57 protein-coding genes and 1 tRNA gene (1 of these 58 running past the window's edge) are annotated in these 55565 nt (G+C 64.2%); 34 read left to right on the forward strand and 24 right to left on the reverse strand.

Annotated features, from left to right (window positions below; translation table 11 throughout):
- Nucleotides 1-339 precede the first annotated feature (339 nt).
- The gene (locus tag ALTAJ2_RS19300) at nt 340-873 is read left to right on the forward strand and encodes a hypothetical protein (RefSeq protein WP_144240269.1); all 534 of its coding nucleotides are present in this window, start codon (nt 340-342) and stop codon (nt 871-873) included.
- Nucleotides 874-1256: 383 nt separating this feature from the next.
- Nucleotides 1257-2066 (forward strand): hypothetical protein, encoded by an 810-nt coding sequence (locus ALTAJ2_RS17190; RefSeq protein ID WP_144240270.1) that lies wholly within the window; start codon nt 1257-1259, stop codon nt 2064-2066.
- A 113-nt stretch (nt 2067-2179) separates the two neighbouring features.
- On the opposite strand, the gene ALTAJ2_RS17195 is transcribed toward ALTAJ2_RS17190, so the two are convergent.
- Nucleotides 2180-2512, reverse strand: coding sequence for a MarR family transcriptional regulator (locus tag ALTAJ2_RS17195; protein ID WP_338041748.1), 333 nt, complete (start codon nt 2510-2512; stop codon nt 2180-2182).
- 151 nt (nt 2513-2663) lie between these two features.
- On the opposite strand from ALTAJ2_RS17195, the gene ALTAJ2_RS17200 reads away from it, so the two are divergent.
- From ALTAJ2_RS17200 to ALTAJ2_RS17215, 5 genes are all read left to right on the forward strand, one after another.
- Nucleotides 2664-3089, forward strand: coding sequence for a helix-turn-helix domain-containing protein (locus ALTAJ2_RS17200; protein ID WP_007109717.1), 426 nt, complete (start codon nt 2664-2666; stop codon nt 3087-3089).
- Nucleotides 3086-3226 (forward strand): hypothetical protein, encoded by a 141-nt coding sequence (locus ALTAJ2_RS19860; RefSeq protein WP_007109716.1) that lies wholly within the window; start codon nt 3086-3088, stop codon nt 3224-3226. Before ALTAJ2_RS17200 ends, ALTAJ2_RS19860 begins: the two co-directional genes overlap by 4 nt.
- Nucleotides 3227-3498: 272 nt before the next feature.
- Complete coding sequence (locus tag ALTAJ2_RS17205; RefSeq protein WP_007109715.1) at nt 3499-4197, forward strand: hypothetical protein; 699 nt, start codon at nt 3499-3501, stop codon at nt 4195-4197.
- A 263-nt stretch (nt 4198-4460) separates the two neighbouring features.
- The gene (locus ALTAJ2_RS17210) at nt 4461-5456 is read left to right on the forward strand and encodes a linear amide C-N hydrolase (protein ID WP_007109714.1); all 996 of its coding nucleotides are present in this window, start codon (nt 4461-4463) and stop codon (nt 5454-5456) included.
- A gap of 263 nt (nt 5457-5719) precedes the next feature.
- The gene (locus ALTAJ2_RS17215; protein WP_049900484.1) at nt 5720-6118 is read left to right on the forward strand and encodes a hypothetical protein; all 399 of its coding nucleotides are present in this window, start codon (nt 5720-5722) and stop codon (nt 6116-6118) included.
- 91 nt (nt 6119-6209) lie between these two features.
- On the opposite strand, the gene ALTAJ2_RS17220 is transcribed toward ALTAJ2_RS17215, so the two are convergent.
- Nucleotides 6210-7199, reverse strand: coding sequence for a hypothetical protein (locus ALTAJ2_RS17220; RefSeq protein ID WP_007109712.1), 990 nt, complete (start codon nt 7197-7199; stop codon nt 6210-6212).
- A gap of 135 nt (nt 7200-7334) precedes the next feature.
- Between ALTAJ2_RS17220 and ALTAJ2_RS17225 the strand changes: the two genes are divergently transcribed.
- Nucleotides 7335-7928 carry an NADPH-dependent FMN reductase gene (locus ALTAJ2_RS17225; protein ID WP_049900546.1) on the forward strand — a complete coding sequence of 198 codons (594 nt, stop codon included), beginning with the start codon at nt 7335-7337 and terminating at the stop codon, nt 7926-7928.
- A gap of 8 nt (nt 7929-7936) precedes the next feature.
- Here the strand turns inward: ALTAJ2_RS17225 and ALTAJ2_RS17230 are convergent, their stop codons facing one another.
- Complete coding sequence (locus tag ALTAJ2_RS17230; RefSeq protein WP_007109710.1) at nt 7937-8572, reverse strand: hypothetical protein; 636 nt, start codon at nt 8570-8572, stop codon at nt 7937-7939.
- A gap of 314 nt (nt 8573-8886) precedes the next feature.
- On the opposite strand from ALTAJ2_RS17230, the gene ALTAJ2_RS17235 reads away from it, so the two are divergent.
- The 8 genes from ALTAJ2_RS17235 (at nt 8887) to ALTAJ2_RS17270 (ending at nt 19235) form a co-directional block, all read left to right on the forward strand.
- Entirely contained in the window at nt 8887-9441 is a 555-nt protein-coding gene (locus ALTAJ2_RS17235; protein ID WP_007109709.1) for a hypothetical protein, read from the forward strand.
- Nucleotides 9442-9627: 186 nt separating this feature from the next.
- Entirely contained in the window at nt 9628-10683 is a 1056-nt protein-coding gene (locus ALTAJ2_RS17240) for a DNA-methyltransferase (RefSeq protein WP_007109708.1), read from the forward strand.
- 52 nt (nt 10684-10735) lie between these two features.
- Nucleotides 10736-13891: a PAS domain S-box protein gene (locus ALTAJ2_RS17245; protein WP_007109707.1), complete on the forward strand. Its 3156-nt coding sequence runs from the start codon at nt 10736-10738 to the stop codon at nt 13889-13891.
- Between the two features lie 109 nt (nt 13892-14000).
- Nucleotides 14001-14300, forward strand: a complete 300-nt coding sequence (locus ALTAJ2_RS17250) for a HalOD1 output domain-containing protein (RefSeq protein ID WP_049900479.1) — start codon at nt 14001-14003, stop codon at nt 14298-14300.
- 318 nt (nt 14301-14618) lie between these two features.
- Complete coding sequence (locus ALTAJ2_RS17255) at nt 14619-15776, forward strand: DUF4367 domain-containing protein (protein ID WP_007109705.1); 1158 nt, start codon at nt 14619-14621, stop codon at nt 15774-15776.
- A 118-nt stretch (nt 15777-15894) separates the two neighbouring features.
- Nucleotides 15895-16773 (forward strand): universal stress protein, encoded by an 879-nt coding sequence (locus ALTAJ2_RS17260; RefSeq protein WP_007109704.1) that lies wholly within the window; start codon nt 15895-15897, stop codon nt 16771-16773.
- Nucleotides 16774-16879: 106 nt separating this feature from the next.
- A complete protein-coding gene (locus ALTAJ2_RS17265) occupies nt 16880-18280 on the forward strand; it encodes an aryl-sulfate sulfotransferase (RefSeq protein WP_007109703.1) in 1401 nt (466 codons plus the stop codon).
- Nucleotides 18281-18377: 97 nt separating this feature from the next.
- A complete protein-coding gene (locus ALTAJ2_RS17270) occupies nt 18378-19235 on the forward strand; it encodes a hypothetical protein (RefSeq protein WP_007109702.1) in 858 nt (285 codons plus the stop codon).
- Between the two features lie 130 nt (nt 19236-19365).
- On the opposite strand, the gene ALTAJ2_RS17275 is transcribed toward ALTAJ2_RS17270, so the two are convergent.
- Entirely contained in the window at nt 19366-19887 is a 522-nt protein-coding gene (locus ALTAJ2_RS17275) for a DedA family protein (protein WP_007109701.1), read from the reverse strand.
- Between the two features lie 158 nt (nt 19888-20045).
- Between ALTAJ2_RS17275 and ALTAJ2_RS17280 the strand changes: the two genes are divergently transcribed.
- The gene (locus tag ALTAJ2_RS17280) at nt 20046-20510 is read left to right on the forward strand and encodes a metal-dependent hydrolase (RefSeq protein ID WP_007109700.1); all 465 of its coding nucleotides are present in this window, start codon (nt 20046-20048) and stop codon (nt 20508-20510) included.
- A gap of 36 nt (nt 20511-20546) precedes the next feature.
- Here ALTAJ2_RS17280 and ALTAJ2_RS17285 read toward each other — a convergent pair whose 3' ends face one another.
- Nucleotides 20547-21059: a metal-dependent hydrolase gene (locus ALTAJ2_RS17285; RefSeq protein ID WP_007109699.1), complete on the reverse strand. Its 513-nt coding sequence runs from the start codon at nt 21057-21059 to the stop codon at nt 20547-20549.
- A 58-nt stretch (nt 21060-21117) separates the two neighbouring features.
- On the reverse strand, nt 21118-22137 hold the full coding sequence (locus ALTAJ2_RS17290; RefSeq protein ID WP_007109698.1) for a lysylphosphatidylglycerol synthase transmembrane domain-containing protein: 1020 nt from the start codon (nt 22135-22137) through the stop codon (nt 21118-21120).
- Between the two features lie 262 nt (nt 22138-22399).
- Here ALTAJ2_RS17290 and ALTAJ2_RS17295 point away from each other — a divergent pair, with 262 nt between their 5' ends.
- The 9 genes from ALTAJ2_RS17295 to ALTAJ2_RS17340 all read left to right on the forward strand — a co-directional run bounded on the left by ALTAJ2_RS17295 (nt 22400) and on the right by ALTAJ2_RS17340 (nt 33392).
- The gene (locus ALTAJ2_RS17295) at nt 22400-24076 is read left to right on the forward strand and encodes a sulfatase (RefSeq protein ID WP_275039510.1); all 1677 of its coding nucleotides are present in this window, start codon (nt 22400-22402) and stop codon (nt 24074-24076) included.
- A gap of 122 nt (nt 24077-24198) precedes the next feature.
- Nucleotides 24199-25065, forward strand: coding sequence for a hypothetical protein (locus ALTAJ2_RS17300; protein ID WP_007109696.1), 867 nt, complete (start codon nt 24199-24201; stop codon nt 25063-25065).
- Nucleotides 25066-25157: 92 nt separating this feature from the next.
- Complete coding sequence (locus ALTAJ2_RS17305) at nt 25158-26141, forward strand: glycosyltransferase family 4 protein (protein WP_007109695.1); 984 nt, start codon at nt 25158-25160, stop codon at nt 26139-26141.
- Nucleotides 26142-27239 carry a glycosyltransferase gene (locus ALTAJ2_RS17310; RefSeq protein ID WP_007109694.1) on the forward strand — a complete coding sequence of 366 codons (1098 nt, stop codon included), beginning with the start codon at nt 26142-26144 and terminating at the stop codon, nt 27237-27239.
- A 324-nt stretch (nt 27240-27563) separates the two neighbouring features.
- A complete protein-coding gene (locus tag ALTAJ2_RS17315; protein ID WP_007109693.1) occupies nt 27564-28103 on the forward strand; it encodes a FixH family protein in 540 nt (179 codons plus the stop codon).
- 129 nt (nt 28104-28232) lie between these two features.
- A complete protein-coding gene (locus ALTAJ2_RS17320) occupies nt 28233-29666 on the forward strand; it encodes an FAD-dependent oxidoreductase (protein ID WP_007109692.1) in 1434 nt (477 codons plus the stop codon).
- A 118-nt stretch (nt 29667-29784) separates the two neighbouring features.
- A complete protein-coding gene (locus ALTAJ2_RS17325; RefSeq protein WP_007109691.1) occupies nt 29785-30039 on the forward strand; it encodes a hypothetical protein in 255 nt (84 codons plus the stop codon).
- Between the two features lie 196 nt (nt 30040-30235).
- Nucleotides 30236-30979, forward strand: coding sequence for a hypothetical protein (locus ALTAJ2_RS17330; RefSeq protein ID WP_007109690.1), 744 nt, complete (start codon nt 30236-30238; stop codon nt 30977-30979).
- 1357 nt (nt 30980-32336) lie between these two features.
- Nucleotides 32337-33392, forward strand: coding sequence for a hypothetical protein (locus ALTAJ2_RS17340; RefSeq protein WP_239647755.1), 1056 nt, complete (start codon nt 32337-32339; stop codon nt 33390-33392).
- On the opposite strand, the gene ALTAJ2_RS17345 is transcribed toward ALTAJ2_RS17340, so the two are convergent.
- Both ALTAJ2_RS17345 and ALTAJ2_RS17350 read right to left on the reverse strand, forming a co-directional pair.
- Nucleotides 33393-34154, reverse strand: a complete 762-nt coding sequence (locus tag ALTAJ2_RS17345) for a ParB N-terminal domain-containing protein (protein WP_007109687.1) — start codon at nt 34152-34154, stop codon at nt 33393-33395.
- A 393-nt stretch (nt 34155-34547) separates the two neighbouring features.
- Entirely contained in the window at nt 34548-34874 is a 327-nt protein-coding gene (locus tag ALTAJ2_RS17350; RefSeq protein WP_007109686.1) for a hypothetical protein, read from the reverse strand.
- Between the two features lie 616 nt (nt 34875-35490).
- On the opposite strand from ALTAJ2_RS17350, the gene ALTAJ2_RS20345 reads away from it, so the two are divergent.
- Nucleotides 35491-35622, forward strand: a complete 132-nt coding sequence (locus ALTAJ2_RS20345; protein ID WP_275574380.1) for a hypothetical protein — start codon at nt 35491-35493, stop codon at nt 35620-35622.
- A gap of 139 nt (nt 35623-35761) precedes the next feature.
- Here the strand turns inward: ALTAJ2_RS20345 and ALTAJ2_RS19305 are convergent, their stop codons facing one another.
- The 3 genes from ALTAJ2_RS19305 to ALTAJ2_RS17355 form a co-directional block, all read right to left on the reverse strand.
- A complete protein-coding gene (locus ALTAJ2_RS19305) occupies nt 35762-36103 on the reverse strand; it encodes an SH3 domain-containing protein (protein WP_144240271.1) in 342 nt (113 codons plus the stop codon).
- A 459-nt stretch (nt 36104-36562) separates the two neighbouring features.
- Nucleotides 36563-36718, reverse strand: a complete 156-nt coding sequence (locus ALTAJ2_RS19865; protein WP_007109685.1) for a hypothetical protein — start codon at nt 36716-36718, stop codon at nt 36563-36565.
- A 132-nt stretch (nt 36719-36850) separates the two neighbouring features.
- A tRNA-Met gene (locus tag ALTAJ2_RS17355) sits at nt 36851-37001 on the reverse strand.
- Between the two features lie 102 nt (nt 37002-37103).
- Between ALTAJ2_RS17355 and ALTAJ2_RS17360 the strand changes: the two genes are divergently transcribed.
- Nucleotides 37104-38282 carry a DUF7115 domain-containing protein gene (locus tag ALTAJ2_RS17360; RefSeq protein WP_007109684.1) on the forward strand — a complete coding sequence of 393 codons (1179 nt, stop codon included), beginning with the start codon at nt 37104-37106 and terminating at the stop codon, nt 38280-38282.
- Here ALTAJ2_RS17360 and ALTAJ2_RS17365 read toward each other — a convergent pair.
- Nucleotides 38279-38695 carry a DUF5830 family protein gene (locus ALTAJ2_RS17365; RefSeq protein WP_007109683.1) on the reverse strand — a complete coding sequence of 139 codons (417 nt, stop codon included), beginning with the start codon at nt 38693-38695 and terminating at the stop codon, nt 38279-38281. The genes ALTAJ2_RS17360 and ALTAJ2_RS17365 overlap by 4 nt on opposite strands.
- A 193-nt stretch (nt 38696-38888) precedes the next feature.
- Here ALTAJ2_RS17365 and ALTAJ2_RS17370 point away from each other — a divergent pair, with 193 nt between their 5' ends.
- Nucleotides 38889-39863: a transcription initiation factor IIB gene (locus tag ALTAJ2_RS17370; protein WP_007109682.1), complete on the forward strand. Its 975-nt coding sequence runs from the start codon at nt 38889-38891 to the stop codon at nt 39861-39863.
- Entirely contained in the window at nt 39860-40090 is a 231-nt protein-coding gene (locus tag ALTAJ2_RS17375; RefSeq protein WP_007109681.1) for a hypothetical protein, read from the forward strand. The genes ALTAJ2_RS17370 and ALTAJ2_RS17375 overlap by 4 nt, the downstream gene beginning before the upstream one ends.
- A 23-nt stretch (nt 40091-40113) precedes the next feature.
- On the opposite strand, the gene ALTAJ2_RS17380 is transcribed toward ALTAJ2_RS17375, so the two are convergent.
- From ALTAJ2_RS17380 to ALTAJ2_RS17395, 4 genes are all read right to left on the reverse strand, one after another.
- The gene (locus tag ALTAJ2_RS17380) at nt 40114-41292 is read right to left on the reverse strand and encodes a tubulin/FtsZ family protein (RefSeq protein ID WP_007109680.1); all 1179 of its coding nucleotides are present in this window, start codon (nt 41290-41292) and stop codon (nt 40114-40116) included.
- 35 nt (nt 41293-41327) lie between these two features.
- A complete protein-coding gene (locus ALTAJ2_RS17385; RefSeq protein WP_007109679.1) occupies nt 41328-42503 on the reverse strand; it encodes a tubulin/FtsZ family protein in 1176 nt (391 codons plus the stop codon).
- Nucleotides 42504-42627: 124 nt separating this feature from the next.
- Nucleotides 42628-43785 carry a multicopper oxidase domain-containing protein gene (locus ALTAJ2_RS17390; protein ID WP_007109678.1) on the reverse strand — a complete coding sequence of 386 codons (1158 nt, stop codon included), beginning with the start codon at nt 43783-43785 and terminating at the stop codon, nt 42628-42630.
- Nucleotides 43786-43949: 164 nt separating this feature from the next.
- On the reverse strand, nt 43950-45023 hold the full coding sequence (locus tag ALTAJ2_RS17395) for a S1C family serine protease (protein WP_007109677.1): 1074 nt from the start codon (nt 45021-45023) through the stop codon (nt 43950-43952).
- A gap of 150 nt (nt 45024-45173) precedes the next feature.
- On the opposite strand from ALTAJ2_RS17395, the gene ALTAJ2_RS17400 reads away from it, so the two are divergent.
- On the forward strand, nt 45174-45476 hold the full coding sequence (locus tag ALTAJ2_RS17400) for a cupin domain-containing protein (protein WP_049900469.1): 303 nt from the start codon (nt 45174-45176) through the stop codon (nt 45474-45476).
- 11 nt (nt 45477-45487) lie between these two features.
- Here ALTAJ2_RS17400 and ALTAJ2_RS17405 read toward each other — a convergent pair whose 3' ends face one another.
- Nucleotides 45488-46120: a uracil-DNA glycosylase family protein gene (locus ALTAJ2_RS17405; RefSeq protein WP_007109675.1), complete on the reverse strand. Its 633-nt coding sequence runs from the start codon at nt 46118-46120 to the stop codon at nt 45488-45490.
- 146 nt (nt 46121-46266) lie between these two features.
- On the opposite strand from ALTAJ2_RS17405, the gene ALTAJ2_RS17410 reads away from it, so the two are divergent.
- Nucleotides 46267-46758 carry a metal-dependent hydrolase gene (locus ALTAJ2_RS17410; RefSeq protein WP_007109674.1) on the forward strand — a complete coding sequence of 164 codons (492 nt, stop codon included), beginning with the start codon at nt 46267-46269 and terminating at the stop codon, nt 46756-46758.
- A gap of 36 nt (nt 46759-46794) precedes the next feature.
- On the opposite strand, the gene ALTAJ2_RS17415 is transcribed toward ALTAJ2_RS17410, so the two are convergent.
- Together ALTAJ2_RS17415 and ALTAJ2_RS17420 are read right to left on the reverse strand one after the other, a co-directional pair.
- Complete coding sequence (locus ALTAJ2_RS17415) at nt 46795-47673, reverse strand: COX15/CtaA family protein (protein ID WP_007109673.1); 879 nt, start codon at nt 47671-47673, stop codon at nt 46795-46797.
- Between the two features lie 145 nt (nt 47674-47818).
- On the reverse strand, nt 47819-48523 hold the full coding sequence (locus ALTAJ2_RS17420; protein WP_049900466.1) for a ferritin-like domain-containing protein: 705 nt from the start codon (nt 48521-48523) through the stop codon (nt 47819-47821).
- 495 nt (nt 48524-49018) lie between these two features.
- Here ALTAJ2_RS17420 and ALTAJ2_RS17425 point away from each other — a divergent pair, with 495 nt between their 5' ends.
- Complete coding sequence (locus tag ALTAJ2_RS17425) at nt 49019-50143, forward strand: M24 family metallopeptidase (RefSeq protein WP_007109671.1); 1125 nt, start codon at nt 49019-49021, stop codon at nt 50141-50143.
- 28 nt (nt 50144-50171) lie between these two features.
- On the opposite strand, the gene ALTAJ2_RS17430 is transcribed toward ALTAJ2_RS17425, so the two are convergent.
- From ALTAJ2_RS17430 to ALTAJ2_RS17440, 3 genes are all read right to left on the reverse strand, one after another.
- On the reverse strand, nt 50172-50855 hold the full coding sequence (locus ALTAJ2_RS17430) for a helix-turn-helix domain-containing protein (RefSeq protein WP_007109670.1): 684 nt from the start codon (nt 50853-50855) through the stop codon (nt 50172-50174).
- A 248-nt stretch (nt 50856-51103) separates the two neighbouring features.
- Nucleotides 51104-52177 carry a glutamate--cysteine ligase gene (locus ALTAJ2_RS17435; RefSeq protein ID WP_007109669.1) on the reverse strand — a complete coding sequence of 358 codons (1074 nt, stop codon included), beginning with the start codon at nt 52175-52177 and terminating at the stop codon, nt 51104-51106.
- A 163-nt stretch (nt 52178-52340) separates the two neighbouring features.
- Nucleotides 52341-53063, reverse strand: a complete 723-nt coding sequence (locus tag ALTAJ2_RS17440; RefSeq protein ID WP_007109668.1) for a hypothetical protein — start codon at nt 53061-53063, stop codon at nt 52341-52343.
- Between the two features lie 454 nt (nt 53064-53517).
- Here ALTAJ2_RS17440 and ALTAJ2_RS17445 point away from each other — a divergent pair, with 454 nt between their 5' ends.
- On the forward strand, nt 53518-54120 hold the full coding sequence (locus ALTAJ2_RS17445) for a DUF7282 domain-containing protein (protein WP_007109667.1): 603 nt from the start codon (nt 53518-53520) through the stop codon (nt 54118-54120).
- Nucleotides 54121-54169: 49 nt separating this feature from the next.
- On the opposite strand, the gene ALTAJ2_RS17450 is transcribed toward ALTAJ2_RS17445, so the two are convergent.
- Together ALTAJ2_RS17450 and ALTAJ2_RS17455 are read right to left on the reverse strand one after the other, a co-directional pair.
- Nucleotides 54170-54424 (reverse strand): hypothetical protein, encoded by a 255-nt coding sequence (locus ALTAJ2_RS17450; protein ID WP_007109666.1) that lies wholly within the window; start codon nt 54422-54424, stop codon nt 54170-54172.
- An 886-nt stretch (nt 54425-55310) separates the two neighbouring features.
- On the reverse strand, nt 55311-55565 hold the final stretch of the coding sequence (locus ALTAJ2_RS17455; RefSeq protein WP_275039509.1) for a G8 domain-containing protein. It continues 1773 nt past the right edge of the window; only the last 255 of its 2028 coding nucleotides appear in the window; its start codon lies off the right edge, out of view; the stop codon is at nt 55311-55313.

A 55565-nucleotide genomic window follows, 5' to 3' on the forward strand; every position in this document is an offset into this window, starting at 1 on the left:
CTACTTCCTCAACTCACCCATAACCCACGGACAGAGGTGGGTCGCTTGTAACTGAACCACTCCGCCGGGTAGAATATTTCAGTCGTGCAGGTTCCGGTGTTTATCTCTGTCTGGCAGTTCTCTTGAATGGTGGCTGGTATAATTTTGTATCTTAACTCCCAGATTCTATGGGAAAACTTCACTCCAGTAGGACTAAGTCAAGAGTATGTTCGATTATATCACTCAGCCACTCGGACCTGACTTCGAAGAAGATAGGGAAACATCGCCAACTGGCCCCACAAGACATTTCTCCAACAAGAATGGACGAACGAATATGAATCGCTATTGGGGGCCTCAAAAATGACGTGGGACTGTCGAGTGTGCGGTGCGACTGTCGATAGCGGACACAGTTGCCCCGAATGCAGCAGCGATCAGTTTGAGGGAACTGCCGCTAAGGAAGTGGTGACAGACGGCTCAGGTGTGGAGGCGGGGGCAGGAGCATCTTCCTCTGATGACGGGTATCTTCCAACACATGTGTGGGTGACGATCGCAGCGGTCGGGATTGCTCTAGTCGCAGGATACGTGGGCTACGAAATTATAAACTTACAGTGGGAGTCGCTACTTCCATTCCCAGTTATCGCCGTTCTCACGTTCGCGCTCCTCGTCCGAAAGGAGTCTCCGAGAAGGACAGTCGGAACAGGACTCTACATCATCGCGGGGCTCCTCCTTCTCTGGGTAGCCCATTACGTGGTCCGTTACTTAGATGTCTTCGTGGCCCTCGCTGGACCCAATCTCCTATTCGCCGTCGGTGCGGCAATAGTCGTCTGGATGGTTTTGTTAGCCGTCGCTATCGCTGTGTTGGGTGTGCATTTGAACCGAACTGAAGAGAAATAGATGACGACTGTTGGGAAGAGTTAGTGTTACCACTCGGATGTGTAGAGTACGTATCGACGCCAGACCTCCATCGCACCTGCAACTCGCATAACAGCGTTCCCCTGACATGATAATCATCTAGCAGCCAATTATAAAACATATTATATACTATTTTGTCGGCGTTTTCAGTTTTCGATACAGTAAGTTCTTACTGGGTGTCAATTGGGCCGATAGGTGTTTCCGTCTAACCATCCAATGTCGGTCAAGAACCGATGCGTAGTCGCGATCGTCGCTCAGCAGGCCTTGTTTCGCGGCGTCGATCCCTTTTCGGACTCGGAGCAGCGCTTATCGGTTGCGGGATTGTATCAACTAGCGCATATGAATATATTACTGTCGGCAGAAGTATGGGTGCCGAGGTTGCAAGTGATTCCAACGCACTACTCGGGATGGAGGGACTGAGCGATTCGACGGTGGACAACGTCTTTACCAACAATTCCCCATACGCGATGGATATTACACTGGACGCCGCCCCGTATGAGGACGAAAGCAAAATCAGATGGGACATCAACGACCCGGTGACCGACAGTGACAATGACAATAACCCCGTGACGTTCTCGCTGAGTGCGGGAGCCAACGCGGACGTGGCGGTCAAAGGTGACGACAAGGTGACCTTCGACGGGACTGCACTTCTCAAAGACGGCGAGGCAACCGTTGGTCGCATCGAAGTCACACGCACCATCAACGTGCCGGTCATCAACAACCTCGAACTGAGCGGGAGCGTCAGCTCCGCCGGCAACAGCGGCAAATTAACTTTCACTCTCGAAAACACCGGCGATGTCGACGTGGAATTGCGTAAAATCGGTATTATCGAGACGACGACGACCGCCGAGTACGTCAGCGGCGGCGGCAGTCTGTTCAACGCAAACGACGGGACCGAGTACGTCACCGACTGGATTCCCATCGACAACAACACGTCAGACTCAACCCAACGAGAGATGACACCGAAGCCGGTGCTGGACCACCAAAGCGACGGGGATACTGACTCGATGTCGATTACGTTCGAGTTCAATAAGTTCCGCGATCCCGATTCACGCCCGGCCAACGTGGATATGCGCGGCGAAGACGTCAAAATCGAGTTAACAGTGAAGAATTTAGAGAACGGAAGCATCGTTGGGGCGCCGGTCGATCTCTGCAACGGACGTTGTAACTTCTAAACCGAATGTCCCATGCAAGTACTCTCACACCGAACGCACGGTACTCTCCGGATTACCGCCACGTTCGTGGTCGGTGATGGCGATGACGGGGCGCAGACACAGTCGATCCGTACTCAATCTCGAGGCTCGATTTGACTCACATCTAATTCCCCATTCAAGTACGAATCACCGTCTTCGGTGATCGCATAGACGCCGTTTCCGAGATTCTTCACGAGTCCATGCGGACAGAGGTAGTCCCTGCACCGCCGGCCGAGATATTCCGCCCCGAACTTGATTCGTTCGTCGGTTTCCATTTTCGAGGGTGGGTGCGGTCCCTCTTCCCTGAGAAATTCCAAGATCCGATCATCTGCTCTGACCATCCAGTCTGCATCCAACCTCATTACCCTGCATACAGTTCTGACCGTCCTATACTCCTCGAACACACATCTCTTGTTTGTTGAAGACATACCAGATAGGTGTTTGAACAAACTATTAGTGGCTACAACTAAATGAATGTTAGATAGAGACTGTGTAAATTCGCATCTCACAGGTCAAAATCGATGGCCCGGTGTTCTAGCACCAGGCCGCAATCAGTTCCCAAACCCACTACCGGAAGCCATGCACGACGACGACCCGCGGGGCTTTGAACCCCCCGCTCGAGCAGACGAACCGGGATCAAAGCGACTCGTGGCCGATGGCGGGCGGCGGTGGCCGTCGCTTACGGCCCTCCAGCGGGACTGTCTCGAGGGGATCGCGTGCCTCGAGCGCGAGGGGGAGCCGACTCACGAAGCCGCGCTCGCCCGCGAACTCGAGCACACGTATCCGAACCTCGACGACACCCGGTTGTACCCCACGATTACGGTCCTCGTCGGTCACGCCCTCCTCGAGCGCGGGGAGCGGCGGGGCGACGGCCGGGTCGAGTATACACCAACCGACGCCGGCCGAGCCCTCTTGCGGGCGCGCATCGAACGCCTCGCCGACGCCTGCGGGCTGATTCTCGTCGATCGTGCTGACGGCACTCCCACGCGAGAAACCGACGGATGACGACCGACTCACGCGACGAGCCTCCGCGGTGTCCCGACTGCGGGGCACCGATCCCCGAACGCGATCCGCTCGTGGGCTGGTGGCTCTGTGACGATTGTTTGCTCGCCCTCGACGACGACGGGACCCAGATCGCGTGATCGAGTCCCGCCGTCACGGGTCCCCGGTCCGCGTGGGACCGTCGTCCTCGAGTCCGGCAATCCGGCGTTGTGCGTCTTCGTCGCCGTCGCCTGTCTCCCTAACGGTAACAGTGAGTGGTAATCCATCGAACAGTTAGAGCCCCGAAGCAAATCAGCTGTCACAGCCGATATCGGGTCGGTGACCTCCGAGAGATCGATTTCGTGCCGCTCGTTTTGCTACGTATCTGATACAGTAATAGTTATCAGTGTATTCTAGAGTTGTGTGGACGAATATGTCATCGGTTCATAGCAGTAAGCAGGCCGAACAGTACGCGTCCACGGTCGACATCTCGAAGGTCGCGGGGATCGCGACCGCACTCGTCGCGGTGAACATCCTGTTGATGCTCGTCGGGAGTTACACCCCGCTCGCGGACCTCGGACTCGTCCTCTTCTCGAACTACTTCGTCGGAATCGGTACCTTCGCCGTCACGATCGGCGGCGGCTTCTGGGTTTCGAATACGGGGATTGCGAAAGGGAACATGCCGATCGCAGGCGCGGGCGTAACGCTGATCCAGGTCGGCTATACGCTTCTCGGCTCGGCGATTCTCGTGATGGCACCGTCCGCGCTTCGCGTTCCGGCCCTCGCCGTTACGACGGTCATTACGGGGCTTCTCACGGCCGGCATCGTGGTAGTCGTCTTCCGTACTGATCGGTCGTTCGCGCGCTGGCAGACCTACTCCAAGGGGCTGTTCATCGCCGGGTTCGCCGCTGGCGCCGTCGGGTTTTTCATCAATCCCATGCTCATGATTTTCGCCTCCGTCCTGTTCTTCCTCGGGTTCGTTACGGACCTCACGTACGAGATCTGGGCCGTCAAGGAGAGCAGGTACGCGAGTCCGATCCGGAACGCCATCGGCATCTACGTCGCCGTGATGGGCGTCTTCATCCATATCCTGCGGCTGGTGCTGTACGTCCTCTCGATGCTCGATAACTGACTCGCCGATCCACCACCCTCCGTCCGTGAGCCGACGGTTCGGTGGTGTGCGTTCCATCGCGGTCGACTTCTCATCCAACGGTCCCCTCGATCGGGCTGGCACCCCGGTCGTCACGCTCTCTTCCAAACTCGAGGGAGAGACCACTACCCAGCCGTGACGTATCAGTTCGGACCGGCCGCAACTTATGGTCCTGCTCGAGGTACGGCAGGATCATGTTCGGACGGCGAACGCACAGTGGTCGAGAGATCGGAGGGAGGCCGTAGATGTGTACGCGATTGGTGTATCTCGGACCCGAAAACATCGTCCTCACCGGCCGGTCGATGGACTGGCACAGCGAGATCGGAACCAACGTCTGGGTCTTCCCACGCGGAATGGAGCGAACTGGCAACGTCGGCCCGGCCTCGATGGAGTGGACCGCAGCGTACGGCAGTGTCATCGCCTCCGCGTACGATCTCGCGACGACCGACGGGATGAACGAGGCAGGGCTGGTCGCGAACGTCCTGTGGCTCACCGAATCCGAGTATCCGGAGTGGAACGGCGATACGCCCGGACTCTCGATCTCGCTGTGGGCGCAGTACGTCCTCGACAACTTCGCGACGGTCGCGGAGGCGGTCGAAAAGCACCGGGACGAGGACTTCGTCGTCGTTTCCGACGAGATCCCGGACGAAGGACGGCTCGCGACCCTGCATCTATCCATATCGGACGCGACGGGTGACAGCGCCGTCCTCGAGTACGTCGACGGCGAGTTAACGATCCATCACGACCGGGAGTATCAGGTGATGACGAACTCCCCGCCGTTCGACCGGCAACTCGCACTCGACGAGTACTGGTCGGAAATCGGTGGTACAGTCCTGTTACCGGGAACGAACCGACCGGCCGACCGATTCGCCCGCGCGAGTTTCTATGTGGACGCGATCCCGCAGACACGAAACCGTCGGACCGTAACGGCGAGCGTCTTCGGTGCGATCCGCAACGTCTCCGTGCCGTACGGGATCAGCACGCCGGACGACCCACATATTTCCTCGACGCGCTGGCGGACGGTCGCCGATCACCGAGACCGACGCTACTACTTCGAGTCGGCGCTCTCGCCGAACGTCTTCTGGCTGGACCTCGACGGGATCGATTTCGACGCCGCTGCCGGGAGTCGATCGCTATCGCTCGGTGAGAATCAGACGAACGTCTTCGCTGGCGATGTCGCCAGCGAACTCGTCGAGACCGAACCGTTCGAGTTTCTCGGCGTCCCCGCTCCATCGAGTTGAGCCGAACTGCTTTCGGCGGGCACCGATACGGCCACGGCGGCGGTCACGAATGGCCGACCCGCGATGATCTCCCGTTCGGGACGGTATCGACGTCTTCTCGGAACGACAGTCGCTCGAAAAGTGCACGTGGCGAGCGAACAACAGCGAGCAGCCGGCGCGATGCCGGCTCCGGACCGATCCCGTATCTCTCGCGGCCAGTGAAGGTGCCAGCTGGCGGATACGATCGACGCTCTCAAATAGGTGGCGCTTACTACATCCGACGTATGAGTCGGACACGACCAGCGGACAGTTCGTCGGTGTTAGTCGAACGAACGGCCGGGCTGTCGGCGGCCCTCGGCGCGTTCGTCATGGTGTCGACGGCCGTCTTCACGATTACGGGAACGATGGGAATTCACAACGTCCTCGTCGGTGGGTTGACCGCGTTCCTCGCGTCGGTACACGCGTATCGAACCGGTGAACAGCGATCGCCGAGTATCGTGCTCGCGGGGATCCTCGCGGTGCTCGGCATCTGGATCGCGGTCGCGCCGACGGTCGCGTTCGGCGTCGAACGGGAACTGGTGCTCGGCATCAACGGCGTCGCGGGGGCGCTCATCGCGGTCCTCTCGCTCGCCGGCGTCTACGGCAGTATCAAGACCTCGAGCGCGAACACGACTGCCGCGTAAGGTCGCCCGCTTTTTCGTTTCGCCGCCCGATCGCCGCGTAGCGCTCGCGTCGGTTCCCGATGCGATCGTGCGGTTCGGTCGCCGAACACACCTACGCGAGGAAGAAAACGCCGATCGCGACGAGAATGAAGGCGGCTTTCAGACAGACGTTGACGACGATCACTTTCGTCCCGAACTCCGCCCCCCAGATACCGAACTGGAACGGGATCGAGCGCTTGACGGTCCCGATTGTCAGCGAGACGAGGCCGCCGACCAGCAGCGTGATCACCGCCTCGTCCGGCGTCAGCACGTCGCCGATCAGGGGCGCGACGGTGATCGCACCGGTCGTCGGGTCCACCAGCGAGACGAGGATCACCGGTACCGCCGCACTCGGCAGCCCCAGCAGGCCGGCGACCGGCTCGAGGAGCACCCCCGGATCGTCGATCCCGACCGCCGCGACCCCGTCGAGAATCCGCTCCGAGCGCGCGAGCGCGACGAAGACAAGCGAGTAGACGATCGTCAGTCGCGGGACAATCGAACGCAGCCGCTCGAGCGTACTCTCCCCGGCGGTTCGGACTTTCTCCCGGTGCGTTCGTACGTCCGCGTCGGGCGTCTCGGGTTCGACGACGCTGCGGTCGTACTCGGAGCCACGCAGGAGGACGGAGCCGGCGAGCAGGCCGACGAGCGAGATCGCAAGCGAGATGCCGGCGCGAGCGCCGACGTACATAAGTCCGACCTGGAGCCCTAGGATCGGCACGAGGACTGGACCGTAGTAGGTGAAGATGTGCTGGAGGAAGCCGAAGAACGTGTTGATGACCACGGCGATTAGCGTGGCACGATCGTCGAGGAAGCCGTCCTCACGGAACTCCGCGAGCATGCCGTACCCCGCCGTCACCGAGACGGTATTCGTCAAGATGGCGGTCCCGACCTCCGGTGGCAGGTTCGCAGGCTCCGTGAGATAGCGACCTACCCGGGCGATGACCGTGACGAGTCCGTACTCGACCGCGAGGTTGGCCAGTCCCACGCCCGCACCGATCAGAAGGGTGATGGTCAGCACGCGCGGGAGCGCTTCCTCGAGCAGCACGGAGAGGAGCGACTGCACGGGGACCCGTTCGAATTCCCGAGAGAAATGGGCGTCGGATCGGGCGATCGAGACAACCCACCGCGTCGGATCACGCTCGTCACAGCGACCGGTTTTTTCGGGCGTCTTTTCCCGCTGCCGGTCGTCGGAACGGGCATGAGCGACAGCGATGTCCACGTGGCTGCACTCTGTGGCAGTCTCCGCGCGGAGAGCCACACGCGGACCGCGCTCGAGGCCGTCCTCGACGCCGCCGCAGGGGCGGGTGCGACCACCGAACTGCTCGATCTCCGGGAGTACGAGTTACCGATCTTCGACGCGGACCGCGACCGCGAAGACGCGGGGGATGCCGAACGCCTGGCCGAGCGCGTTCGTGCGGCGGATACCATTATCCTCGGTTCGCCGATGTACCACGGCTCCTACGCCTCGCCGCTCAAGACGGCGCTCGACTACTGTGGCTTCGACGAGTTCGCGGACACGACCGTCGGGCTGCTCGCGGTCTCGGGCGGGGCCTTCCCCGTCACGGCCGTAGAGCACATGCGCTCGGTCTGTCGAGCGCTGAACGCGTGGGTGATTCCCCACGAGGCGGCGGTGCCGAACGCGAGCGCGGCGCTCGAGGACGGCGAGTTCATCGATCCGGCCCTCGAGAAACGGGTCCGAACGCTGGGTCGGCGCGCGGTCCAGTACGCGAGGATCGAACCGGACCCGGACTCCTTCGAGAGCGATCAGAACGTGGGCGCACAGGGGAAGTGAGCGCGTCGTCAGGGATCGAGCGCGCGCTGCAATCGGCGCTGGTGGGCGAAAGCGCTCGAGAGAGCAAAGACGAGGATTCCGACGTGCAGGGCGGTGATTTCGACGACGACCGTCGTGAGCCCCAGCGAGAGCGGCGGTGAGGAGAGTCCCCCGTCGAAAAACCAGGCCGTCGTGAGCAGGACCGATGCGCCGGCGGCCAGCACCAGTCCCGGGACGACCGTCGCCCCGTCGCCCGGCCGCGGTCGAAACGCGCGGCGCTCGAGGGCGAACTGTCCGGTGAGGATGCCCGCGAGAACGGCCGTTCCGACGGCGATACCGACGCCCCCTCCGATCAGTTCGGCGACGAACAGCCAGCCGATCCAGCCGGCCGTCAGCACGAGCGCCGCACCGAGCCGGATTGGTTCCACGAGGGTCTCGAGGTCGGTAACCGTCGCACCGAAGACGCCCGTTCTGAGCAGCGCCCCGCAGAAGAGAACGCCCAGCCCCGCCAGCGCGGTCGCCGTCGTCCGCGAGCCGACCACGAGACCGAACCAGAGCCCGACGCCGACGGTCTCGAGGGCCGCAGCCGAGAGCGCTGCGGTGACGCCGACGACGCGCCGTCGCGTCGTTCGGCCGAGCACCTCCGGCTGGCGGATGACGCTCATATCACGATCGGTTTCCGCCCGATCCCTTTCGTTATGGAAGGCGTTCTCCCGATCGAGCGGCGACGCGCCGCGTCGAGACGATCTTATACCGCGGGAAGCCCCCGGTTTATCGATCGCGACGGGTGCTCGATCGGGACGAACGGCCGCCGAAAACCGCGGCTCGCGATGGTCGTCGGAGCCGCGGCGGCGCGGCGGTAGAGTGGTGTTGGCCGCCCCGCCGCAGTGAGTAACGGCTGAATACGCCGCGCCGGAGCCGGGCGGCTCACGGAAACGGGGAATAGAACTATGTACGGCGGTGTGGTCGTGGCGGATTAATGCCCGAGATGGAACAACAAGACGACACGTTGTCGGAACTCCTCGTCAAGGAAGCGGTCACTAAGGGGATGGAATCGCCGATGCGCGAGTCGATTCTCGAGGCCGTCGAGGAAGCGGACGGCTCCAGTTCCGGCGGCCGCCTGCCGCTTGCGGGGGCGCTGTTCGGCCTCGGTGCGGCCGTCGGTTTTCTGGTTGGGCGGCAGTCGCCCGAACTCGAGGAGTCGCCGATCGAGGAGCTAGCGGAACCGAAACTCATCGAAGACGTAATGGAAACGCCCGACGAATCGACCGAGACGACATCCAAAATGCCCAGTGAATCCGAGGAGACCGAAGACGGATCTCGTTCGCGACTCCCGAAACTCCTCCTGGCGGTCGGTGCCGTCGTAGGGGCCGTGGTGCTCCGGCGTCGCCTCTCGTCCAGCGAGGAAGAGGAGTGGGAGCCGATCGAGGAGTTCGAACCGGCGACGAGCGGGGAGATCGACGACGAGGACGAAGCCGAATCGGAGATCGAAACGGCCGAGAGCGAGGAGACCGACGAGGAAACGGAGGAGTAGCGATCACCGCCGGTGGGCGTACCGTAGCAGACCTGTTTTGGCGCGGGCTCGTCGCGTTTCCGGACCGGTGTCCCGTTGTCGCGTCGCGTCCGTGCCGTCGTCTCGGGACCGCCGTGTCTCCCGCCTGCGGCTCGAGCCGTCGCCTTGACGAAGGAGATAAGGGAGCCACGCCGACAGTGTGAGCCAATGGAGACGACCCATCGCGTGTTCGTCGGCGACTCCCGGGATCTCTCGGCAGTCGACGACGAGTCCGTCGAACTCGTCGTGACCTCCCCGCCGTATCCGATGATCGAAATGTGGGACGACCTGTTTACCGAACTCGATCCCGCGATCGGCGACGCGCTGGCAGCCGGGGACGGCTACGACGCCTTCGAGGCGATGCACGCCCAACTCGAGTGCGTCTGGGACGAACTCGAGCGCGTCCTGGTCGACGGCGGGATCGCCTGCATCAACGTCGGCGACGCGACCCGGTCGGTCGACGGCAGCTTCCGCGTTTATCCGAATCACGCGCGCGTGCTCGAGGCCTTCGAGGAGCGAGGGTTCGAACCGCTTCCGGACGTGCTCTGGCGAAAGCCGGCAAACAGCGCGGCCAAGTTCATGGGCAGCGGGATGATCCCGCCGAACGCCTACGTCACGCTGGAACACGAGTACATTCTGGTCTTCAGGAAGGGAGCTCGGAGCCGCGAGTTCGAACCGCGGGCCGACCGGCGCTACGAGGCCGCCTATTTCTGGGAGGAACGCAACCGCTGGTTTACCGACGTCTGGACCGACGTAACCGGCGAGCTACAGTCGATCGACGGGTCGGCCGACGACGACCTCCGCGAGCGGTCCGCGGCCTACCCGCTCGAGATCCCCTATCGGCTGATCTGTATGTACTCGGCCTACGGCGACACCGTCCTCGACCCGTTCTGGGGCACGGGAACGACCACGCTGGCGGCGATGTGTGCCGGTCGGCACTCCGTCGGCTCCGAACTCGAGGGCGCCTTCCTCGCGGTGTTCGACGACGGCGTCGACGAGGTGCCGGCGCTGTCGCGGTCGGTCGGTCGTGCGCGCCTCGAGCGCCACCGGTCGTTCGTCGACCGCCGACGAGACGAGGGGACGGGATTCGAGTACGAGGCCGACTACTACGACACCCCGGTCGTCACCAAGATGGAACGCGGGATTCGTCTGCGCGAGGTGCGCGCCGTCGACGGGATCGAGGACGGCTACCGAGTCGAGCACGCGCCGCTTTCCCTCGAGTGAGCCGCACCTGAGCCGACGCGGGCTTTTTATTCGTTCCCGTTTACGCAACACTATGACCTGCGGTCTCGAGGACGGTGAGACGACCCCGGTCCGAGTCCTCCCGGTCGGCTCCTCCGAGTGGATGCAGGGGGCGACGGCGGGGCTCGCCGACGAATCGGTAGCCGTGATGGACGCGGTCCCGACCCTAGCCGACCTCGCCGACGATCGGCTCGACGAGGTCGATTGCGTCCTGACCGACGACCAGGACGTTCTCGGTATCGTCGGCGAGGCCGCTCCCGTCGTCTATGCCGCCGATCCGACCCGCATCGAGTCGCTCGACGACCTCCGTGGCGATCCCGACGTGATCGCCAAGACGACGATTCAGGAGCCGGCGATCCTGGTTCGGCGGCTCCGGCGGGCGGTCGAGTTCGCCGCGATACGGCGATCGAAGACGCGGCAGGCGGAGTGGTACCAGACGCTGATCGAACAGTCGTCCGATCTCCTGCTCGTCGTCGACACCGACGGCGAGATTACGTACATCAGTCCGTCGGTCGAGCGCGTCGGCGGGTTCGAGACGGACGAACTCTGCGGCAACGACATCCTCGAGCACGTCCACCCCGACGACAGCCAGTCGGTGGCCGACGAGTTCGACGCCATCCGCGCGGCCGACTGCGGAACGACGCGGACCATCGAATACACGTGCCAACATTCCGATGGGTACTGGTACGTCCACGAAGCCGTTCTGACGAATCGACTCGATGACGGTATCGTCGATGGCATCGTCGCCTCGATTCGGGATATCACCGAGCACCACCGCATCGAACAGGAGCTAGACGAGTCGTTCAAACGGGTTACCGACGCGTTCTACGCCCTCGACGGGGACTGGCGGTTCACGTACGTCAACGACCGCGCCCTCGAGCACCTCGATTTCACCAGGTCCGATCTGCTCGGTCGGCGGATACTCGACGTGTTCCCGGAGTTGGAAGGAACGATATTCCAGCGCGAAGCGCTCGAAGCGATGGAGCACCAGGAACGCCGCACGTTCGAGGGGTATCTGGAGCGCTGTGACAGCTGGATCGAGGCCCGTCTCTATCCGTCGCCGGCGGGGCTCTCCGTCTACTGGCAGGACGTGACCGAGCGCGTCGAACGGGAACGGGACTTGACCGAACGGACGGAACGCCTGCAGACCCTCGTCGAGAACGTCCCGGTCGTGTTGTTCGTCCTCGACGACGAGGGAACGTTCACGCTCTCGGAGGGACGCGGGCTCACGAACCTCGGGTTCGACTCGACCGACATCGTTGGGCAGTCCTTTACCGACCTGCTTGCGGAGTATCCGGACGCCCGTGCCGACATCCGGGCGGCGCTCGAGGGGGAGGCGGTCCACTCGCAGCGACCGCTCGGGGACCGGGTCTTCGAGGCGTGGTATCGGCCGATCACGGACGACGGCGGGGCCGTCGATCGGGTTCTCGGCGTCGCGAACGACGTCACCGAACGGGTGCAGTACCAGGAGACGCTCAACGCGTTACACGAGGCGACCAGCCATCTGCTGAGCGTCGATTCGAAGGAGGCAGCCTCCGAGTACATCATCGACGTCGCGACCGACGTACTGGGCCTCGACAGCGTCGTCTACCGGTACGACGACCAGCACAACGAACTCGTCGCCGAGGCGCGTTCGCCGACCCTCGAGCCCGCGCTCGATCCGCCATCGCGGCTCCGGCCCGACGAAAGCATCGCCTGGGAGGCGTTCGTTACCGGCGAATCGGCCGTCTACGACGATATCAGCGGCAAACACAACGTCTACGACGAGGCGACGGCCGCACGGAGCGGGCTCTACGTTCCGCTTGGCGAACACGGGGTACTGGTCGCCCTGTCGACTGCCGCCGGCGAGTACGACGAGGACACCGTCGAACTCGTTCAGTTGTTCGCGGCGACGGCGGAAGCCGCGCTCGATCGAATCGGTCGGACGCGCCGACTCCACGACCGTGAGCACGAACTCAAGCGGCAAAACAGACACCTCGAGCGACTCAACGCCGCCAACGAGGTGCGCCAGGAGATCGAACAGCACCTCCTGCTGGCCGACTCCCGAGCCGAGATCGAACGCGGCGTTCCCGAGCGTCTCGCGGACCTCGAGTCGTGCTCGCTGGCCTGGATCGGCGAGCCGGACCCGAGCGGGAACGAACTCCGGTCGCGATCCCGCGCCGGGTCAGATCGGGGATATCTCGATGCCGTTGCGGTGACGACGGTCGCCGAGTCGGCCGCCGAACCGACGGGACGGGCGGCTCGCACGCGGGATCCGGTCTACGTCGACAACGTCGCCGAGTCGATCCACGACGGCGAGTGGCGGGGCGAGGCACTGTCGCGAAACTTCCAGTCCGCGTACGCAGTGCCGCTCGTCTACGACGGCTTCCTCTACGGCGTCCTGTCGATCTACGGCGAGGAACGGAACGCGTTCGACGAGACGCTGCGGTCGATGCTGGCCGAACTCGGCGAAACCATCGCCTACGCGATCGACGCCGTCAAACGAAAGAACGCGCTCGTCGGCGACGACCACACCGAAGTCGAACTCGAGATCGCCGCCGACGCGACCCTGTGTCGGCTCGCGGACGTGCTCGACGATGCACTCACGTACGAGGGTGCAACGAGACGGGCCGACGGGTCGCAGATCGTTTTCGTCGCCGTCGAGGACCCGGCGGACGATCCCGCGGTGACCGTCGATCGGTCCGCGATCGACGGGGTCGCCGCGGTGTCGACGATCGCCGAGCACGAGGACGAGATGCTCCTCCAGGTACGACTGACTGAGCCCTTCCTCGGCTCGATCGTCGATGCCCACGGAGCCCGGTTGCGGGAACTCGGTGCGGACCCCTCCGGCGGGCGTGCGATCATCGACGTTCCGGAGACGGCCGAGGTCCGCGATGTCCTCTCGGGTATCTCTCGAAGCGGTCCGGCGGTGTCGCTGGTCGCTCGACGCGAAGAGTCGACCGCGAACCGGTCGACGCTCGGCGGCCCCGCGCGCAGCACCCTGCTCGAGCGACTCACCGATCGACAGCACGAGGTCGTCCAGACGGCCTACCACGGCGGGTTCTTCGAGTGGCCCCGGCGGGCCAACGGCGAAGAGATCGCCTCGTCGCTCGGCATCTCGTCGCCCGCCTTCCACAAGCACGTTCGGTCCGCCGAACGGAAACTGTTCGCGGCGCTGTTCGAGGGATCGACCACGACGGGGGTTAACTGATTAACCACCTCAATCGGCAGTCATTACACAGTTAACGATCAGGCTCTTTGCGACAACTCGTGAACGGATGGGTAGCTTCCCACGGACGTACTGGGGATACGTATTACCAATGACTGAAATGAGTTCACGATCACCATCGACGGCGATGGAGGATCACTATTCGGTGCAGTACGATCGACTCGACGACGAACCGCTAAGCGTTGCCGTAGCGGACGCCGTCGCAACGTTCCGCGACGAAGCCGTTACCGAACTCGAGCCGCTCCATTACTCGATCAACGCCGACGCGCTCGAGCGACTGTTCGAACCCCGGGCGAATGGACTTCGATCCGACGGATCGGTCACGTTCGAGTACAGCGACTGTCTGGTCACTGTCACTGCGGACGGCGAGATTCGCGTCGAATCCGCGTAACGTTTCTCCGAGTGTCGTTGGAGCGGCTACGCACGCGACGACTTCCTGGGGTCCGCGACGAAACCGATCACCGACCCGAACCGCTGCCAGCGGACGACGAGCAGAGACGCTGCACAGCCGCGGAGCGGAACGGCCGATACCGCCGTCCCACCGACCACCAGTAGCCTCACGGGCCCGAATCACGGCAACTATTACCGATACAGTGTCTAGCTAACTTTTATTCAAACATTCGAGTATACTTATATTTTGGGTGGTGCGTTCAGATCCGGAATGTCGCTGGCTCTATTTATACGACTAGCGAGTCGAGAGGGAGATGCAATGGTTCCCGACTCACTCCGTACTGCGCTGATCGCAGTCACCCTCGGATCGCTGCTCGTTCTCTCGAGCGTAGCGACCGGGGCGGGCGCGATCGCCAGCCAGCCCACAACTGTCGAACAGCCCACGCAAGCGCCGCAGTCGACGGCGACGGACGCCGCCGATTCACCGCCCGCCGACGGTGAGGTCGTCGAGACGTTCACGGACCGCATGTCCTCGCTGGACACGGTCGTGATGACCTACGAAATGAACATGACGTTCGATAGCAACCGGACGTCGTCCGTCGAAAATCGACTGTGGATCGATGTCGAGAACGACCGCGTTCGGACGGAAACCAACTCCGAGCGGATGGAAACGATCACCGTCAGGAACGACAGCGAGACGGTAACCTACGACGTCGAGAACAACCAGGTCAGCCGGTTCGATCGCACCGGCGAGACGGGTCTCCAGACATCGATCGACCGACTCGTCACTGAAAACGAATTCACCTACGAAGGGCAAGAGACGATCGACGGCGAGGAGACCTATCGCCTGGCCGTGACCCCGACGGAAACCGATACGATGGCTGACTCCACCGACACGACTCTCTGGCTCGATACGGACACCTACTTCCCCACCAAACTGGCACACGACGCCAGCGGCGAGAACTACGAGTACGAGATGGTCGTGGATATCCAAAACGTCAGCCTGAACGAGCCGATCGCCGACGACCGGTTCACGATCGACATCCCAGCGGACGCGGAAACGCTGGACAACTCGCTGCCCGATCGAACGACCTACGATTCGCTCTCCGAGCTCCGGGCGAACGCGACGCAGTCGGTGCCCTCGCCTGCCGTTCCCGAAGGATACCATTTCGCGGAGGGGAGCATCATCGAAAACACCGATTTCTCGATGGTCTCGCTCCAGTACGTGACTGACGGCGACGACGTGTTCCACGTCACGAAACGCCAGAGCAGCGCGACCGACGACAACTACGACGAGATCGACAGATACGAAGCAGTCGAGATCGGCGATCACACCGGTTATTATGCGGAATTCGAATACGAGGGGACCGCCACGTCCGTCCTGAACGTGAACTGTGACTCCACCAAATACAGCGTCTCCGGTGACCTCTCGAAGGAGGAGAGCATCGAGGTTGCCGAGTCGGTCACGTGCGAGTGAACTCCCATGTAACTCGCTATCGCATCCAGCAGCCAGCGACGACGCTCGACCGCCGCACCTGCTGACCGCCGCTCGTTTTTCCACTAAACGTAAGCGGATCGACGTTGAACCCGAACCCGTGATTAGTCGAATACTCGTCCCGACCGACGGAAGCGACCCTGCGAGGGCGGCCCTCGAGCACGCGCTGGCTATCGCCGCCGAACGGGACGCGACGGTCCAGTTGCTCTACGTCGCCGACACGAACGAGCCGAGTTTGACCCGACTCGGCACCGATGTCGTCGATGCCCTCGAGCTAGAGGGGGCGGACATCCTCGACGACGCCGCCGCGTTGGCGGCGGACCGGGGCGTGTCCGTCGCGACGAACGTCGTGCAGGGTGACCCGCGAACCGTGATCGCCGACTATGCCACCACGAACGAGTTCGACCTCGTCGTGATGGGTGCCCACGGGCGACGCGGCATCAGTGAATACGTCCTCGGGAGCACTACGGACGCCGTCGTCAACCAGTGCTCGGTCCCCGTCGTGACCGTTCGCGCGGCCGAGGACGCGACGCGGACGTACCCCTACACCGACGTGCTCGTCCCGACCGACGGGAGCGACCACGCGGGGGCGGCATTGGAGGTGGGCTCTGCGCTCGCCGAACGCCACGGCGCGACGTTACACCTGCTGTCGGTCGTCGACGAACTGCCGGAGGTGATCGATGCGGGATCGACGTCGCTCCCCGAACAACTCGAGGAGAACGTACAGGGGGTGCTCGACGAGGCCAAAGCGACCGCTCGACGAGCGGGCGTCGACGAGATCAAGACCACCATTCGAACCGGGTCGGTCCCGCGAGAAATCGCGTCGTACGCCGACGGGGAGGGGATCGACCTCGTTGTGATGGGGACCCACGGTCACACCGGACTCGACCGTCACCTCCTCGGGAGTTTCACCGAGCGCGTGATCCGGACGTCGCCGGTACCAGTCCTCACCACGAGAGAGGCCGAAGTGGACGACTGACTGCGCCGGGCGGGATCGTCAATGCCGATCGGTCGCCGGACGCGACTGTCAGGAGTTGCAAACGACGAACAATGCTACCCCGGACGACGGGGGAGTAGGGAGTGAGATGTTTGCCCGATCGCACGCCGCGCTCGCTCGCGCCGGCTCGCACCTCTCGCGAAATCGACTCCGGGTCGCGTTCGTCGTTGTGATCCTCCTCTCGGCGGCCGCGGTCGCCGCCGCGTCCACGAACAGTCTCTCGACGGCGTCGGCTGAGGACGTTCCGGACGCGCCGCCGACGGGGAACCACACGGTCGTCACCGAGTCGGGCCGGGCGGGAACGATCACCGCGTACGCGCCGGACGGCGAGGTCAGTTATTACAATAACACGCGGACGAAGTACTTCGACGCCGACCCGGTCGAGGGCGAACCGCTGACCGTCGAGTACACCGCGACGGACACGATCCACACCGCGGGACCGACCTGTTCCGATCCGCCCTGTGCGCTGAACGTCATCGAGCGTGCGAACCTCTCGACCGGCGAAGTCGACGTGCTCTACGAGCGCTACGACTACAAGGAGACCGCCGGCGAGTGGCACGACGCGGATCGCATCAACGAGACCCACGTCGTCGTCGCCGACATCGTCGCGGATCAGGTGTTCGTCGTGAACACCGAGACGGAAATCGTCGAGTGGCTCTGGGACGCCCAAAGCGACTTCCCCGTCGAGGGTGGCGGCGGGTACCCCGGCGACTGGGCGCATATCAACGATGTCGAGTACATCGAACGCGGCGAGATGGCGGGCCGGATCATGGCTAGCCTGCGCAATCAGGATCAGGTCGTCTTCCTCGACCGGCAGGAGGGACTTCTCGAGGACTGGACGCTCGGTGCCGAAGACGAGTACGACATCCAGTACGAGCAGCACAATCCCGACTACATCCCCGAGAGTCGCGGCGGGCCGGCCATCGTCGTCGCCGACTCCGAGAACGGCCGCGTACAGGAGTTCCAGCGCGAAAACGGCGCGTGGACCCGCACTTGGGAGTGGGCAGACGACCGGATGCAGTGGCCGCGAGACGCCGACCGCTTACCGAACGGGAACACGCTCGTCACCGACACGCACGGCAACCGCGTCATGGAAATCGACGATACCGGCGAGATCGTCTGGCAGGTCGAATCCACGCTCCCCTACGACGCCGAACGCCTCGAGACCGGCGCGGAGAGTGCGGGCGGGCACAGCGCCCGGGAACTCGGCCTCGAGTCGCGGACGGAAACTGGGGGCGACGACGACGGCGGGGATGTCCTCGGGATCGATCCGCTCGGCGTTCTGGGGGAGTTCATTCGGTCGGTACTCCCCCACCGGATCTACAACGCCCTCCTTTTTGCGACGCCGGTCTGGATGGGACCCTCGGAGTTCGCGGTGGGCGCCATCGGGATCCTGACGGGACTGCTCTGGGCTGGGCTCGAGGTCAGGTGGCAACTCCGCGACGCCGGGATCGGGTTTCGGCTGCCGGTTTATCGGGAGGGCGACTGAGGCCACGGGGGCGGCGAGTCGGGTCCCGTTCCGCCGTCGAGGAGGCCACGAAAAGGGAACCGGAAGCCTTTCGTTTTTCCTGTCTGTCAAGCGGGGCATGCACCGTCGCCAGGTCCTCGCAAGCGGGGCGGTCTGCCTCGCAGTCCCGATCGCCGGTTGCGGCCATCCGGCCGTCGTCCTCGATATGGACGACGCGACGGCGGACGAAATCGCGGATACGGTTTCGATAACGGCCGAACCCGGTTCGGAGGAGTACACGCTCGTGTCGGCCGCCAGCGAGAACGGTTCGGCCGTGCGGAGGGGGCGGTCCGAACTGTTCGACCGCACCGACACGGTCCGGATCGACGACTCCTTTTACGACGTCTCGGAGACGCGACTCGAGAGCGAGCCGGTGACGGTCTACGAGGTTCGCATCGATTTCGACCCGGTCGATTCGACGACGGAACTCGGTGCAATCGACTACGACGACCTCCCCGACGTGGATCGCCAGCGACTCGCCCCGATCGTCTCGGCAACTGACCCACCCAATCAGGACGGCGACGACATGGGCGTCGACTACGGAACGGCGGCGGATGTCGGGACCGAGTCGGTGTTCGTTCCGAAGCAGCAGTACGACATCGTCGTCCACGACGGGAGTCGGTATCGGGTTACGGTCGATTCACGAACCACCACCGAGACCGAGTACCGATACGAGGTGACCGACGTCGTGTCCGGCGTCGACCCGTTCGCCGATCGCGTTCGAGCGCGGTACCTGTTCACGCTCGCGGGCCTCTCCGACGCCGAACGCGCGGTCGTCGAGGAGGCGATCGGCGAGGGCTACTTCGAGGACGACGATGCCTTCCGGTCGGTGGTCGATCGGATTCGAGAGCACGAGGGCATTCGCGAGGATGAGTTCTACGGTACCTGGCTCCTCGAGTACGACGGCGTCGAGTATCTCACCTATGCCGAATGGTAGCTACCGGCGATGTTCGAACCCGTTCTCTTGCCCGCTTCGTTCCGTCTCGTTTTCGGTCGATCCGCCCACCGCCCTCGAGAAATCGCGGTTCCGTCGCCGGGCGCCGGGCCCAGACGCGGTCCCGATGCCGTCAGACGAGGAGATAGCCGCCGAGTAGGTAGAGGGCCGCGAGGATCGACTGGAACGACAGCGAGCCGGCCGCCGACAGCACGAGAAACGAGCGCCGGTCCATCTCGGAGAGGCCGGCGGGGACGGTGAGCAGCCCCCGGACGAACAGCAGCGTATTGCTCACCGGCACGGCCAGCGGACCCCAGCGGTCGAACCAGCCGTCGAACCGCTCGAGCCGCGACTCGGTGATCGGGACCCAGCGCGTCCGGAGGGCGTACTCCCGGCCCGCCCGTCGGACGACCCCGAACAGGAGGAGTTGTCCGACCGTCGTCCCGACGACCGCGAGGACGACGATCGCGACGGCCTCGACGATCGACGACCCGATCAGCGCCAGCGCAGCCGGGACGACGAGTTCGCTCGGCATGAACCGCAACAACATCGCGCCCTCGAGGACGCAGATCCCGAACAACACCACGAACCCCAGCTCCGACGTGAACAGCGACTCGAGCCAGTCCGGCGTCTCCGTTAGTTGTAGCGGGACCATGCCAGTCGTCCGTCTCGGATCTGACTCCGCTCGACGACTGAAATCATCGGCTTGCGCCTGCTACCTGCGTAAGTTTCGACGCGCTTCGATCGGAGCCGATGACACTGCTGTCAACGACACAAACTATACCTGACGGACGGCCGTAGGGGGAGGCATCGATGGACATCGGGCGGCTACTGTTTCTCTCCGTGGCGTTCGTAACGCATGCAGTCGTCGGCTACGCGCTCGTTCGCGGCTTCACCGGCGTCGACCAGCGAACGGGGGCGTGGTTAGGCCTCGGGTTCGGGTTCGCGCCGGACGCTGACTTCCTGTTTCCGGCGGACTGGGGGTGGCCGTTCGTTCACCGCGGCATCACACACGCCCCGCTGTTCGCGCTGGCGGTCGTCGGCGGCGCGTACGCCGTCTCCAGACGGCGATCGGTCGCGCTCGCCGTCGCCCTCGGACTCGGATCACACATCGTGATCGATTCGCTCTCGACGATGGGCGTGCCGTGGCTGTTCCCGCTGCGGCTGAGTTGGAACGCGGGCCTCGACGTACACGGTCCGATCGGGACGGTCCTGCTCTGGGCGCTCTCGATCGGTGTCCTCGCGTCCCGAACTGACGACGTCTCGTGGATCACATAACCGCGCTTGGAATCGCCGCTCGAGCGGATCGGTCGCTCATCCCGCCGGGGCACCCGCTGTGGAGTGGCCGATCGCCAGAAGCAGTGCCGCGAACAACGCGATCGTGCCGGCGAGCAGGAACGCCCGATTGACCCGCGCGTTTTTCGATTTGAACCAGTCGAGGGTCACGTGGACCCGCGAGACGGGCGCAAACGGGCTGATTCCCATCGGCGTCACGACGTCCCCCGCGAGGTGGGCGAGGATACCGCAGGTCCCTACGACGAACCCGAACCCGAACCCGAACTCGCCACCCGAGCCGAATCCCCAGCGAGCGACGAGTATCGTTCCGGCACCGGCACCCAGACCGACCAGCAGGGCGAACCAGACGGTGTGCGTCGGCCCGCGGTGGTCGATCCACGGAAGCCCCTGATCGAAGTCGGGAAGGGTCGCCGCGGCGAGTATCAGCACCGCACCCCAGAGCGCCACCTCGAGCGAGTAGCCGGCGCTGATCACGGGGAGGACGGGCGCGTACAGGAGCGCGTTGAATCCGGCGTGGCCGTCCCGGTACATTGCAATCGGTCGTTCGTCCTCGGGTTCCCGGCGGGTTAACTGCTCGGGACCGACCCGCTTAGGTGACGGTCCGAATGCCGAACGCGGATACGGACGCGCCGCCGATGAGGATCGGCAGCCAGTAGAACGCGCCCCTGAAGAGCAGGACGGCCGCCGTGACGACCGACGCCGCGACACCCGTCGTCGGGACCAGCAGCGTGACGAACGCGGCCTCGATCCCACCGAGGCCGCCCGGGAGCGGGGCCGCACCGGCGATATTTGCGAGCGGAATCGCGAACAACAGGACGTACACCGGAACGCTGTGCCCTAAGGCGGCAAACGCGGCCAGCAGCGCCGCGACCTGGAAGAGCCACCCACACAGCGAGAGTCCGATGATCGCGCCGAGGCGCCATCGGTTCGTCGCGATCCGCTCGATGTTCTCGAAGAACCGCCCCATTCGGTCCGTCAGGTCGTCCTCGAGCGTCTCGGAATCGAACCGTTCGAGGCCGAGTCGCCCGATGCGGGGCGCGATGATGGCCGGGAGTCGCTCGATGATCGTCTCCCGGAACCGCCAGACGAGCACCATCGCGATCGTGATGGCACCGAGCAACACGACGGCCGATCCGACGGCCGTCTCGAGGCGGTCGCCGACGGCGGCGGTGGTCGCGTAGTACCCGACGCCGACGAAGACGAGCGAGATCGACGGGATGACGTTGAGGACGTCGACGCTGGCGATTCCGACGAGCCCGGTTTCGTAACGCGAGTCGGAGACCCGCGAGATGAGCAGCGCCGCGACCGGTTCGCCGCCGGCCTGGCCGAACGGGGTGACGTTGTTGGCGAAGACGGCTCCGGCGTAGACGAAAAACGACTTGACGAGCGGTACCTCGACGCCGAGCGTGGCGAGGACGGTTCGAAGCATCAGGCTCCAGGCGGCGAGCCAACAGATCGCGAGGCCGAACGTCGCCGCGACGAGGGCGGGGTCGGCCGAGAGCAGCGCGTCGAGAATCGGGCGCGCACCAACGACGAAAAACAGGACGGCGAGGACTGCGATCGCTCCGAAGACGCCGATGAGAAACGCGCGCCGGCTTCGCTCGTCCATAGCTGATATGGATCGTCGTCCGACTTGAAACGTCTGATCGGTGTCAGTCGTTCGTCGATCGGATGACGGGCTCGCGGTCGAACTCGCTCCGACGCCCGCGGTCGCTCCGGAACGGCTGTAATCCGGGATTGTCAATCGAGCCCGGGGTGCGACGACGACGACCGCTGCGGCTCAACAACTTACTACGACGGAGTATACGCGGTTTTCACGCTGTACGTGCTCTATAACGAATTGTCGGCCCGCCGAGTGGCCCAGTGGTCCGATGACCGATTTCGCGCACCCGGTAGCGTCGTCTCCGCTTGCCAACGACGGGGTGGACTCGCGGTCGACGACTCGAGGACACACAGCGGGCCGCGAGAGGCAAGACGAGACGCCGCCGTCGAACGTCCTGTTCGTCGTCTTGGACACGGTCCGGAAGGATCACCTCGGGCCGTACGGATACGATCGGGAGACGACGCCGGTCCTTTCCCGGTTCGCCGCGGAGAGCACTGTCTTCGAGTCGGCGGTCGCGCCCGCACCGTGGACGCTGCCGGTCCACGCCTCGCTGTTCACCGGGCGCTATCCGAGCCAGCACGGGGCCGATCAGGGGAGTCCGTACCTCGACGACGCCGCGACTCTCGCGTCGGTCCTGTCGGCTGCGGGGTACGAAACGGCGTGTTTCTCCTCGAACGCCTGGATCACGCCCTACACCGGTCTGACCGACGGGTTCGACGAACACGACTCGTTCTTCGAAATCCTCCCTCGGGACGTACTCTCCGGGCCGTTGGCGGGCGCATGGCGGGTCGTCAACGACAACGACTATCTGCGCGAACTGGCGTCGACGCTCGTCAGGCTCGGGGCGATGGCCCACGAGCGGCTGGCCAGCGGCGACGGGGCCGACACGAAGACGCCGTCGGTCATCGATCGGACGACGTCGTTCATCGACGGCAGCGAGAGCGACCGCGGCTGGTTCGCGTTCGTCAACCTGATGGACGCGCATTTGCCCTACTATCCGCCCGCGACGTATCGTGAGACGTTCGCGCCCGGCGTCGATCCGGACGCCGTCTGCCAGAACTCGAAGGAGTACAACGCCGGCATCCGGGAGATCGACGACGAAGAGTGGGCGGCCATTCGCGGACTGTACGACGCCGAGATCGCCCACATGGACGCCGAACTCGGACGCCTGTTCGACTGGCTGCGCGCGACCGACCGGTGGGCGGAGACGGCGGTCATCGTCTGCTCGGATCACGGCGAACTCCACGGCGAACACGGTCTCTACGGCCACGAGTTCGCCCTCTACGACGAGCTGATCAACGTCCCGCTGCTGGTAAAACATCCCGCCATCGGGACCGAGCGGCGCGACGAACTCGTCGAATTGCTCGATCTCTATCACACGACCCTCGATGCGCTGGCCGTCGAGCCCACCGGGGCCGTCGGGTCCGGGACGGAAAACGGCCCCGTCGCCCGCGATCCGACACGCTCGCTGCTCTCGAGCGAGTACAGGGCCTTCGACGAAGTCGCGGATCCGGACCCGGGCCAGCGAGCCGTCATCGACGGGCGCGACGGGACCGAGTACGCCTTCGTGGAATACGCCCAACCGGTCATCGAACGCCACCACTTGGAGCAGAAGGCCAGCGAGGCCGGCATCACGCTCCCGGCGGACCACCGGGCCTACTCGCGATTCCGGGCCGCGCGCAGTACCGACGCCAAGTACGTCCGCGCGGATCTCGTCGCGGACGAAGGGTATCGGCTCGCGGCCGATCCATGCGAGGAGTCGCCAGTCGATCCGGCCGACGACGACATCGTCGCCGCGACCGAACGGGCGCTCGCCCGGTTCGAGGACGCCGTCGGCGGCGCGTGGGATGCTCCGAGCGACCCGTCCGCCGACGAGTCGGACGCCTTCGCCGAGGCCGACGAAGCGACTCGGGATCGGCTGCGCGAACTCGGCTATCTCGAGTGACCGCCGCATCGATCAGCTGTAGAACGGGGTAATAACCGATAAACCGTCCGATCAGGGCGGTAACGGTGACTTTCAAGAACCAATAAGAATACAGGGGTCGAATCGAAAGGTAGCCGCAACGAATGGACGACCAGCACTTCCTCGAGTCGGAGTGGGATTACTGTCTGGTGCTGGATGCGTGTCGGTACGACGTGTTCAGCGAGGTGTACGACGAGTATCTCGACGGGACCTTGGAGAAGCGCTGGAGTACGGGATCCTCGACGCCGGAGTGGGCATATCGGACCTTTACCGGCGAGCACGATATCGCGTACTTCTCGGGGAACCCCTTCATCAACGATCTCGGAATTCCGCTAAACGAACTCAAGTGGGGTGCGAGTTGCGACTACGAATGGTCGGCGTCGGAGCACATCAGCGACGTCTTCGACGTCTGGAAGTCCGGGTGGGACGACGACCTCGGAACGGTCCCGCCCGAGAGCCTTGCGGAGGCGTTCCGAAACAACCGCGAAGCTGTCGCCGAGGCCGAACGGACGGTGCTTCACTACATGCAGCCACACGCTCCCTACCTCTCCCGTGGGAAAGGGCAGAAACTCAAACAGATCCAGAAGGGGATCCGCAAACAGGAGGAAGCCGAAAAGGACACGGACGGCGGCGACGATGGTGGTGCACTCTCGTCGCTCGGCGACTCGATCCGGCCGAAAGTCGAGAACACGCTCGAGGGGAGCGAATTCGCGCAGAAGGCGGGCCTGTGGCTCGAACTCGATCCGACCGAACTCGTCAAGAACGGCACGCGGGAGGCGGCGCTGGAACTCTACGAGGAGAACCTCCGGATCGCGCTCGAGTCCGTCGCCGATCTGGTTGAGGAACTGGACGGTCGCGTCGTCGTGACCGCCGACCACGGCGAGGCGTTCGGCGAAGAGGGTGTCTGGGAACACCACATCGAAACGCACATTCCGCCGCTGATGGAGGTACCGTGGCTCGAAGTCGAGTGAGTCCCGCGCGGTCGGACGGTGCAAGCGACCGCCGGTTCGGACCGAACCGATCGTGTATCGGGCGGTAATCGCATTCAGCCAGGGGATCCGGGATGAAGATCAGCCACTACTTCGAGTTCGAGGACCACGTTACCGGCGGCATTCACGAGTCCGTCGTCCACCAGCGGAAGATGCTGGATCGACTGGACCTCGAGTATACGGTCGAGCCGACGCTCGACGCCGACGTGTTCCACTGCAATCTCATGGGGCCGCGCTCGGTCTGGTACGCAAAGCGGGCCCGATCGCGGGGGGTGCCCGTCGTCGCGAATACACACGTGACCGCGGAGGACTTCGGGGACAGCTTCCGATTTACCAACGCCCTCGCGAAACCGCTGTCACCCTACCTCCGGTGGACCTACGGGCTGGCCGACGCGCTGGTCTGTCCGTCGGAGTACAACCGGGACCTCATCGAAACCTACACCGACGTACCGACGACGGTCATTTCGAACGGCGTCGACCGAGAGAAACTCGAGGGGTTCGAGTCGCTCGAGGCGGAGTACCGCGAACGGTACGATCTCAGCCCGCCGACCGTCTTCCTCGTCGGCCACGTCATCAAGCGCAAGGGTCTCGAGACGTTCGTCGAACTGGCGCGTCGGCTGCCGGGCCTCGACTTCGCGTGGTTCGGGCCGCTGGATCTCTCTCTGAAGGGACGGGAGACGACGAACCTGATCGAGGACGCCCCGGACAACTGTACGTTCACCGGCTTCGTCGACGACATCCGCGGTGCGTACGCGGCAGGCGACATCTTCTGTTTCCCGACCCACGAGGAAAACGAGGGGATCGCGCTACTGGAGGCGATGACCGCCGGCAAACCACTCCTCGTCCGGGATATCGAGACGTTCTCGTGGCTCGAGGACGGCGAGGATTGTCTGAAGGTTGCCGACGCGGGAGCGGACGGGTTCGCGAACGCGCTCGAGCGACTCAAAGATCCGACGCTCCGGAACCGGCTCGGAACGAACGCCGCCCGCCGCAGCGAGGCGTTCTCGCTGTCGACGGTCGCGAACCGATATCGGTCGCTGTACGACGAGGTGTGCTGAATGAAAATCGGATTCTTTACTGACAGCTATTTTCCCGAGATAGACGGCGTAACGTATACGATCAAGCTTTGGCGCGAGGAGTTAGAACGCAAGGGCCACGAGGTGTACGTCGTCTATCCCGACGGCGACTACGAACCCGGCGATCGCGAGTTCCCCGTCAGATCACTGCCGAACCCGTTCTACGCCGGCTACCGAATCCCGCTCGCCAGACGGACGTCGACGCTCCCCGACCTCGATGTCGTCCACTGTCACGGCCCCGCACCGATCGGCATCCTCGGCCGGTACTACGCCTGGAAACACGATCTGCCGACGATCTACACGCATCACACGCCCCTCGAGGAGTACTTCCACCAGAGCATCAAACTCGAGTCGGTCGCGGGGCTGCTCTCGAAGCTGTACGTGCCCGGCGAGAACGCCTTCCTCCGGAGCTTCGACGTCGTGACCGCGTCGACAGAGCGGATCGAGCGCGACGTCGAACACGTCCAACTTCCGGTCGGGATCGATATGGACTTCTTCCAGCCCACCGCGGAGGACTGGTATCCCGATCGGACCGTCATCGGCTACAGCGGCCGGCTCAGCATGGAGAAAAACGTCAACGAGATCCTCCGGGCCGCCGAAGAGCTACCGGCGTACGACTTCGTCATCGTCGGCGAGGGGCCGTACCGCGACTCCCTCGAGCGGGCGGCGCCGGACAACGTCGAACTCCGGGACTTCCTTCCCCGCGAGGAGCTGCCGACCTTTTACTCCTCGATCGACACCTTCGTCACCGCCTCGACCGCCGATACGCTCGGCCTTTCGACGCTCGAGGCGAACGCCTGCGGGACGCCCGTCGCGGCCACCGACGCGCCGCCGTTCGACCGAACGATCGGTCCCGACAACGGCGAGCGCTTCGCGTACGGCGATCTCGATTCGATGGTCGAGGCCATCGAGACCTGTTTGGCGACCGACCGCGAGACCAGAGCGGCCGTCGAACGCTACTCGGTCGGCTACACCATGGACCACCTCGAGCAACTGTATCACAACGTCCCGCTCTCGAGGGACGAGGCGGCGACGGATGTCGAGAGCCCGTGGCGGCTCTCCGAGGAAGAGCGGAGCTAAACCGCGTCCCCGACGATGTTCGGGTCCGGAACTGGTATGCACCGGAGCCCGACCGAACGCACGCATGGTCGGAACCGACGACGGCGTCGCCAGCCCCGGCGGATCGGTCCCAACTGACTCACCATCGACGCGATCTTCATCGGGGTCGAATCCGCTTTTTCGGTCGTCGACTCTCGGTGCCAACGATCCCTCACCAGTGAACCTGTCTGACTCGTTACAATCCCGTCCGAGAATCGAACCAGAACGACATAGATACCGTAGCTCGTCGTCTCTGATACGATGAGACAGACGAGATACCTGCTTGTAATCGGAGTGACCGCGTTAGTGCTGATCAGCGCCGTCGGGCCGGCCCTGGCTCACGAAACCCAAGCTGTCGCCGGGAACGAAGTGACCTTCGGCGGGGCGGACGAGCCGCTGGTCACCGGCGAGCGGATGTGGCTCGAGTTCGAGATCGTCGACGCGGAGTCGGGCGACCCGGTCGAGAACGTCTCCGAGAACCTGACCGTCTCGGTCCAGATGGAGGGTCACGAGAAGACAGCCCTCGAGAGCAGCGACAAGTACGGCGAGCCGGGCGTCTACGAAGCCCCGGTCGTCTTCACCGAGGCGGGCGACTACGTCGTCCACCTGGAAGGGACCATCGACGGGGAAGCGGTGCACACACACTTCGAGAAAACGGTCGACGATCGCGCCGCCCTCGAGTATCCAGGTGACGATGCCCAGTCTAGCGCCGGCAGCGACGAGTCGCAGTCCGACGGGAACGAAACGCAGTCGGCCAGTTTCGCATCAGCGACCACCACTGCTGTCGCCGTCGGCATCGTCGGGATCGCAGCGGCAGGCGTGATGATCCTCCGTCGCCGGAGATAACGCCGGGTCGTTCCGTTCGTCGCCGGAGTGGTGACCTGCTCCGGCTCCGATCGATTCCCGTCAGTGCTCTGGCGCTGACGGTGCGTTGTCAGTTAGCACTTATATGGATCGCTGGGCTCTAGTGGTGGTATGAGCGATCCGTTCGTCGTCGTCGGCGGTGACGCAGCGGGAATGTCAGCGGCGAGCAAAGCCAGGCGTGCCGCTCCCGACCGCGATATCGTCGTCTTCGAGCGGGGCGAGTGGGTGTCCTACGGTGCCTGCGGGCTCCCCTACTACGTCAAAGGGGAGATCCAGTCGCTCGAGGATCTCGTCTCGGTGACGCCCGAGGAGTTCCGGGAGGAACGCGACATCGATCTCCGGACCGGCCACGAGGTCGTCGCCATCGACACCGACGAGCGGACGGTCACCGCCGAGAGCGAGTCCGGAACGGTCGTCCAGCCGTACGGTCACCTGCTGATCGCGACGGGTGCGGAGTCGGTGGTGCCGCCCGTCGACGGGGTCGACCGGGAGGGCGTGTACACCCTCGGCTCGATGAGCGATGGGAAGGAACTGCGCGAATACGTCGCCAGAGCGCGCGACGACGCGGACCTCCAGCAGCCCGACCGGGGACTGGCCTGTCGGTACCTCGAGGACTGCACCGGTCCGGTCGCGGTCGTCGGCGGCGGCTACATCGGGATCGAGATGGCCGAGGCGCTGGCGGCCAACGACTTCGAAGTGAACCTGTTCCAGCGCGGCGACCGCGTCCTGAAGGGGTTCAGCGACGAGACGAGCGAGTACGTCGCCGAGCACCTCCGAGACGAAGACGTCGTGCTCCACCTCGATGCCGAGGTCCGGGCATTGTCGGGTGATGACCGCGTCGAAGCGGTCGTCACGGCCGACGATCGCATCGAGGTCGAGATGGTGTTGCTCGGCACCGGCGTTCGTCCCCGGACCGACCTCGCCGAGGCCGCCGGGATCGAACTCGGCGAGACCGGGGCGATCGCCGCAGACGCCTATCGCGAGACGAACGTCCCCGACGTCTACGCCGCGGGCGACTGCGCCGAGGCGACACACGTCGTTACCGGCGAGCCGGCGTACGTCCCCCTGGCGTTGACCGCGAACCGACACGGCCGCGCGATCGGCCGGACCGTCACCGGGACGCCGACCGAAGGGGGCGACATCGCCGGCACGGCGGCGGTCAAGGCCTTCGACAGCGAGGCCGCTCGAACCGGGATTCTGGATCCCGAAGAGGCCCGCGCGGCGGGGTTCGATCCGGTAACCGAGACGGTGACGGCGAAATCGCGCGCTGGCTATTACCCCGCTGACGGAACCGTTACCGTCACGCTGACCGCCGATCGCGATTCCGGTCGCGTCCTCGGTGCGAGCCTCGTCAGCGAGTACGGCGAGGGCGCGGTCCATCGGAGTCACGCTATCGTCGCGGCACTCGAGGCGAAGGCGACCGTCACCGACGTCGAGAACTACGATCTCGCGTACGCGCCGCCGTTCAATACCACGTGGGACCCGGTTCTGGTCGCCGCGAAGGTACTCGCCGGAACGCTGCGAGACACCGACATGGAGCCGTGATCGTCACGTCACCGACCGCCACCGGCGAGGCGGATCGGGAACTACCAAGTGGCTCACCCACGACAGGTCGAAACCGCATGGCCGACGACAGCGACTCGCTCGAGGGGGGCGACCGACGATGACCGACGGCGCTCTCTCGCGTCTCCGCACCCGGATACGGGATCGTCTCGAGGGGCTCCGGTGGTGGGTCGCCTTACGGGTCGGCGGAGCGCCGCGATGTACGGAGTGTGGCGACGAGGCGGCGTGGATCGCCGAATCGGAAAGGGAACCGCGCTGTTTCAAACACATTCCGAGCGAGGGAATGGATGCGATACGCGACGTCCGGCCCGCGGACTGCTTCGCTGACTGGGACGAGGCGTCCGCCGACACCTGATCGCCTGCGGTGGCCGATCCAGTCGGCGCTGGGTCCACTCGCGGCCGAGGACCGTGCTAATGTCCTCGCAGCGCGTCGTACGCGTCGCCGAAAGCCAACACCACCGCGATCTGCGTTCCAAACGCCTGGGCGGGATGGGCTTTCGGACGGCGACCCGCCCGAAACACGTATCAGCAACCCATCCAATTAGGGTGATATGAACCGCCGAACACTGCTCCTGGGAAGCGGCGTCGCAGTATCGACCGTGCTTGCGGGGTGCTCGAGTGACGAATCTGCCGACGAGGGCAACGGCGGGAGCGGGAACGGGACCGACACCGGTGACGAGCCGTCGGAGTCGGACGTCGACACACTGCGTTCGATCGGCGAGACGATCGATCGCGACGAGCCGCTGTTCGATCCCGACGCGGAGCGCTACGAGGGCAGCGGCCGAGAGAACGTTACTGACCTCTCGCTCGACAGCGGACTCACGACCCTCGCCTTCGAGTACGACGGCACCTCGGATTTCGTCGTGATGCTCGGCGGCGATGACGAGGCTGTCCTCGTCAACGAGACCGGCGCGGTCGAGGGCGCGACCGGAATCGCGACATCGGCGGGCGACTACGTGCTCGACGTCGCTGGTGACGGCCACTGGACCCTCCACGTCGGGCAACCGCGTGCACCCGACGCGGAGATCCAGACACCGCCCGTCGAGGCGAGTGGCACGGGTCCGGCCGTCGTTGGACCGGTGGGGATCGAAGGCGCGGCGACCGTCAGCGGCGGGCACGATGGCGAGCGTAACTTCATCGTCATGGCCTATACCGAGGACGACAGCGGTCAGTTCGCTGGCGAGGAAGTGTTCAACGAGATCGGCGCAGTCGAGAGCGAAACGACGGTCGACCATCCGGGCACCGTCTGGATCGACGTCCAGGCCGACGGCGACTGGTCGCTTGCGGTCGAGTAACCGCAAGGCGACTGCGGTCCCGACTCGGTGATCGCGGTCCGGAACGCACTGCCCGGCGCGGTCCACCGGCATCGTCATCCTCGATTACCGGCGATCGCAGTGCTCACGGTCGAGGTATACATCGTCCGGTCGTGTCTCCGAAAAGCGGCGGGTCCGGTGACAGTGGGACGCGCCCGCCGCCGAGTCCAGGAGTGATGCCAAGGGGCTGATTGGATCGACGTCTGTCGCGCACAGCAGGTACGCGACAGTTGACACGTTCGGTGGCAGCTATATCAACGTCCGGCCGATTCCAAGCCCGTTGGAATCGGCCTCCCCTTTCGAGCGGTCAACATATCGACCTGCCATCGCGAGCGCTCGAGGACGTTCCCGAAATCGGTCGCATACATCAGTACTAGACACGCCGGCGAGTGGTAACCGAACGGCTGGCCCGGGATCGACGTCCCACGGAAAACCGCCACTCGGGCGAAACGGCCAGCGATGAGTCGGCCGGTATGGAGCCGAAACTGACCGGTAACACTGCTGTTACCTGTCTATGTGGGCGATGACGTTAATGGGAACTCGATGCGACGTATCGATGGCGAGAGTCGCACGACTCCACCCGTCGATCCGACCCGAGACATCGACGATGCTCTCGCCGCATCTGCGGTCGGGTCGGCACACTCGACACCGTCCCGATCCCAGGTTCACCCACCACTGGACACACCATGGCGGTGCCGTCCCCCTGCCGGCCCTTGGCCGGCAGTTCCGACCAGTACGCCGCTCGTCCGCTCGGTGCGATTCCGTTCGTTCGGATCAGGGTCCGCTCGCCGGACGTAGCAGTTGGCCAACAAGTTTATGCCGCATAGCGACGAAGCCGTAACTGGCGAGGAACGATTCAGTCGTTGCCCTGACGGAATCAGCCAATCCGAGACGTACGGTCCTCGCCTCCCGAGATCGGCTCGGACGTCAATAGCCATGATGTGTTCCGATCTCGGTTTCCCTCACCCCTGCCTCCCCCACCTCGGCAGGGGCTGAGTCTCCGACGACAGCCTCTACCGGACCCTTCTCGAGTACATCCGTGAGTGAGTCGGATCGTTCCGGATCGGCTGTGAACGGATGCGGCATGTCGGCCTCCGCTACCCTTGCTCCCGACGAGTCGAGACGAAGCGACGGGCACCGCCGGCGATGCCGCCCGCTCGACCTCGAGCCCACCGAACTCGTCGCCTCGAGTCCGGACGCGGAATCGAACGCTGACTCGGTTCACGTCGCGAACATCGCGGGAGAGGACGGGGAGTCACGACTACAGCGATGGCCGGAGTAGACGGCGAGACCACTCATCTCACAGAAGGATCAAGTGAGATGAACGTAACGGGAGAGTATGGACCGAAGACATTTCCTGATGGGGATCAGCGGTGTGACGGCAGCGCTTGCGGGATGTAACAGTAGCAGTGACGAGTCGGACGGACCCGAGGGGCCGTTCGCCGATCTGCAGGAACTCCCCGAAACCGAGGCGTTACTAACCCAGCATCGGCGCACGCTCGACGACCGTTCCTTCGTCTCCGAGGAGGAACGCATGGAAAACCCCTCCGAAATCGGAGCCTCTGAGTCGACCGCACAGACGATCCGCAGCGGTGAGGCCGGGACGCTCGTCAAAGCGGACGACATCGCCAGAAATCTCAGTAGCGACGGGAAGCAAGCGGTGTGGTTTACCGGCACTGCGCGTATAAGCCGGATCACACATACGTTCAATCCGGACGGAATCACGCCGCCGTATATCGATGCAGAGACCGTGTCGCGAATCGTTTCCGTGGCCGAACTCGAGCGGGTCGACGTAACCGGTGACGACGAAGAGGTGTACGTGTTCGAGGCAAGTAGCGCCGACGAGGAAGCGGCACGGGAGCTCGATCTCGATGTCAGCGCGATCGACGTTCGGATGGAGATCGCCGCAGCGGGCTATATCCGCTCGATTGAGACGGAACTCACCGCTGCAGAGCCCGCCGACGCCGAGCAAGCGACCACTAGTCTGTATCAGTACGACGTGACCGAACTGGGCGACGTAACCGTTTCCGAGCCCGACTTCGTCAGCGATGCAGTTCGGATCGAGGGCGAACTTTCCGAGGACGGTTCGACGCTCGTCCTCGACCACGCAGGGGGGCCGGCCGTGTCCGCTGATACCGAACTCATCCTCCAGGATGCGAACGTCTCTCAGCCCCAACGAGGGGCGTCCTTCCCGGCGGCGTTCGAATCGGGAGACCAAGCGCACGTCTACTGGACCGCAGCCGAGGAACCCGCGATTAGCGTGGACGGAACCCCGTCGGACGTCGCCCGGAATTTCGCCGTCCCCTCCCAGCCCGAGGAGCGGGTCGTTTTCCTGTCCGAACTGCCCGAGACGGGACCCAAACGGTTCGTCGTCCGAATCGGACAGCGGGAGTAGTCAGGCCTCGGTCCGCTTGCCGTCCGCCGCGTCTTCAGTTTCGGGGCCGGTCCCTCCATCGTCGATGTACCCCCGTCGGATGTACGCAGCCTGCTGTCCATCGAGACGGGACTCGATCCGCCGGAGTGCCGCTTGGCGCTGGGGCTTGGAGTAGCCCTGCAGATGGTACCGAGCCCACGTTCTCGCCGCGTACAGTTCCCGCTCGTAATGGACGTCACAAGGTATCGACTCGAGACCCGCGACGTAGCTGGCCCAGACGCGCTTGTGACCGTTAAGGAGTTCGAAGCGGTCACCACAATCCCGAACGATCGGGGGCGGATCGGGGCGACCGCGGTCGCGGATCGCGGCGATGTAGTCGCGGTTTTCCGCCACGGTGAAGTTCCGCGAGTGGTACGGATTCGGATCGATGGCATCGAGTGTGAGTTGCATCGGTTCCAGTTGATCGATCCGGCGGAGCCTCGACTTCGGAAACGAGTAGTGGCGGAGTCCGTCCCGGTTTATCTGGGCGAGTGCGAGCGGGAGCCCGCCGGTGTAGAGCGGATATGCGTCCTCGAGGTCGTCCCGAAAGACCACAACGACGACCGGATCGGTGGCTGGGTAGTCCGGATTCGAGTCCGCGACGGTGCCCCCGGGAACGCGCCAGTCCGCCGCGATCGCGTTCGGTGTTTTGACCACGACCGCGGGGCTGGGCGACGTGTCGTCGGCATCGATAACGATGTCGCCGGGTCCGATCGACGACTCCTCCGAGCTCGTGTCACTCATCGCTACACTCAATTGAAATAATGTGTCGGAGCAGTATAATTGACACGTTCTATCCGATGGTCGTCACACCCATCCGTTTCGCCGCGCTCGAGGACGTGATCCCGGGTTCAGGGACTGCTCGAAGACGCCCAGCGGCAGCAACAGCCGGCTATCGAGTCCCGTGGATCGGCTGAAAGCGACTGACAGGCGACGATAGTTTGTCGTCATTGAACGTCACCGCGCACCTGCTCGCACGGCGGTCGTGCGATCGGCGTGTCACTCGTCTCAGTCGTGACTGGAGGGACCGACTACGAGAACGCCACTGGTGCAAAAAATGATGGGAGCGGGGACGGTCGTACCGATGTGCCGTGACGTGTCGCGCAGCGAAGCGACAAGCGTCGAGGGACCGCGTTTCTATGCCGACCGGATCGTGACCTCGAGACTGCCGGGCACGTCCCGTTCGACGACATCCGCGGGATCGCCGTCGAAGAGGATGCGGTCCTGGCCGCTGTCCACGTACCCCTTCGCGACCGCAGTATCGTTGTAGTTGTCCCGCTCGAGGTGATCCCGCTGGAGGAACTCTTTGTCCCTGTACTCGGCGCTTGCGTCAGGGACCTCGATATCGAACTGCCCGCTTGCAGACCCGGGCGCCTCCACGACGACTTCGTTCTCGTAGGCTGCTGCCGCCGTTCCGGTGGCGGCCACACTCCCGACAGTCAGTACCGCTGCCGTCTTCTTCACAAACGATCTTCGACTTGGTGCATTTTTACCGGACATGCAAACTAACGTACTACACATAAGTAAATAATAGTCTAGCCTAATCTAATTTGGGACGAACCACAGAATCAGGATTTCCTGAACGTGTTTGGCGGCCGGCCGTCGCTCCGCTATAGTCGCCACCGAACGTCACTGCGCACCTGCTTGCACGACGGCTGTGTGTGAATCGGTTCAGTGGCTACTATAGTCGAACCTGCTCGGCGGTCGTCCGGCATCGGTGGGGCACCGACCCAGCCGCGACGTTCCGACGGCACGTGTCCGAGAAACACGGTTTTCCCGTCACGTCTCTCTCGTCTACGATTGCGGCTATCCGACTGTCCGCTTTGGGTGTGACGCGGTTCGCTCGGTTTCGGTGCCCGAACCGCTTGGAACGAACTCACCCACGTCCGTGGGAGTCGTCGTCTGTCATTGGTGGATCGTTAGCGGCAGGTCTGTCAGTAGTGGCTCACCGGGGCGGCCCGCTGCGGAAGACGCCACGGAGCCCACGCCGGTTGAGTCCGCTGGGTGTCTTCGGCGAGTCGACGGCGTCGCGACGTTCGTGTTCGCCCTCGAGGTGGCAGCGCTTCCGGAGGTTCGGCGGGTGGCCGTTCTGCTCGTTCTCGTCGCGATGGTGGACGTCGACGCGATCGGCGATATCGAACGTACGACCGCAGCCGGGACAGCGTCGACCGCCGCGGTCGTCGTGAACGCGTTCACGATGTCGGTCCCTTGAGTCAGATCGCGAAGTCCTTGCCGTCTTCAAAACAATTGCCAATGATGCATCGTCGGCGGCTCACTCTGTGAGGGAGTCTGATACCCTTTCTGACAAAAAGATGTTCTGATGGTCTATACAACGGATTTACCGAATCCGATCACCCATTCCGCTCAAATTGGACATAAGCGCTAGAAACCCATCGGTCCGTGCCAGCAATATCAACTAGATACCACTTCTGGTCATCTTTTTGTTCGGACTTGACAACCTTGCCCGATGTTCCGCTCGGATAGCTCTCTCTGTTCTCGAAGTCCAGCGTCTCGAACGTATCAACTGATTTATTGTCATTCCGGAGAGAAACAATATCTCCCGGGTTAATTTCATTGTGTGATGCAGAAGCACCGCCGACAGCAGCAACCGATGCCCCTCCAGCGGCGAGAGTTACGCCAGACGTTTTGATGACGCTTCTACGAGTCAGACCGCTGCTCTCCTCACCAGACATTGCAATTGGATCTTATAGCCTACGACAATAATTGTTTGCCCGTACTTTGTAATATAGTTGGGAATCCTCCTTGATCAGGAGAGGATATTGATATGGAGTATATTGGCAACACAATGGTCTATAGAAAACCAGTACCTGATAGCCAACGTAATTGAAGTCGGCCTCGGACTGGTCGTGACAACTCACTCTCGGCAGGCGTCGCAACTACAATCTCAAACGGTACATCTACCAGCCCACCTCTGGACGGGTGGTAGCGAGTTGGAGAAGTAGGACCAGATGGTCATTGGTGAAGCACTCAATGTGTAGTCGTCCTCAGTGTTATCTGTCGAACTCCCGCCGTCAGTGAGCGGAACCGCGCTATTGAGAGCCCGCTTGACCTTGAAGTCCCACATCTTGCCGATGACGGTCCAGACGATGATTGTCGTCCCGATGCCGATCTCGTAACGCGGTGGGTCCGCGTTAGTGGCGAAACACCTCGTGGGCGTCGAAGATCAGCCGACAGTGACGACACTCGCGGCGTGTCGGTTCGTGATCGAGCCGTGTCGGCTCGCCAAGGATCCGACCGCACCCCGGACACATCGGGAGCCGGTCGAAGTAGTCACTCTCGGTGCTCATGCCGCGACACCTCCTGTTGAGGTCTCTATCGCAGGATGTGGTTCATCCGCTACAGGAGCTAACTGAGCAGAACCAGAGTGCCCACGCCCCTGATGGGGGGTTCTTACGTGGGAATGTAAAGAACTTGATGAGTGCCCGGGGAGGGCTCCGAACCCTCGATCTCCGCATGTCCCAGGTTCGAGGCTCGGCAGTCCTCGAGGGACACGGAGGCTTCCAAGGCGAAACCGCACCGAATCTCTGAACCCTATGAGTGCGGCGCTATGTCCAGCTAAGCCACCCGGGCTCGATTACGAGTAGTGGGGTGTGTTTCTTTAAGCTTTGTATTCGGAGTCGCCGTGCAACGTGGACCCACGGATTTATCACATGGTATTACGAACTCCGCTGCATGAGCGTTCCCGGTATCGTCCAGTCTACTCTCGACGGCGAGGAGATCGCGGCGCGCGTCTCTCTTGGAAGCGATGACGAACTCTTCATTACCCCCACGAGGACGATCGTGTACCGCGCCGACGGACTGCTGAGCGACGAATCGGCAGACGAATTTCCCCACGACGCCGACCGCCTGACCATCTCCGAGGGGCGACGCAAGACGAAATTCGTGCTCGAGTATCCCCTCGACGGCGAGCGAACGTTTACCGTACCCGGCAAGAAGACCGACGACGTGCTACACCCCGTCCTCGCCGGCGTCTTGAACGGAAACGGGATCACCGATCCGGGCGAGACGGTCGTCAAGACCTACCGCTTTAGCGAACTGACGCTCATCATCACGAGCGACCGACTCGTCAAACACATCGGCAGTGCCGTCTGGGACGGAGATTACGAGGAATACCACTTCGCTGATGTGACCAACCTCGACTTCGAGGACGGGAGCGTTGCCACCCAGATCGTGCTCACCGCGAACGGTCGGCCCCAGCGGATCAAGGCGCCGAACGAACAGGCGAACGATCTCCGGGAGCGACTCAAGCGGGCGCTGTTCGACTACCACGACGTCGGCTCGCTGGCGGAACTGAACGAGGCGGTCGGCGACGACGACGAGTCGACGGCCAGTAGCGAGGGGTCGGTCGATTTCGGCGGTGGCGTGGACCCGCTCGATGCCGACCCGCCCGAACCGGACGACCGCGACGTGACCGGCGACCCGGCGACCGGGACGAGGGGAGGGTCGACTGAGTCGCTGGCCGGCAGTAGCAGAGACGAGACCGCGACCGCCGATAGCGGGTCGGCGACGACGGGAGCCGATGGGAGCGAGAGCCAACCGGAAACGTCGACATCGCGGGCGGCGTCGCCAACTGCCGATCACGATCACGCGTCCAGCCTCGAGGACACGGCGGACGTCGCGGAGGCGGAGACGGGTTCGGTTTTCGAGGCCGCCGAGACGACTCCGTCGCCCGCTGACGACGCCGCCGCAGTGGCCGCGGCATCCGATCGGACGATCGTGACCGAAACCGACCCCAAACTCCTCGAGCGACTCGAGTCGCTCGAGGAGGCGGTCGACCGTCAGAGCGAGGTCATCGAGCGACAACAACAGACGATCGAGCAACTGATCGCGGAACTCCGGCAGGGGCGTTAGTCGTCCCGGCCGGTCACTTTTCGAATACACGACGAGCCGAAGGGGCCGAGTTCGCCGGCCTCGAGATCGATGAAGTAGCCGGTCGAGAGGCCGGAGCCACAGCGTCGACAGGAGAATTCCCCGTCTTTCGTGATGACGTCCTGCTCGAAGCGGACGTACTGGCGACTCTTCGGCCGGACGATGCCGTCGTCGCGCTCGATGATGCCCCGGAGTTCGGCCTCGTCGAGGATCGTCCGCGTTATCGTCGGGTCGCTCGTAACCGTCTCGATTCGGTCGACGGCATCGGCCAGCGAGAGCGATTCGTGCTCGAGGCGGGCGAGCAACGCCAGGCCGAGGGCGACGCGGTCGTCGTCGGCCTCGAACGGGTCGTCGGCGTCGCCATCGGTGCCGGTCCGATCGCCGTCGTGATCCATCGATCCGTGCTGTTGGCTCGGTCGGAATAAACGTTGTCGCTCTCGAGTGCAATCGTCATGATTCGGAGAGAAAAGAACGACGGCGGCCGTTCCCACGCTGTGGGAATCCGCCGGCCGTTGATACCTCCGCTTCACGCCAGTCCAAGCGAAGGCATCACACGGCCGGAACACGGAGTCCGGCGGAGAGAAACCAATGAGTCAGACGACTGTCGATACGGCTGCCGAGGGATCGGCCCGGAACGGAGAGCGCGAGCGGCCCCCCGAGCGACAGGGAACGGAGTGTCCGGAATGTACCGGCTCGATCCGTCACGATGCGGAACACGGCGAGCGGACGTGTACGGAGTGCGGGCTCGTCCTCGACGCGGACGCGATCGATTACGGCCCGGAGTGGCTGTGTCTCGATGACGAGGAGGACCGACGCCGGGTCGGGCCACCGGTCTCGTCGATCAAACACGACAGGGGGTTGAGCACGACGATCGGCTGGCGAGACGAGGACGCGTACGGCAACCGGGTTTCGGAGCGCAAGCGCGAACGGCTCCGGCGGTTGCGGACCTGGAACGAGCGGTTCTCCTCGAAGAACGCCCAGGAGCGGAACCTGAAACAGGCCTTCGGCGAAATCGAACGCATGGCGTCGGCGCTCGGCCTGCCGGAGCCGTGTCGCGAAACCGCCGGCGTCCTGTACCGCCGTGCCGTCGACGAGGACCTGCTCCCCGGGCGATCGATCGAGGCGATGGCGACCGCCTGCCTGTACGCGGCCGCGCGGCAACACGGCACTCCCCGGACGCTCGTCGCGTTCGAATCAGTCAGTCGCGTCGAGAAGGTCCCCGTTCAGCGCGCGTATCGGTACCTCTCGAGCGAACTCGGGCTACGGATCGAACCCGCCGACCCGATCCACTATCTCCCACAGTACGCGTCGGCGCTCGAGGTCAGCGACGACGCCGAACGGCTGGCCCGCGAGATACTCGAGGCGGCCAAGGCCCGCGATCTCCACAGCGGGCGGAGTCCGGCCGGATTGGCCGCCGCGGCGATCTACGGCGCGGCCCGACTGACGAACGAACGGGTCACCCAGGCGACCGTCGGCGAGGAAACCGGCGTCAGTTCGGTGACGGTCCGGAACCGATATCGCGAACTCCTCGACGCCTACGAGGAGGGCCGCGACCGCCGATGACCAGACGCGAACTCGAGTGGACGGTTCTGGCAGCGCTGGCAGAACGGTCCCCCTGCTACGTCGTCGACCTCGCTGCCGCGATCGACGAACATCCGGTCGCGGTCGAGACGGTCTGTGCCAGCCTCCGCGACCGGGGGGAGCTCCGGTCGATCGGCTACCGGCGGTACGACGTCACCGCGGCGGGCCGGCGACAGCTCGCCGATGGACACGACGACGACCCCGTCTGAGCGGCGACGCGGCTCGTCAGGGGTCACCAGACGAACTCCGCTTCGCCGGCCTCGGACTCGTCGACCGCCTCTTTGGCGGTGCGACCGCGCTCCTGGAGGGCGTCGATTCTGGGGACGTCCGTGACGGTCGAGAGCAACACCGTCGCCGTGAGCGTCGCGGAGTCGGGACGGGGTTCGTCACCGGCGAGGACCTCGACGGTCCCCGTTTCTTGCTCGAGCCAGTAGCGGGCGCTCTCGAACCCCTTTCGGGAGACCGCCGTCGGCGGCCCGGAGAGGACGACCAGCACGCGGTACGTGCTGTCGACCGCACAGGGGAGCGTGAGCTGTGAGTCGATCGCCCGGCGAACGAGTCGTTTGACTTCGGCGGCGTCGGCCGGGCCGTCGACGGCGTCCCCCGCGAGCCACGACGGGAGCGGGAGCCACGACGGGAGCCAGGAGAGGCCGTCGTCGGACCGGTCGAGTTCGAGGGTCGCCCGGCCGATCGAGGAGACGCCGCCGGTCTCGAGCGTTCGGGTGATGTCGCTGGCGTCGATCCGGTTCTCGGCGGCCGTCGTCATCGCCGCCGATTCGCTGGCTCCGAACGCCGTCATGACGTGCGAGACCGCGGTGCGGTCGAGTTCGTCGTAGGGTCGGTCCGCCTCGGACTCCGCCGTGTCGGTGTACGAAACCGTCGAGCGCCACGCGTCGTTGTCGAAGCAGATCACGTTGTCGGCGATTTCGACGAACGACTGGAGCGCCCGGGACGCGGTGAGCGCGCAGTGATCGGGCTCGTCGGCTTCCGGCAACACGCCGAGCGCGTAGATAGGCTTGTCACAGATCGCCTGCAACTCCTCGAGCAGTACTGCACCGGCGCCGCCGCCGGTGCCGCCGGCGAGCCCCGCGACGAGCAACAGGCCGTCGACGTCGTTGAAATCGACGGCATCGAACGCGCGGCGAAGTTCCTGAACGTCCTCGCGGGCGACCGTGACACCGAGGTCCGGATCGCCCCCGACGCCGTCGGCGTCGACGTCCGGATGGATGTCCCCGAAGCGTACCTGACACTCCGACGGGACGTGAGTGATGTCGTCGAAGGCGTCCGCCGCAGTATCGAAGACGAGGACGTTCCCGTTACAGAGGTCCCGGCCGGTCTCTAGCTCCCGCTCGAGCGCTCGGTCGACGATCCGTGAGCCGGCGTGACCAACGCCGATGAGAGCGAGCTTCATTGGTGAATGTTCCGTGACATGGTTGGCTCGCCGTGTTACACGACCGGGTCGAGTTCGTCGTTCTCGTCGGTGATCAGTTCGTTAATCTCCTCTTCGCGGGCGGCCTCGAGTTCCGCGATCTTGTCCTGTGCGTCGACGGCCTGGCTCTGGATCTCGTCGACACGTGGCGTTTCGGTCACGTTCGAGAGCAAGACCACGGCCGATAGTTCGGACGCGTTGGGCCGTGGATCGTCGCCGGCGAGGATATCGACGGTGTCGGCCTCGTTCTCGAGCCACTGGCGGGCGCTCTCGATCCCCTTTCGGGAGATCAGCTCCGAGGGTCCCGAGAGGATGATCAGCGCCCGGTCCGCACTGGTGACTTCACAGGGGATCGTCAGCCGGGAGTTGACGGCGCGCCGAACGAGCCCCTTGATCTTCGCGGCGTCGGTGGCGTCCCCGACCGGCTTCTCGTCCTCGCGGAACCTGTTCAACAACCCCTCGTCGGTGTCGCCACTGATAGTCGTCGAGGCGTAGCCGATCGAGGAGACGCCGTCGGTGTCGAGCGTCCGCATGATGTCGCTCGAGTCCATCGCGTTCTCCGCGACGTCCGTCTCGTCGATCTCCCCGGCGGCGAGCAGCGTCACGATACGGACGGCGAGTTCCCGGTTCATCTGCTCGTAGCCTTCTTCGATGGTCTGCCCGCGGGAGCGCCAGGCGTCGTTGTCGAAGGCGATGAAGTTGTCGACTTTCTGGACGAACGATTGCAGCGATCGCGCGGCGTTCAGCGCTGGGCGTCCGCCCTCGTACTCGCCGGGGAGAATCCCGAGCCCGTAGACCGGCTCGTCGTACATCTTCTGGAGTTCCTCGATCACGACCGGGCCCGCACCGCTCCCGGTACCGCCGCCCAGCCCCGCCGCGACGATGATGGCGTCCACTTCGTGGATTTCCACGTCGTCGAACGCCCGCCGGATCTCGTCGATGTCGTGTTTGGCGACCTCCGCGCCGACCTCCACGTCGCCGCCGACGCCGTGTCCTTTCGCCTTCTTGTGGGTGTCGCCGATCAGTATCCGTCGATCTTCGGGTACGTAGTCCGGTTTGGCGAGGTCGGTCCTGGCGGAGTTGATCACCAGAACGTGCCGACAGAGGGAGCGACCGGTTTTGTCCTCGAACTCGAGCATCCGGTCGATAATCTTGCTGCCGGCGTTTCCAACGCCAATTGTCGCGAGCTTCATAGGTCACCTATCTCGACCCATGAATAACTCGTTTTTGATTATATACTTGTTATCTGATCACGATGTGTCACAATAGCGGCGCGAACGACCCCGGCCTCGAGCGTGGTCGTCGGTACGGAGTCGGCTATCTCTCGTAGCCGGCGTACGACATGAGGTCGGCGAAGACGTCGGTGTCCATCGCGTCGCGATAGACGATGCCGTTAACCATGCCGCCGGGGTAGACGTCCCCGTTCATCGCGTGGTTGACCTTGTGGCAGTGCATGAGGTAGATGCCGGGGTCGGCGTTCGCCTCGAACTCGACGGTGTGACGTTCCGCGGGCGCGATGTTCGTGACGTCCTGTTCGTACTGGGCAGCCTCCGGGAGTTGGCCGCCGTCCTTCTCGACCAGACGGAAGCGGTGATTGTGCGTGTGCATCGGGTGGGACATGTAGCCCGCGTTGACCATGTGGAGGCGGACGGTGTCGCCGTGGTCGACGATGATCGGGGAGCCCTCCTCGGGGTGGAGCGTCCGCGGGAGGCTCTTGCCGTTGATCGTGAACACGTCGGGGTTGCGGTTGCGGGGGCTGTAGTCGACGTCCTCGCCAGCCATCTGGTGGTTGACCCGGGAATCCCAGTCCTTCAGCGTGAAGAAGTACTCCTTGTCGGCGGGCTCGTACCCCTTCGGATCGACGCGGAAGATCCCGTACATCCCCATGTCGATGTGACGGTGGGTCTGGTAGTGGCAGTGATAGAGATGGGTTCCGGGGACGTTCGCCGGAATGGTGTAGGTGTGTTTCTCGCCGGGATTGACCGTGATCCCCGTCGTCGTGGGGACGCCGTCGTTCTCCCAGGTCTTCTGTGCCCCGTGGAAGTGCAGCGTGTGGGGATGATCGTTGCCCGTGTTGTCGAGCGTGACTTCGATATCGTTGCCCTCGGTCGTCCGGAGGATCGGACCGGGAACACTGGGCTGGCCGTCGTCGGCCTTGAACGCCCAGACTCGGGGGAGTTCCACCGGCCCGCCCATCGAGTCCATCGGATGGACGGCGTGTTGGGCCGTCACCGACTGCAGCGTCACGCTCCCGCCCTGCTCGTCGACCTGTACGACCTCCGGTGAACTCGTCCACGGGAGTGTGGGTTTCGACGCGTCCGACGCCCCCTCGGACGACTCATCGGGCTGTGGGTCCTGTTGTGCCCCTTGACTCGTACAGCCCGCCAGCCCGGTCAGTGCCGCCGCCCCGCCGGTCGCAGCAACGAATTCGCGTCGCGATAGCCCCAGTCCGGGTGCGCCGATTCGATCACTCATGACAATCGGGCCTAAGAACAGCCGACGTATAACGGGGCGAGCCGGTTCTTACGGATCGGGAAGTGCCGAGAACATGTTCTCCAGTACTACTTAAACGAGTTCGCGTATGAGCAGAGCTAGCAACGGTCAGGAAAGGCCGATTTCGAAGCGACCGCCGACGCCGTCTATCGGTACGGCCCGCGACGCAGCGGTCGCGTCCCGAGTTCGAGCGGGACGGTCAGTTCGGAGCCGGACCGGGAGATCGTCAGTTCGACCGTGTCGCCGGGTCGCGTCTCGAGCGCGAGATAGCTGCCCAGATCCTCCTTGGTCGTCAGCTCCGTCCCGTCGACGGCGAGGAGGACGTCACCGCCGACCGGGACCCGCTCGCCGTCGCGATAGCGCGCGCGGACACTCGGCTCGAGGACCCCCTCTGCGGGGGCTCCGTCGGCGACCTCGACCACGAGCAGGCCGCGCGATTCCCCGAGACCGTTAGCCGCCGCAACGGCGGGCGTCGCGGCAGTGACGGAGACACCCGCGTAGGCGTGATCGTAGTCGCCGGTCTCGACGAGTTGGGGGACGACGCGCTCGGTCAGTGCCGCGGAAATGCCGAAGGCGATGTTGTCGCCGCCGCCGGAGTTGATGACCGCCGCGACGCGCCCTCCCAGCGTCATCAACGGGCCGCCGCTGTTGCCCGGATTGACGGCGGCGTCGGTCTGGATCGCGTCGGGGATGCTGTAGCCGGTCGGTGCCGGAATCGATCGATCGGTGCCGCTGACGATCCCCGTCGTCACCGTTCCCTCGAGGTTGAACGGGTTCCCGATCGCGACCACTTCCCGCCCGGGGCTGGGCTGCTCGTCGACGAACGGAAGCGGCGTCGCGACCGATGGGACGGTGTCGACCGCGACTGCGGCCAGGTCGCTGTGTGGGTCGGTTCCGACGACCGATCCCGAACGCCACTGTCCGTCGGTGAACCGCACGTCGACCGCGGTTGACCGGCCGACGACGTGGGCGTTCGTCACGACGTGTGCATCGTCGACGACGAATCCGGTTCCCTGTCCCTGTCCCGTCCGAATCATGACGACGGAATCGATCGCGTCCTCGTAGACCGACGTGTACGTATCGTCGGCCGCGGTCGACGGCGCGTCGGACGATGTGCCGTCCGGAGCGTCCGGACCCGATGGGATCGCGGCACACCCGGCCAGCCCGACGATCAGTGCACTGGCGCTACCTCCGAGCAATCGTCTCCGGGTCGCAGTCATCGGTCCGGTCGAATGTTTCGGCTCGACCGACGTATACGTTAGCGACGGAGACAGTTGCTATCGGTCGGGACCCGATCCGATTCGGATAATCGTCCGGATTCGAACGTGTTCGTCCGCAGGTACAAGTTCGCGACCCGTCTCCGTTTTCGTATGCCCGAAGTCACGTCCATCGACCGGCTCGAGGACGCACCGCACGCCGAAGTGTTCGCGGACCACAGCCCGCGAACGGTCCGCTTACGGCTCTCGGCGGGCGAGCGCGTCCCGAAACACCGCCATCCGGAGTCGAACGTCGTCCTGTACGTCCGCAGCGGCGCGATCGAACTCACGCTCGGCGACGAGGTCTACGACCTCGAGTCGGGTGACGCCGTCCAGTTCGACGGCGATCAGGACGTATCGCCCTCCGCGGTCGACGACAGTACGGCGCTGGTCGTCTTCGCACCGAAAGACGAGTAACGACCGTCCGGTCAGCCGACCGTCGTCGCGACGCCTTTCGTCTGGCGGTAATCGCTCGCGAGCAGGTCCTCGAGCGTCGAGACGATGGTCTCGCGGTCGCCATCGTCCCACTCGCTCGGTTCTCGAATCGGGACGACCATGAAGCCCCGTCCGCGGATGTCCCGGGCGTGAAGCGACGCCATGTCGAGGTCGAATCGGCGACGCTGCGTCGTGTAGGTCCGGAGGACGTGATCGGTTGCACGAGCGCCGACCGGCAGCAGAACGTGGGCGTTGATCGCCCGGAGTTCGGCGTCGAAGAACCGCTCGAGGTCGGCGTACTCCGCGTCGGTCGGTGTCCGTCCCGCGGGGAGCGTACACATGTGCACGTAGCTCAAGACGCAGTTCTCGAGGACGGGCGCGTCCCGCGGCCCGCTCGCGAAGCCGAGTTCGCGGACGACGCTCTGGACGGCGCGCCCGGCTTCGGTTTCGGTGAAGGGAACGCCGGTGGTTTCGCCGCCGTGGATGCCGGGATAGTCGCCGATAACGTGGAAGTCGGCGTTGGCGTTACCGTAGCCGAAGACGGCCACCCGGTCGCCGGGGTCGGAGCGGTCGAACGGCGGTCGGAGCCCGAACGGATTGCTCGTCCTGTCGGTGACGTTTTGCACGCGCGACCGGAAGGGACCCGCGGTCAAAACCGCCACGGTAGCGGCCGACCGACGGCAGGGTCCACGCACCCTTCGTTCGGGTGGCCGGTCCGCCAGTCGGGCGGGTGACGGTGGATTTATATTTCACCTCCGGAAACGTGTTATGTATGTATCAGGAGGGGCACTACGGTGGTGCACTCCTGGCGTACGCCCCGGTCGGCACCGTCGTTGCACTCGCGGGGCACGCCGAAATCGCGATCGTCGGCGGTCTCGTCTGTGTCGGCCTGTCGACGCTCCCCGACTGCGATCACCGGCTGCCGCTGATCGATCATCGCGGTCCGACCCATACGGTGCCGTTCGCGCTGCTCGTCGGTGCCGGCCTCGCCGCGTTGGCCGCCGTTCTCGTCGACGCCTCGTCCGCGTTTGCCGATCTCGGGTTCGTTTCCCTCGCGTTCCTCGTCGGCTTCGTCTCCATCGGGTCTCACCTCCTCGTCGACGCGCTGACGCCGATGGGTGTTCGTCCGTTCTGGCCGCTCTCGCGCCGCCGCTACTCCTTGGAGGTGACCACGGCGGCGAACCCAGTCGCCAACTACGGTCTGTTCGGTCTCGGAATCGGTGCCGTCCTCGCCGGGACCGCTCTCGTCGTCGCCCTCGGCTGAGTCTCGACTGCACGCCGAGCGGCTCGACGGCCCGCGCTACCGTGAGCGCGCGCCCGTCGTCCCGCTCGAGGTGTCGTCACCGCGAGTGAGCGCGACTCCGGCGACGAACGTGACGAGAAGCGCAGCCGCGGTCACGAGGTAGGGTCCCTCGAGCGCCGGATTGACCGCCTGACGGCCGAAAAAGAGCACGGCGATCACGAGCGGCGGTGCCGCGAGCAGCGGTGCGAGGGCGCGGCCGGTAACGCGGCGGCGACCGACCATCGCCGCGACGATGGCCGCACCCAACAGCGTTAGCGTCACACCGTACTGTGTCATCTGCATCGTCGGGGAGTACGTCGATATCTCGGAGCCGACGACCGGACTGAGGACGACGTGTGCGGGGAGGGCCACGATGCCGAGCGCGAGCGCGCCGGTGACGTGTGTCCCCGTCAGCCGCGGTGTCCAGACCATGACGGTGGCGACGAGGAACAGCGTGAAGATCGTCACCGCCGTCCAGAAGTGCAGCGAGAGGATGTCTATCGTGTACTGCTGGACGGTTTCCCGGCCGAGTGCGACCTGTACCGGCGTCAGCACCATGCCGAGGGCGACCAGCCCAGCGATGCGCCGGTCGACGTCGGGCAGTCGCCAGGCCGCGATCGCGGAGCCGATGATGGCGAACCCGGCGAACATCGCCACGAAGCGGTGGAACCACTCGTAGAAACTCGGCAGGCTCCCCGGCAACAGGTTGTACGGTCCGGCGTCACACTGGGGCCAGTTGGCCTCGCAAGCCAACCCTGAACCCGTCGCCTTCGCCGCGATACCGAGCAGGATCGTCGCCGCGACGAGGACGAGCGTCGCGCTCAGCAGGTGCGGAAAACCGAACCGATCGATCAACGACCGAAACCTCGAGTTTGGCGCGTGATTGTCGTACGACACGGGCGTTCTGTCGGAGATTAGAACGGGCCGTACTTAGGTTGACCGAGTTATACAGTGCCGTGGGAGTTGCGTCTCCGTCGCCGTCGACGGGCCGCGATCGGTGCTCGAGTGACGAGCTAAAAATACCGCACATCGAGTCCGGCGGCTACTCGACAATGAAGTCGCCCGCCAGTTCGAGCACCTCGGATCGGGAACGGGGGCTGTCGAAGGCCATCGGAAACCCGATCTCGCCGTTCAACTCCCGCAGGAACGAGGCGTGTCGCGCTTCGACGCTGTGGATACTGAGCGCTGGGGGCACGAGTTCGGCCATGTCGAGATACGGCGCTGCACCCGCGTACGCCGAGACGCCGACGTCCTCGAGCGTGGCTGCCGTGGCGATGAACTCCGCCGGCTCCTGTACGGCCGTGCCGAAGTCGAACGCCGGCCGCTCGATGGGATCGCCGCCCAGCGTCTCGATCGACTGCTCGAGGACGTCCACGTGGGTGATTTCGTGATCCCGCACGACACGGAGGCGGTCCGCGACCCGCTCCTGAATCGGGCCCCAACCCTCGAACTGCTGTTCGAGGGCCGCGTCGTCGATGTTCTGAATGCCACGCGTGTAGAACTCCGCTTCCAGGTACTCCAGGGTGAGCGCGTAATTGATGATCTCGAGGTCGTTCTCGAACTCGTTGGGAACTGCGTCGGGCGGTCCGGCCGCCGAGTCGTCCTGTACCGTGTCGTCGGTCGAGCCGTCGTGCTGTTGGCTACTGGCCGCCGCGGTTCCGACAGCACCGGTCACCATTGCTCCGGCGAGGCCACCGAGGACTGGTCGCCGACCGAGGCCGAAGCGGTTTGAATTGTCATCAGTCATCGGATGGGTAATACCCGACCCGTCCTTGCACGAAGCGGCGCTAAGTATCGGGGTATCGTTTCCGCGTCCAACGTTCACTTTCGCCTACAGCTGTCTTTCCACGGACAAGGACGGATTTATACGCGGTATGGGCATCGAAACGAGTCGTCCAGGAGCCGCCGAAACCGTCCCCGTCTCGAGGAAGTCGCGGTTCCGCGATCTCGAAAGTTCCACGCGCCACGGAGACAGTGCCGTTCCAATACCGATAGCGAACCGCTATGTCGCCGGTAGACGATTAAAGGGCGGTTCGTCACCGTTCGAAACGACGGTGAGAACGACGTGCGTCTGAGAGACGGTAGTTCGGCCAACCGGTGACGGACAGGGTCGAAACGAGCGCGAGTAGGGACACCGTACGGTCGCGACCCGACCCCGCAGACGGTCCGCGACTTCGATAGTCACGCCGATCGACGGCTCGGCGTTCGCCGCTTTCAAGACCCGCCCTCGCCAGCATCTGACATGGACAAACGCGAGCGACTCGAGGCCTACCTCGGGTCTCACGACCTCGATTCGGTCTGGTTCGCCCGGCCGAACTCGTTTGCGTGGCTCACCGGTGGAAACAGCGTCATCGACCGCGAGAGCGAGAGCGGAGTCGCCGCGGTCGGATACGACGGCGACGGCCTGACCCTGGTGACGGACACTATCGAAGCCGACCGCATCGTCGCGGAGGAACTTCCCGACCTCGAAGCGGACGCGGTTTCCGTGGAGCGGTTCCCGTGGTACGCGTCGTCGCTGGCCGAGGCTGTCGCCGATTTCGTCGGGACCGACGAGCGGGCCGCCGCCGATATCGACATTCCCGGCTTCGAATCCGTCGATCCGACGCCGTTGCGCCAGCCGTTGACCGAACGCGACCGCGAGCGGTACCGCGAACTCGGCGCGCAGACGGCAGCCGCCGTCGAGTCCGTCTGTCGGGAACTACAGTCCGGCGATACCGAACACGAGGCCGCATCGGCGCTGCGGATCGCGCTCTCCGCTCGCGGGATCGAGGCTCCGGTCGTGCTCGTCGGCGGATCCGAACGGGTCCAGCAGTACCGCCACTATACGCCCACCGAGGCCGAACTCGGCGACTACGCACTCGTCTCCGTGACCGCCGAGCGGGCCGGCCTTCACGCGAGTTGTACCCGGACCGTCGCCTTCGATCCGCCCGCGTGGCTAGCATCGCGCCACGAGGCCGCGGCTCGCGTCGAGACGACGGCACTGGCTGCGACGCAAGCGGCGGCCGCAAACGGGGGCAGCGGGGCCGAAAGCGCCGGTACGGCTGGCGACGTTTTCGCCGCGATTCAGGACGCGTACGACGCGGTTGGCTACGAGGGCGAGTGGCAACGCCACCATCAGGGCGGTGCCGCCGGGTTCGCGGGCCGGGAGTGGATCGCCACGCCGGACCACGACGCGCCGGTCGACGCACCGATGGCATACGCATGGAATCCGACGATACAGGGCGCGAAAAGCGAGGATACGGCGCTCGTCGCCGAGGACGACATCGAGGTGCTGACGGCGATGGACCGCTGGCCGACGACGACCGTCGACGCGGTCGGGTACGAGCTAGAACTCGAGCGACACGATATCCTCGAAATCGAGGGCTGACGAGGGACCGACGAACGCGGCTTTACCGTTACTCGTCGTCCGTCTGCGCGTCCGGGCCACCGCTCTCGCCCTCGTCGCCGTCCGCGTCCGCATCGTCGGCGTCCTCGAGTCGCGTATCGTCCTCGAACTCGATGACATCGGCGTCGTCGGCGTTCGAGTCGGCATCGGTGTCCGCCGTCGGAGCCGTGTCGTCGACGGTGATCGTGACGGGTTCGATGTCGTCGTCGAGTCCGACTCGCGACTCGTGCTCGGTCTCGCGGTCGAGGACCCGGTCGAGCGTGAAAATGGTGTTCAGTTCTTGCTGGACCTGATCGACGACGCCGCCGACGAGGTCGCTTGGCTGGATCGCCGTGTACTCGTAGGGGTTGTTCCCGGCCCCCTCGTTGGCCCGCTTCTCCCGGGTGACCCGCTCTTCCTCGTGGAGTTCCGCGAGCGCCTCACGGACGGTGCTCGGATAGAGGCCGGTTCCCTTCGCGACCTCTTCGGAAGTGCTGCCGGGGGTGGCCAACAGGTACACGTAGATCTTCGCGCGGGTCTCCGTGTCCAGGATCCACGAAAGCAGGTCGACGATCCGCTGGTCGAGTTCCTCGACGGGCGGGCTGCGACCGCCGGCGTCCCCGTCGTGGTCGACGAACTCGTCCGGTGCCTCGAGCGATTCGTCTCGATCGTCCGCGCCGTCGATCGGGCCCTCGTCGGTGTCGTCGGAACTCATGTGTCTACTCGTACAGGACGAGGCCTCGAGCGGAGTTAAACCTTTGCGGGGGCCGACGCGATCGCAGTGATCGAGCGGCGGATCGACCGGAAACGCCGGTATCGGGAATCAGCAGCGGCCGATACGTCCCGGCTCACACGGCGGCCGGTCCGTCTCCCCTCCTCGGCCGTCCCCGAAGCGCGGGCACCGCGCGAGAACCGCGCCGCTCGACGATCGGAGTACAGTGACGGTCAGCGGCTCCGCTCGTGTTACAGGAGCAGCGATTCACAGAGCGCGTCGGGACCGTCCTCCTCGAGCAGGCGGCGCTGTCTGTCCGCACCGCTCTCCCGTTCGTAGACGTCTTTGATGCCGTCGATCCCCAGTCGCTCACACTCCCGATCGACGAGCTCGCCGAGGTCGACGGTGCCGTCGAGATCACGATCGATGAAGGCGGCATCCTGGCCGTAGCGGATGGCTCGCCACTTGTTTTCGTCCAGTAGTTCCCGGCGGTGGCGATGGCCGCTCGTACCGTCCTCGTACGCCTCGGCGAGGGCTTCGACGAGCGCATGGGTGTACTCGACGAACGCAAGCACGATTTCGGGATCGGCCTGCCCGTCCGGCGTGCGCACTTCGACGGTTCCGTGGGCGGTATGTGGCCGCACGTCGTACCAGAGTTCACCGCGATCGTTGATCGACTCGGTCTCGAGCATCCGGCGCTCGAACCGGTCGAACGTCTCGAAGTCCTCGAAGTGGGTCGGCATGCCGGTGTTGGGGAGCGCTTCGAAAATCTTGGCGCGAGCGGACTGGAGCCCGGTGTCGAACCCGTTCCAGTACGGCGAGTTCGCCGAAAGGGCGAGCATGATCGGGACGTACCACCGCAGTTCGTTGGCGATCCAGACCGCCTTGTCGGCGTCGTCGACGCCGACGTGGACGTGGACCCCCGCGGTCGTGTTCCGGTGTTGTGGGTACTGAATCCGGTCGAGCTGCGAGCGATAGCGGGGTTTCTCCGCGTGCTCGAGTTCGCGCCACTTCGCGAGCGGGTGGAGGCCGGCGGCGGCGATGCGATAGCCGTGGGCCTCGGCATGTTCGACCAGCGCCCGCCGGATCTCGAGCAGCGAGTCACGGGCGTCGTCCGGGGTTTCGATCAACGGCGTCTGGGTCTCGATGACGAACTTGAACAGTTCGTGATCCAGGCGGTCCTCGAGGATTTCGGGCGGGTCGTGTTCGTAGACGAGTTCGTCGGTCCCGCTGGTGGGGCGGCCGTCGTCGTCGACGACGAAACACTCCTCCTCGATCCCCAGCGTCCCCATGCGCGTAAACGATTCCCGCGACCCGCGTTCCATCGTGCCCTGCTTTCGTCGCCGGCAGTAAATACGGTTTGGAGTCGGAGCGTTCGGCCGGGAACCGAACGACGCACCGCCGTCGGCCGATCGGGACGTCGACTCGCGTCGCGACGAACGCTCGAGTCGGGCCGGGCGTCAGCCCGCCTCGAGACGAACGGGATCGTTACTCGGCGTCGACGGTGACCACGCCTTCGCTCGAGTTGAAGTGGACGCGTCGCTCCGCGCCGACGGTGAGGCTCACGCGGGCGAGTTCGAAGGTCTCGGGGCGCTCGACGCGAACGACCGAGTGGCGCGCGACGAAGTCGTGCGTCTGCTTCAACGGCGTCGTCTGACATCCGTGGAGGTGAACGCCGCGGTCGGTCGCCTCCGCGCGCTTCCAGTGATGTGTGACCGAGCCCGAACCGAAGCCGGATTCGACGACGAGCAGGACGTTCTCCTCGAAGTCGATCTCGTCGATGGGCTCTTCGGGACCCTCGTCACTGCCGCCATCACCGAGTTCGAACACCTCGCGGACCTCCGCCGCGCTCGTGAGGGCGCGAACGGCGTACGCCTCGTCCTTGGTCTCGACCGTCCGGAGCAGCAGGTCAGCTCGGGGAGCCGGCACCGTCTGGAACTCGAGGTCGGAATCCCCCGACATGTTCTCACAGAGGTACAGTTGGTTCCACTCCTCGGGGTCGGACGGTTGCTCCTCGATGTCGTACGGCGGGTCGTCGACGCGCGGCTCTTCCGGAACTGCGGTCGTCGGTTCCGAATCGTCGTCGCCGTTCCCGCTCCCGTTTCCGTTTCCGTTCCCAGTCCCGCTCCCGTCGTCGGCCTGTAGACAACCGGCCGATGCGATCGTTGCGATGGCGGTCCCGGCGAGGAATCGTCGTCGATTGAACGTCATCTCCCTCCGTCTACAGGCGGGGTTTGTAAAACTCTTCTACTGGGTGAAAGACGTACTTGAGCTATCGTCGCCATTGAACGTCACTGCACACCTGATCGCACAATGGCTGCGCGATCGGCGTGTCCTTCGATCCAGTCGGTCCTCTCGGATCACGATTCCACGGGCTACGCGTGTTCGACCGCCATCACACGTCCGGTTAGGCGTCCCGACACCGCGCCTCTGCTGTCGCGAGGTTAGCCACCGCTCTCGAGGGGACAGGGACTCACCGTCTCGAACGCTACTGTGGGCTTCGGTGTCCCCCTCGAGACGCCCCAGCAGAACGCTATTACGCTACCGAGTGAGGTCGGAATCAGTCCCTTACCTCGAGCGTTCGTTCCGTCGAATTCGGATGTTTCTAACCCTGAAACACTCGAACGAAACCGCCGGTTTTTGTCGAACTGTGAGGATACCATCGATGGTTATGTTACCGCGTGCAAGAACCGTCGGCGTCGCAGTCATCGCAACGCTCGTCCTCGTCTCGGGGGCGAGTATCGCGTTCGCCGCGATCGACGCCAGCACGGCCCAAGACAACGAAACGGAGAACGAAACGGCGACAGTGACGTTCGAGAACCAGACGTCGAACGGATCGGCAGTCGTAGTCAATAACACGACGCTCCCGGAGGGCGGCTTCGTCGCCATCCACGCAGCCGCGCCCGTCGACGAGAACGCGACGGACAACATGACGGCGGACGAGAACGAGACCGTCACGAACATGTCCGAGGAGTACGATCCCGGGGCGGTCCTGGGTAACTCCTCCTACTTGGGGTCCGGCGATCACGAAAACGTGACCGTCGAACTCAATGAGTCCCTCGAGGAGAGTCAGGTGTTGATCGCGATGCCCCATCAGGACACCAACGACAACCAGACGTACGAGTTCCCCGAGGCCGACGGCCCCTACACGAGTGACGGCGAGCCGGTGATCGACGACGCGCTGATCACGCTCGAGGACGGGATGAACGAGACGATGGGCGACGATATGGGGGATGATGATATGATGGACAACGAGTCAGAGCCGTAGCGACCGCCGTCCGTTTTTCCCACAGGTTCGTACGTCTCGAGTGATCGTCTCAGGTGATCCGCTCGCCGACCGCGACGTCGCAGGCGGCCTCGAGCTGGGTGGCGCGCCCTGCCAGCAGCGCTCGCCCCGCGTCGGTGGGGGTGTACTCGCTCGTCCCTTCGTCGACCCGCCGGCTGGTGATCAACTCGTGTGCGGTGAGCGTGGCCAGCGTTGACTGGAGCCGGGCGTAGTCGGCGGAGGGGGAGGCGTACTCGAGGGCATACGTAATCGCCCATTCGTCCGTAGTGTCGCTGTTGTGCTCCAACGGGCGACCGCCTCGAGACAGTCGCGCTGGCGGGCAGTGAGGCCGATCCAGGTCGTGCTGCCAGCCGTCGATCGGTCGCTCGTTGGGGGTGATGCGTCTGCTCGAGCGGGGTTTTCAAGGCCCTTCGAATCGTCGTCTGACATGGCTTGTACTCCACTATTACGCGATCCCAGGGGGCCGGCGCTTCGGACACCGGACCGTCTTTTCGATAGAGACTCAACCGACAGTCGAGTCTATACGATGCCCGCGTTTGCTTACTCTCGATTCTACCACAACAATGCCTTCTACTATTATGTAGAATTTTTATTCACGTTATCGTCTAATTGCTCGAGCGTTCCGAACGATGTAAGAAGTCGCTCAGAAACCGGTAAACGATGAGAAAATACGGCGACTGGATGTAGAATCCTACAGATGATCGGATTCTGGAAGTTCTAGAGACCGGGTTGGAGCTTGGTCCGACGACGATTGGGAGAGATATTGACCGCGATAGGACAGGGGTGAGTCGACGGCTTTCGGAGTTAGCTACTTACGGGCTCGTCGATCGAGTTGACGAAGGTTACTACGTCATCACTGATCTCGGAAAACAGTATCTTGCTGGAGAACTTGATGCCGACGGTCCTGAGCCGACCGAGAACTGAGACCGTCGTGTTGTGACTCGTTTCGGTGAGCCAGATCCTCATTCTCTCTCGGTTCGTACCTTGCTGTCGATTCAGGATATCGTTGGCCCCTACTGCCAACTAGGACTCACCGCTACCGTGGGGTTCGAAGCACATCGCTTTTGAGCCAGCGATGCGGGTTGTTTACCGAATCGGAAGCGTGCTGTCGGTCAGTCGCTTCTCCACTTTGCTTCTAGCTTAGAGAGACGGTATCTTGCCGTTGGATGTGATCAACTCACGTCGAGAACTCTGCTTCGCTGACGGGTCCTCGGCCAATCGACACCCTCGAAGTCGTTCGCTTCGTTCGACGGAACGTCGCGATAGTAGAGCGTGTCGTTAAGGATCGCAGTGCTACTACTCAACTCATACTGCTGGTTGTAGCTGTAGGAAGTGCTGCCAGTGTCCGAGTCTGAATTCACCGTCGATGCTTTGCTCCCGTCTTCTCCCTGTTTCATCACTGTTGGGACTTTGCCCCCGTCTTCTCC

Source organism: Natrinema altunense (assembly GCF_000731985.1).
Classification (GTDB): Archaea; Halobacteriota; Halobacteria; order Halobacteriales; family Natrialbaceae; genus Natrinema; species Natrinema altunense.

What these genes read in the sequence shown, in the direction of transcription:
- ALTAJ2_RS17285 (WP_007109699.1), bottom strand. Translation starts at nt 21,059, where the DNA reads ATGTACCGGGACGGCCACGCCGGATTCAACGCGCTCCTGTACGCGCCC.
- ALTAJ2_RS17410 (WP_007109674.1), top strand. Translation starts at nt 46,267, where the DNA reads ATGTATCAGGAGGGGCACTACGGTGGTGCACTCCTGGCGTACGCCCCG.
- ALTAJ2_RS17230 (WP_007109710.1), bottom strand. Translation starts at nt 8,572, where the DNA reads ATGAGCGTCATCCGCCAGCCGGAGGTGCTCGGCCGAACGACGCGACGG.
- ALTAJ2_RS17375 (WP_007109681.1), top strand. Translation starts at nt 39,860, where the DNA reads ATGACCAGACGCGAACTCGAGTGGACGGTTCTGGCAGCGCTGGCAGAA.
- ALTAJ2_RS17425 (WP_007109671.1), top strand. Translation starts at nt 49,019, where the DNA reads ATGGACAAACGCGAGCGACTCGAGGCCTACCTCGGGTCTCACGACCTC.
- ALTAJ2_RS17435 (WP_007109669.1), bottom strand. Translation starts at nt 52,177, where the DNA reads ATGGAACGCGGGTCGCGGGAATCGTTTACGCGCATGGGGACGCTGGGG.
- ALTAJ2_RS19300 (WP_144240269.1), top strand. Translation starts at nt 340, where the DNA reads ATGACGTGGGACTGTCGAGTGTGCGGTGCGACTGTCGATAGCGGACAC.
- ALTAJ2_RS17365 (WP_007109683.1), bottom strand. Translation starts at nt 38,695, where the DNA reads ATGGATCACGACGGCGATCGGACCGGCACCGATGGCGACGCCGACGAC.
- ALTAJ2_RS17330 (WP_007109690.1), top strand. Translation starts at nt 30,236, where the DNA reads ATGAACCGCCGAACACTGCTCCTGGGAAGCGGCGTCGCAGTATCGACC.
- ALTAJ2_RS17240 (WP_007109708.1), top strand. Translation starts at nt 9,628, where the DNA reads ATGGAGACGACCCATCGCGTGTTCGTCGGCGACTCCCGGGATCTCTCG.
- ALTAJ2_RS19865 (WP_007109685.1), bottom strand. Translation starts at nt 36,718, where the DNA reads ATGAGCACCGAGAGTGACTACTTCGACCGGCTCCCGATGTGTCCGGGG.
- ALTAJ2_RS17200 (WP_007109717.1), top strand. Translation starts at nt 2,664, where the DNA reads ATGCACGACGACGACCCGCGGGGCTTTGAACCCCCCGCTCGAGCAGAC.
- ALTAJ2_RS17235 (WP_007109709.1), top strand. Translation starts at nt 8,887, where the DNA reads ATGCCCGAGATGGAACAACAAGACGACACGTTGTCGGAACTCCTCGTC.
- ALTAJ2_RS17430 (WP_007109670.1), bottom strand. Translation starts at nt 50,855, where the DNA reads ATGAGTTCCGACGACACCGACGAGGGCCCGATCGACGGCGCGGACGAT.
- ALTAJ2_RS17225 (WP_049900546.1), top strand. Translation starts at nt 7,335, where the DNA reads ATGAGCGACAGCGATGTCCACGTGGCTGCACTCTGTGGCAGTCTCCGC.
- ALTAJ2_RS17445 (WP_007109667.1), top strand. Translation starts at nt 53,518, where the DNA reads ATGGTTATGTTACCGCGTGCAAGAACCGTCGGCGTCGCAGTCATCGCA.
- ALTAJ2_RS17245 (WP_007109707.1), top strand. Translation starts at nt 10,736, where the DNA reads ATGACCTGCGGTCTCGAGGACGGTGAGACGACCCCGGTCCGAGTCCTC.
- ALTAJ2_RS17265 (WP_007109703.1), top strand. Translation starts at nt 16,880, where the DNA reads ATGTTTGCCCGATCGCACGCCGCGCTCGCTCGCGCCGGCTCGCACCTC.
- ALTAJ2_RS17215 (WP_049900484.1), top strand. Translation starts at nt 5,720, where the DNA reads ATGAGTCGGACACGACCAGCGGACAGTTCGTCGGTGTTAGTCGAACGA.
- ALTAJ2_RS17205 (WP_007109715.1), top strand. Translation starts at nt 3,499, where the DNA reads ATGTCATCGGTTCATAGCAGTAAGCAGGCCGAACAGTACGCGTCCACG.
- ALTAJ2_RS17255 (WP_007109705.1), top strand. Translation starts at nt 14,619, where the DNA reads ATGGTTCCCGACTCACTCCGTACTGCGCTGATCGCAGTCACCCTCGGA.
- ALTAJ2_RS17340 (WP_239647755.1), top strand. Translation starts at nt 32,337, where the DNA reads ATGGACCGAAGACATTTCCTGATGGGGATCAGCGGTGTGACGGCAGCG.
- ALTAJ2_RS17295 (WP_275039510.1), top strand. Translation starts at nt 22,400, where the DNA reads ATGACCGATTTCGCGCACCCGGTAGCGTCGTCTCCGCTTGCCAACGAC.
- ALTAJ2_RS17400 (WP_049900469.1), top strand. Translation starts at nt 45,174, where the DNA reads ATGCCCGAAGTCACGTCCATCGACCGGCTCGAGGACGCACCGCACGCC.
- ALTAJ2_RS17395 (WP_007109677.1), bottom strand. Translation starts at nt 45,023, where the DNA reads ATGACTGCGACCCGGAGACGATTGCTCGGAGGTAGCGCCAGTGCACTG.
- ALTAJ2_RS17420 (WP_049900466.1), bottom strand. Translation starts at nt 48,523, where the DNA reads ATGACTGATGACAATTCAAACCGCTTCGGCCTCGGTCGGCGACCAGTC.
- ALTAJ2_RS17270 (WP_007109702.1), top strand. Translation starts at nt 18,378, where the DNA reads ATGCACCGTCGCCAGGTCCTCGCAAGCGGGGCGGTCTGCCTCGCAGTC.
- ALTAJ2_RS17440 (WP_007109668.1), bottom strand. Translation starts at nt 53,063, where the DNA reads ATGACGTTCAATCGACGACGATTCCTCGCCGGGACCGCCATCGCAACG.
- ALTAJ2_RS17370 (WP_007109682.1), top strand. Translation starts at nt 38,889, where the DNA reads ATGAGTCAGACGACTGTCGATACGGCTGCCGAGGGATCGGCCCGGAAC.
- ALTAJ2_RS17280 (WP_007109700.1), top strand. Translation starts at nt 20,046, where the DNA reads ATGGACATCGGGCGGCTACTGTTTCTCTCCGTGGCGTTCGTAACGCAT.
- ALTAJ2_RS17190 (WP_144240270.1), top strand. Translation starts at nt 1,257, where the DNA reads ATGGGTGCCGAGGTTGCAAGTGATTCCAACGCACTACTCGGGATGGAG.
- ALTAJ2_RS17290 (WP_007109698.1), bottom strand. Translation starts at nt 22,137, where the DNA reads ATGGACGAGCGAAGCCGGCGCGCGTTTCTCATCGGCGTCTTCGGAGCG.
- ALTAJ2_RS17345 (WP_007109687.1), bottom strand. Translation starts at nt 34,154, where the DNA reads ATGAGTGACACGAGCTCGGAGGAGTCGTCGATCGGACCCGGCGACATC.
- ALTAJ2_RS19305 (WP_144240271.1), bottom strand. Translation starts at nt 36,103, where the DNA reads ATGTCTGGTGAGGAGAGCAGCGGTCTGACTCGTAGAAGCGTCATCAAA.
- ALTAJ2_RS17250 (WP_049900479.1), top strand. Translation starts at nt 14,001, where the DNA reads ATGACTGAAATGAGTTCACGATCACCATCGACGGCGATGGAGGATCAC.
- ALTAJ2_RS17320 (WP_007109692.1), top strand. Translation starts at nt 28,233, where the DNA reads ATGAGCGATCCGTTCGTCGTCGTCGGCGGTGACGCAGCGGGAATGTCA.
- ALTAJ2_RS17195 (WP_338041748.1), bottom strand. Translation starts at nt 2,512, where the DNA reads ATGTCTTCAACAAACAAGAGATGTGTGTTCGAGGAGTATAGGACGGTC.
- ALTAJ2_RS17300 (WP_007109696.1), top strand. Translation starts at nt 24,199, where the DNA reads ATGGACGACCAGCACTTCCTCGAGTCGGAGTGGGATTACTGTCTGGTG.
- ALTAJ2_RS17380 (WP_007109680.1), bottom strand. Translation starts at nt 41,292, where the DNA reads ATGAAGCTCGCTCTCATCGGCGTTGGTCACGCCGGCTCACGGATCGTC.
- ALTAJ2_RS19860 (WP_007109716.1), top strand. Translation starts at nt 3,086, where the DNA reads ATGACGACCGACTCACGCGACGAGCCTCCGCGGTGTCCCGACTGCGGG.
- ALTAJ2_RS17385 (WP_007109679.1), bottom strand. Translation starts at nt 42,503, where the DNA reads ATGAAGCTCGCGACAATTGGCGTTGGAAACGCCGGCAGCAAGATTATC.
- ALTAJ2_RS17325 (WP_007109691.1), top strand. Translation starts at nt 29,785, where the DNA reads ATGACCGACGGCGCTCTCTCGCGTCTCCGCACCCGGATACGGGATCGT.
- ALTAJ2_RS17275 (WP_007109701.1), bottom strand. Translation starts at nt 19,887, where the DNA reads ATGGTCCCGCTACAACTAACGGAGACGCCGGACTGGCTCGAGTCGCTG.
- ALTAJ2_RS17305 (WP_007109695.1), top strand. Translation starts at nt 25,158, where the DNA reads ATGAAGATCAGCCACTACTTCGAGTTCGAGGACCACGTTACCGGCGGC.
- ALTAJ2_RS17390 (WP_007109678.1), bottom strand. Translation starts at nt 43,785, where the DNA reads ATGAGTGATCGAATCGGCGCACCCGGACTGGGGCTATCGCGACGCGAA.
- ALTAJ2_RS17310 (WP_007109694.1), top strand. Translation starts at nt 26,142, where the DNA reads ATGAAAATCGGATTCTTTACTGACAGCTATTTTCCCGAGATAGACGGC.
- ALTAJ2_RS17360 (WP_007109684.1), top strand. Translation starts at nt 37,104, where the DNA reads ATGAGCGTTCCCGGTATCGTCCAGTCTACTCTCGACGGCGAGGAGATC.
- ALTAJ2_RS17210 (WP_007109714.1), top strand. Translation starts at nt 4,461, where the DNA reads ATGTGTACGCGATTGGTGTATCTCGGACCCGAAAACATCGTCCTCACC.